The sequence below is a fragment of the Bradyrhizobium sp. CCBAU 11430 genome, from assembly GCF_028128855.1.
In the GTDB taxonomy this organism is placed as follows: domain Bacteria; phylum Pseudomonadota; class Alphaproteobacteria; order Rhizobiales; family Xanthobacteraceae; genus Bradyrhizobium; species Bradyrhizobium ottawaense.
This window is the reverse complement of sequence record NZ_LBJV01000006.1, coordinates 1-57,671: the sequence shown is the minus strand read 5'-3', so window position 1 is coordinate 57,671 and position 57,671 is coordinate 1. Positions and strand designations below refer to the sequence as shown.

The window sequence follows — 57,671 nt, the reverse complement described above, 5'->3', positions numbered from 1 at the left end:
CCGAAGAAGCGCTGTTTGGCACTCTCGAAGGCGGATCGGGCCGCGGATTTTGCCTGCCCGTTCAGCGTTCCGGTTTCGCCGGTGATGTTGGCGGCCCGCATCGCCGCGTCGAGGTTGTTATGGATGATGCTGAACGCATTGGCATAGGCGTCGTAGACGCGAACCTGTTCCGGCGTAAGCAGGTGTTCAACGAGCTCGTACTCGACGCCCTCATAGGACAAGGAGCGGGCGGCGTAGAGACCGAGCGCCTTGAGGTCGCGCGCCAGCACCTCCATCGCCGCGACGCCCCCCTCCTCGATTGCCTCGACGAACTCGGCGCGTGTGGCGAATGGGAAGTCGGCGCCGCCCCAAAGGCCGAGGCGTTGAGCATAAGCGAGGTTGTGGACCGTGGTTGCGCCCGTCGCCGACACATAAACCACGCGAGCATTGGGCAAGGCGTGCTGGAGCCTCAGGCCTGCGCGCCCTTGCTGAGAGGCCGCCTGGTCGCCGCGCTCGCCTTTGCCCCCGACCGCATTCTGCATGGCATGGCTCTCGTCGAAGACGATCACTCCGTCGAAGTCGGAGCCCAACCATTCAACGATCTGCCTGACACGCGAAAGCTTCTCGCCACGCTCGTCGGTGCGTAGCGTGGCGTAGGTGGTAAAAAGGATGCCTTCCGAAAGCCGGATCGCGGTACCCTGGCGAAACCGGGACAGAGGCGTAACGAGCAGTCGCTCCATGCCGAGCGCGGACCAGTCGCGCTGGGCATCTTCGATCAGCTTGTCGGATTTGCTGATCCAGACCGCACGGCGGCGGTGCTTGAGCCAATTGTCGAGCAGAATCCCTGCGACCTGCCGTCCCTTGCCCGCACCGGTGCCATCGCCCAAGAACCAGCCTCGGCGAAATCGAACGGCTTTCTCTGCGTCGTCGCGCGCGGCGGCCACAACATCAAACGTCGTATCGACGGTCCAAGAGCCCGCGAGAAATTCCGAGTGAGCCTCGCCCGCATAAATGATGCTCTCGATTTGGGCGTCCGACAGAACTCCGCCTGCCACCAAACTTGAAGGCAGATGCGGACGGTAGGACGGCTTCGGCGGCGCAACCGACGCCATCGCCGCGGATTGCACGAGCTTGGTCGGATGTGTGCACGATCCGGGAATACGGATCGACTGCAATCCGTACTCCTCATAGAGCGCATCGGTGAGGCGGGCGCCTTCCGGCGGCGACCATTCGATGGTCTCGTACGCAAGCTCCGCACCTTCCGGAGCGCTCCTCGAAGTGGACGAGGGGCTTGGTGGAACGGCGCCGGCCGGTCGGGGCACTGCAGGGCCCCTAACGATGTCGGCCACGACCGGCACGGCGACGGGCAGCCTCTGAGGCACGTGCTGGGTCACCCAATTGAGCAAGGTAGCGACATCGCCGGCCATGCTCTGCGATGCAGGAAAAGCCTTCGGATCGGCAGCGGGCCACTTGTCGATTACGAGCAGCCTCGTGTCGGTCTGAGTGCCGTGCTTGGCGTAGACAGCGCCGTCGATCGCGGCAGAAAACACGACCCGCCCGCGCTCCTGGAGGCGAACAAAGGCCTCTAGCCACGCCGGGTTATCCGGCGCAAGGCCTGCGCCAACGATGGCGACGAGGCGCCCACCATCGCAAAGGCGCGCAAGCGCCGAAGCGATGTGCCGGAAAGCGGTGTCCGCCATTCGTCGATCGACATTCGCCACCGCGGAGAACGGCGGGTTCATCAGAACGACGCTGGGTACTACACTCGCATCGAGGTGATCATCGATCTGCGCAGCGTCGAACCGCGTGACCTTAACATTGGCGAACAGATGATCGAGCAGCGCCGCGCGGCCTTCAGCCAACTCGTTCAACATCAGAGAGCCGCCGGCGAGCTCGGCCAGGATGGCGAGCAAGCCGGTCCCCGCGGATGGCTCCAGAACGCGGTCGGCAGGCGTAATGCCGGCTGCGGTGCATGCGGCCAGCCCAAGCGGGATCGGGGTCGAGAATTGCTGGAGCGCCTGACTGTCGTCGGAGCGCCGCGTATGGGTCGGCAGACAGCTCGCGATTCTCGCGAGCATTGGCAGCATGGCGGCCGTCGAGCCTGCCTTGGCCCGGATGGCCGGACCGAACTTGCGCAGGAAGAGAACGGTTGCCGCCTCGCAGACGTCATACGCGGTCTTCCAGTTCCAGGCGCCGGCCGCATCCGAGGCGCCGAAGGCCGCTTCCATGGCGCCACGCAGGACGGCGGCATCGATGCGACGGCCGCGTTCGAGCTCGGTCAGGAGCTGTCGGGCGGCCTTGATAGCGGCAGAGGTGAGAGTAGCAGCGGCACGCATCGAGAGCGGCGCGGCGGCAGCGCCGCCCGCAAGAGATTCGGTCATGACAGGATTTCTTTCGGAGAGCGGGAACAGGTCGAACCATCAGGCGCTCTCCTTTAACCCGACGGCTCAAACCCTTCCCGGCCCGGCTCTCCCTCTCGGCGCTCGCCCACAAAAATGGGAACCGGCGCGGCACGCCGGTCCCCAAGCAACTGCGGACGGCCGGAGCCATCCCGCTCTGTGTCACTCAGCCGCGTCGAGCTGTTGCGGGTCATCGTCGCCGGCGCTTTCCCGATTTTCCTCGCCGGCGAGGAACTCGGGCAGAGGGCCCGTTTCACCCTCCTGCTCCACCGACGACGCGCTGGGGTCGGCCAGACGCAGCGGTTCCGGCAACCAGCCCGAGCCATCGAGAAGCCGCTCAGCCTCCTTGGCCATGTCAGCCTTCTTCAGGTGGTCGATCAGTTGGGCGGACGACTCGCCCTTGGCCTCCCGCACGGCCTCCAGAATGCGCGGCTTGGTGACCCGGCCGAGATAGTTGTCGACGGTCGGTCGCCAGCCAGCCTGCACCAGGTCGAGTCCGACCGCGCGCGCCAGAACATCAGCCTGGTCGAGACGCGTGCGGACACCGTGAGCGGAGACACGGCCCTGATTGTAGCGGTTGGCCGGCTCATAGACGGCATTGACCGCAAATGATGCACAGTGGGCGAACAGCGACGCCTGTGCACCACCATCGAGAGCCGTCAGCGCATCCCAGAGATCGTTCTCGCTCTTCGGCAACCGTGCCTTCCAGGCCTCATGCCGCGTCTCGACGGCCTTGGCGGAGACGCTTTCTCTCAGCCCCGGAGCTTGAGCTGGAAAGTTCGGCGTGCGAAGGCCGATCTCGAGACAGCTTCCGGATGACGCAAACCGGTAAAAAGCCGTCAGCACGAAGTTGTGCAGCACCGCCTGGAACGCGATCGCAGGATTTTCTGCCAGTGCATCCCGCAATGCCAGCGTACGATGCGCCGTCAGCTCGGTGATCAGCCGATCCGGCAGAGGCCTGGCCGCATCCTCATCATCTTCTTCAGCATCGGGAGCACTACCCGCGACCGCGATCACCGTGCGCTGGACGGAAGCGCCCTCTTCTTGACCTTCGGTCGAGAACGCACCGGCGTCCTGCCCGACGTCGCAATCAGTTGCCGGCACCTCGTCCTCTGGCCGGACGTAACCCCGGTCCACGGAGAGGCGCCCCTCGGAATCCATGCTGACGAAGACACCAGCTCGGGCGATCTCGATCGGATCGTAGAGCATCGGCCGGTTTTCGAATGCCGCCAGTGCCGCCTCGATTTCGCCGAGACGCTGGTCGATTTCGTCGGGCAGCTCGTCTGCATCCTGATAATCGGTTTCCAGCTTGGCTTGCTCGGCGTTCAGGGCATCGATGGTGGCCTGCTCCTCAGGCGAGAGATCGACAGGTTTGCCCTCGATTTCTCGTAGCCCTTGAGTGTGACCGTAAGAGAACTCTACGGCGACCGCGATCCACTTCCAGCCTTCGGCCGCGATCGTCTCAGCTTCGGCTTTGAGCTTTTCGGTCACGAGGCGGTCGAGCAACACGACGTCCTGAAGCCAGCCGCCGTCGTCGTGCTCGAACAAATCCCGCAGAACGGCGCCACCCGCGTGCTGATAGGCATCGAGGCCCACAAATTGGGCGCGGCGATCGGACCCGCGCACGGTGTTCTCGGTGAGCAAGCGCCGGATCTGGTAAGGCTCGTCATAACCGGAACGGCTGACGTTCTCCCAGACTTGCTCCTGGCGAGCGTGATCGGCTGTGACCGAGAACGCCATGAGCTGCTCGAGCGTCATGCCGTCTTCGGCATAGACCTCATGCAGCTTTGGCGACACCGACGCCAGCCGCAGCCGCTGCTTCACGATCGCAGGGTTCACGAAGTGCCGGGCGGCGATGTCTTCCTCGCTCATGCCGAGGTCGTGGAGCGTCTGGAAGGCCCGAAACTGATCGAGTGGATGCAGGCCAACCCGCTCATCGTTCTCCGCCACCGAATCGTCCGCGGCGATACCCCCTTCACGCACAACGCACGGCACCGCCTGCGTCTTGGACATCCGCTTCTGTTTCACCAGGAGCTCGAGAGCCCGATAGCGCCTGCCGCCTGCCGGCACCTCGAACATGCCGGTCTCGTTGCCATCTGCATCAACGACGGCCCGGACGCTCAGACTTTGCAGAAGCGTACGCTGCGCGATGCTCTCGGCTAGCTGCTCGATCGAGACACCGGCCTTGACGCGGCGAACGTTCGACTGGCTGAGCACGAGCTTGTTAAACGGAATGTCCCGGGAAGGCGACAGCGTGATCTTCTGTACGGCTTTCGTCATTTCGGCTCTCCACGACGGGCGACCGTGAGACTCTCTCTCGGCTTCCAACCCGTCGCGAACAGCCTTCCCTCCTCTCGCTCTCGCGCGAGGCCGAGCATCACGCCGGCTCGCGATCGGCGACAGCCGAATCCAGCGACGCGGGCTCAACGGACCTGGGAATGAAGTCGAGCAAATAGTCCGCGGCCTTGCTCGCCTGCGAGGCGGCCCGGACGATGGCCCGATTGTCTTCGCGCAGGACTTCAAGCCAGGAGCCGATATAGTCGGCATGGCGCACGGTCGGGACGATCCCGAGCGACGCGCAGCTGAACGCGGAACTCAACTCGGCGACCAGTTCTTCGAAGGCATACTTCTTCGTACCGTAGGATCCGCTCTGGTCGCGGTTGAGGCGCGAGGGATGCCCAGTCGCATGACCGAGTTCATGCAAGGCCGTGCGGTGCCAGTTGATGGGTTCGAAATAGGCCTGCGGCGGCGGGACCTGCACGTAGTCTTCGGCGGTTGCATAGAATGCACGATCTCCACCAATCCGAAATGAAATTCCGCTGCCCTTGATCAGAGCGTCGACCGTGGGTTCAATTAGGCCGGCCGGCGGTGGCGGCGCCGCGTTTGCGATCTCGTCGGGCAGCTCCTCGCACTGATCGGTGTTGAAGACGGTGAATCGTTTGAGGAATGGAATTGCCTGCGCATCTTCTCCGGTCTCGGCTGCGCGTCGCTTTTCGTCATTCGGCACAAAACGATCCGCGTAGACAACTGTGGTGCCGAGCTCTCCCTTTCGAACGTGGCCGCCAAGCGAGAGCGCCTGGCGGAAGGTGAGCCAACTTTGACCGGAAAATCCGCGCTCAATCACGGCGCCCCAGAGTATGAGGATGTTAACGCCGCTGTATTGCCGGTTAGTCGACGCATTTTTCGGCATCGCCAGCGGCGCTTTCGCCGCGGACGTACCCCAGGGCTGAACCCAGGGGACGCGTCCGGCCTCAAGCTCGGCAATGATCTTGTCGGTAATTTCGTTATAGAGGGTTGCCCGGTCCTGGCCGGCGCGCGCGCGAGCAGTAGTGTTTGACATCGCGGGTCTCCGCGACGGGCGCCGCGAGCCTCTCTCGCAACTGCTAACCCGTCGCGGAAAAACCAGCCTGCACTCTTACTCTCAGCCCTTGCGCCATCTACCGAGGGGCCTCATTCGCGATCAGGCGTGCGCCCAAGGGCGCATCGCCGCAACGGAAAATGGCACCCGGAGAGCGTGAGCATAGCGGCCCGAAGGGGCACGCGGGTCCGAGTGCAGCGACGAGATCGGTTCAATAGCGGCACCCGGGAACGGGGCAGTGATAGCGATCGCCGCAGGCGAGCCCCTTTCCCGAGTGCCCGCGGCGAGGAGCACCAAAGCTCTAGCGCGAGGGATCGAAGCCGCAAGGCCGAGACGCTGCGCGGCTCGGTTCTCGAGAGCCCGGTGCGGCCCTGGCCGCACGCGCCAAAACCTGAGCGAACGTGATGCAGGCAATGATACGAGAACCGCCCGAAATTTTCACAGAGTCTCACAATTATGGAAGAGAGGCCTGTGGGCGGAGCGAAGCGGAGGCCACTAAGGGTCGCGAGACCCGGCAAAGAGGCACCCGCAGGAGGGTCAGCATAGCGCCGACGCGTAGCGGCGGGACCCGGGACCGAGTGCAGTCGCGAGACCGGTTAAAAAGGCACCCGAGCTCGGGGCAGTGATAGCGACGCCGGCATGCAATGACGGTGGGACCCGAGAGCGAGTGCCTCCGGCGAGCGACTCGATGCGGATTTACGTCTGCTTGGTATCAATTTTGCTTTTGTGATATCGTCTCACCCGTGCGCATGTCTATGCACGGCGTGGGCATGTTCACTGAGAGCCAATTCTTACAGAGGACGACATGGCCAAGAAAGCGAAGAAGGCAAAGAAGACCGCGAAGGCAGCTACCAAGAAGGTGGCAAAGAAGACTTCAAAGAAAAAGAAGTAGTCATATGGGCTGCTGATATATTGCCGCCTCCGGGGCGAAACCCGGATGAAGAGCGAGACCTCCCAAAGGATATGAAGCGTCCTTTGCAGCCGTTTGGTATCGCGGCACGCTAAGATAAGGCCGGACCTTTGTGCAGGTGGCTGCTGCATAAAGGTCCGGTTTTGCGTTTCTGCCCCGCGAGGGCGTGATCTGCTCGTGCGCGAGGGATCGAAGCCGCAAGGCCGAGACGCTGCGCGGCTCGGTTCACGAGAGCCCGGTGCAGCGGCAGCCGGACGCGCTAAACGGACAAGGAGACCTGAGCTCGGACGTCTGAAGGATCGGAAAACGGTTTCTCTAGTTCGTTCTTGCCCACCCTAGCACCTCGCCAAGCTGAATATTCCGCCTTCGAAAAACCACGAGATCCCACGATTCCGAATCCCCGTCGTGTGCTAGCGATAGGGAACGTCTGCGGGACTAAACGATTCGTCTCAGCGTGGGAGAACCTTTCAATGCTGATGACCAAGCAGAGACGGCCGGCGATCCGCACCCTGCGCGGTTGGGCGATCAACGTGCTGAACGAAGCCGGCGCCATCCGCGAGTGCGAGGAGCACGGTTGGATGCAAGACCGCGCCGATCCGCATGCACGAGAGCGCGCCTTCGATATCGCCCGTCAGGACCCGCCAGCAGACGTCTCCCCTCAAGCAGCGGAGGCCGCAATTCGCGACGTGCTGGACTCGATTGGTGATAGCTGCCCAGAATGCGCCCCTGACGAGGAGGACCGACGCTAAACATCGACGCCAGCCCGTCTCCTATTCAGCGGCCTAGCCGTTTCTCCACACGCTTGCGCGCGTTGCCGACCTTTTTGACAGCCTTCTTCACCGCCGACGCCGACTTTCGCGTCTTCTTCGCCTCGTACTGCACTTCGTAGTCCTGCCCGCCGGCCACCCGTGCCCGGTCCTGCTTTCGCCCGCGCGCCGTCTTCGACTTCTTAGCTGCCGCCATGGATACCTCCTGTTCGTGGCGTCGAGGCAACGCAACAAGGATTCGCTGGTTCCGGAACGATTCGAACTGTGCCAATTTGAATCGCCTGTAGCGTGGAGTTCTTCAGTGGCGTTTCAGCGTAACAAGCCGGCGGCCATCGGCGTCAAGGCGCCCTTTCCCGGCTTCATCGAACCGGCCCTGGCCACCTCGATCGAGAAGGTGCCATCCGGAGAGCGCTGGATTCACGAAATCAAGTTCGACGGCTACCGTGTTCAGGTCCATCTGGCCAACGAGACGGCGAAGATCTTCACCCGGCGCGGCCACGATTGGACGCATCGCTTCAAGAAGGTCGCTCATGATGCCTGGCGGATCAAGGCGAACTCGGCGGTGGTGGACGGCGAGATCGTGGTACCTGCCGCCGACGGCACGACCGACTTCTCGGTCCTGCAGAACGAGCTCAAGGGCAAGTCGAAGCGCATCGTGCTCGTCGCGTTCGATCTGCTCTATCTGAACGGCCGAGATATCCGCAAGCTTCCGCTCCTTCAGCGCAAAGCCGAACTCAAGAAGATTCTAAGCGGCACCGACATCCAGTTCAGCGAAAGCTTCGAGATAGACGGCCGCGAGATGTTCGCGCACGCCTGCAAGCTCGGCCTCGAAGGCGTCGTCTCGAAGGTCCGGGGCAGCGCCTATCGGGCGGGACGCACGAATGATTGGGTCAAAAAGACCTGCGTACAGCGTGAGACGTTGACCATTGCCGGCTTCGCACTCGATGGGACGAAGTGGGACGGCATCTACGTCGGCCGGCGCAAGGGCGACGATCTGGTCTATGCCGGCAAAGTCGACCACGGCTTCGACAAGGTCTCGGCCGCCGACCTGCAGAAACGGCTTAAACCCCTCATCCGAAAGACCCAGCCTTATACCAAGCGCATCGGCCACAAGGGCATCTGGGTCGAACCCAAACTTCTGGCCGAGATCGAGTATCGCGCGAAGTCGGCCGAGGGAAAGGTCCGCCACCCGTTCTTCCGGGGCTTGCGGGAGGACCTGTAATGGATGCATTCGATCGCTTCTGGCAGTGGGCGAACAAGCCCCCCGAAAGTCCGCTGACGATTCCGGCCGAGCTGCATCAAGCGGTCATGGAGCTCGCTCCCAAGGAGCGAGGGGACCGCACCACGGTGAACCGAGCCGCAGCGCGCGCACCAGACCCCGAGCGATGATCGCTTGACGGCAACCCTTTGCCTTCCCTCGGTGCCGCCGAGCAAGAACTGCCAAGAAACTAACTCCGCGCACGCTGCAGCGCAGCTTCCAATCGCTCCCTCTCCTTATTCCAGCGATCGTCTTCGGTTTGCGATCTCTTCGCGAGAGCCTCAACCTCGGCCTGGATGGCGGCAGCCCGCTTCGCGTGCTCCTGCTCCGCCTTGTCCAGCGCAGCCTGCGCCTTGTCGACCGCCTGCTGACGGCGCTCACGTTCTCTCTTCCTGGCGGCCTCCCCCCTCGCCCGTTCACTCTCCCGGCGCCTCTCCTCCCGTTCGTAGGCAAGCGCAGCCTTCCGCTCGGCCGTCTTGTCGACGGGACGTGAGGAAGGCTTCTTCGCAATTTGGCCCTTCGATTTGCGCGGGGCGTTCGTCGATCTTCTGTCCCCGCCGAGATCGGAGGGCAGTTCGGCTTGCTCGCTGAAGGATCGGTTGGATCCGACCGGGCGCCTGAGAACGACGCCCGGCTTCTTCATGGCCGCAGCGATGACGTCCGGATCGTCGCTTTCCTTCGCCGCGCCCTGGTGGAAGAGATTGCTGTTGGCGCCCCAGGCTTCGAGGGCCGCTTTCATGGAAGGAGCGGCGATCGCCAGATCGAAGAAGCCCAGCGAAGTCTGAAAGGTTTTCAGTTTTCTCGCCATCGGTCTGATCCGCCCTCCTTAATCGAGCGTCAACGTCGCATGCCACGAAGCCTGCGGAACACGACGCGGCCCCGAAGCGTTCCCTGATCCTTGAAGGACGTCCATGCATTTCGCAACGTGCTCTTAAGGATTGGCCTCGAATGAGCCGGACGTCGACCCTGCCGAAGCGCCTGCAGCCGATGCTCGCTACGCTCACCGACGCGCCGTTCGACGATCCCGGCTGGGTTTTCGAGGACAAGTATGACGGCTTCCGGATGATCGCGGAAATCCGGCGAGGCAAGGTTGCGCTCTACAGCCGAAATGGCAAGATCATCAGCCGCAGCTATATCGAGGTCGCCAAAGCGCTGGAGGGCGTGAAGGGCGATGCCGTGATCGACGGGGAGCTCGTCGCGATCGGAAAGGACGGCGTCTCGCATTTCCAGTTGCTTCAAAACGCGCTGCGCCATGAGGCGAAGCTCCTGTATTGCGCCTTCGACCTCATGTTCGCAGACGGTGAGGACCTGCGTGCACTGCCGCTCCTTGAGCGCAAGCAGCGGCTAAAGGCCATCCTGCCGCGCCACAAGCTGATCTCGTTCAGCAACCACCGCAAAGCCAAGGGAACGCAGTTCTTCGCAGAAGCCGAGCGGAGACATCTCGAAGGTATCATGGCCAAGCGCGCCGACAGCCCGTACGCGTCCGGACGCCGGACCGCCGACTGGCTGAAGGTGAAGACCGCGCAGCGGCAAGAGGTCGTGATCGCTGGCTTCACGGCGCCGAGGCGAACCCGGCCTTTCTTCGGCGCTCTCGTCCTCGCGGTACGCGAAGGGGATGCATGGCGGTACATAGGCCACGTTGGCACCGGCTTCAGCCACCAAGTTCTCGAAGAGCTTCACGGCAAGCTCATGAAGCTCAAAACCGCCAAGTCACCGTTCCCTGCCAAGGTGAAGGATGAGCAGGTCACGACCTGGGTGCGTCCTGCGTTGGTCGCAGAAGTGAAGTTCGCGGAGTGGACCAGCAAGGGCGAGCTGCGCCAGCCGGTCTATCTAGGGCTGCGGGCCGACAAAACCGCGAAGGACGTCGTACGCGAAAAGAAGTGGTCGCGAAAATAGCGCCGCCAAACGAAGCGTACGACCTGTTCAGCCGGCGTCGCGCTCGGATGTCGAAGGCCAGGGCGGCAGGGGCGGCAGCCCGAGAGCCTTGCGTACCGGTCCGAACGACCGCCGGTGAGCTGCGCAGGCGCCAAGTCTGGCGAGCGCATCATAATGAGCCGGCACCGGGTAGCCCTTGTGATCCGCGAAGCCGTAGCCGGGGTGTCGCGCGTCGAGCGTCCGCATGACGGCGTCGCGCTCGACTTTCGCGAGGATGGAGGCGGCCGCGATGCTGGCGGACTTGGCGTCGCCTTTGATGATGGCCTGCTGAGGAATATCGATTTCCTTCAACCGCTTCGCATCGATCAGCAAGTGCTGCGGCGTCAAGCCTAGCCGCCCGACCGCACGCTGCATAGCCTGAATGCCCGCCCAATAGATGTTGATCGCGTCGATCTCCTCGACCTCGACGAACGCCACAGACCAACACTCCGCCTTTTCCTTGATCTCCTTGGCGAGTTCTTCGCGAGCCGCGGCGTCGAGTTTTTTCGAGTCGTCAATCCCGACGATCCGCGTGCCGGGTTTCAGGATTACGGCACCGGCGGAGACCGGCCCGGCGAGAGGGCTCATTCCAGCCTCGTCCACACCTGCCACGGCATAATGGCCGCTTTCCCAGAGAGAGGTCTCGAAGCGGGGCATCTTGCGAAGGCGCTGCCCTTCGGACCTATTTTCGAAGCGGCGTTTATCGATCGAAGCCAGGATGGCTCGCGCCCCGGCGCGGGTGTCGGCCCGTAAGATCTGCTCGACGCTGGCCTCGAGCGGTCTTTTCTCGACGACATAGCGCTGACGCAATACATCGAGTGAGTACTGGGACATTACGGCCTTCGTGAAGATTGACTGTTGGGGAGCATGTCAGTGAACTTTATGGCGATTGTCTGAAGTAGCTATACAGCCTCACCGACCGCGCAACGCCCTCTCAAAAGGAACCCGGCCAGCTCTCCCGCGCGGGTTCGGCCTCCATTTCCTCGCTATATTGTCGCTCGCCGGCTCGGTAGAAGGACCCGTGCTCAGTCGCCGTCCCGAGTAGATCGGGGCCGGCATGGCCGCAAACAAGGTAACGGTATGCTTGGGGCTGCGGGGCAAATCGACAGTCCGGGACTATCAAACCGCTGCTCCCATTTGGCGGATTTTTCTTCCCTCAGTCGCTACCTCAAGACGCGTTTGCTCTTGCGCGTTCGCGCGCCTCGCGCCGACGTTCACGTCTTTCGCGCCGTCGCTTGGCACGATCGGCGGGCTGCCGCAACGGAGGAACAGGCGCCGGCGAGGTCGCACTCGTCTCCAGAACTAGAGGCGCCTCGGCCCTTTCCAAGGCCGTTGGCCGCGCTTCCATCAATTCGAGCAACGTCCGTCCTTTAGACGTGATCTTCCATCCTCCGCTTATCCGTTCGACCAATCCTTGTGAGAAGATGTCGAGGTCGGGCACTCTCGCCGCGAGGCGCCTGGTCCGGTCCGCCCAGTCGCGGCCACTCGTTGCCAGGATGGCCATATCCCTCTTGAGGTCCTCCATCACGGCAAAGCCGTCCGGATAAGCTACCAAAATCTTCAGGACGGTGACTTGAAAGTTCACGCTCGCCCCGCGATCAGCGCCACATCGTCGGCGCGTGCGAGAGGGCGTCGCGACCAATCTGTTTGAGACCTTCGGAAGAAATCTCGCCTCTCGTCGCAGCCTCTAGGATTTTCGAGGCAACGTGGGCACGTGCCCCGGTCTCGCGGTCCGAGACGCTTTCACAGACTTCATCGAGAACCGCGCGCAAAAGCGCGGTGGTTGCCGTATCGAACATAAGCTGCCCCCTAAGGGAAAATCTAATCCTAACGCGGTTTCGTCAGCTTCGGGATTCAAACATGTTAAACTTTGCTGACGGTGCACTGCACCCATAGCTGCGTCTCGCCCCCAATGGATCGCCTCGCTGGCCGAAGCCCCCAAAACCGAGCTGATCAGGCTGAAAGACTATGCTGCCCAAACACTCCCCGAAGGCAAATCACGCAACTTGATAAACTTCCGCAGTGGCGTGGGCTGCAGCGCGCAAAGTGTCCCCTCTCATTGCAAATCGCGAGGTCGACGGCTCTATGCGCCGTTGGTTCGGCTTCCCGGCTGTCTCCTTTCTGCCGGTCAGCGCGATAGTCTCACGCGACCTCGTCGAGATGGGATTTACGATCCGCCAGAGCCTGCGCGATGACGAAGGAGCGACCGTCTGGCGTGCCCGGATGCTTCACGACACCTAAGCCGACTTCCTCTGGGGCTTGGCAGCCGGCTTCTTCACCGCGGCCTCTTTCGCCGGCTTCTTGCCCGCGATCGGCATCAGCATTTCCTTCTGCCCAGCGGCCGCCTTGCGCGGCTTCTTGCTCGATTTCTTGGGTGCCTCTGTCGCGGCCTCCTCTCGTCCGAGGCTCTTGCGCAGCGCGTCCATCAGGTCCACGACGTTCTCACCTCGAGGACGCGCTTTCGCGGTAATGGGTTTGCCAGCGCGCTTCTGATTGATGAGATCGATGAGGGCGGTTTCGTACTGGTCTTCGAACTTGTCCGGCTCGAAATGGCCCGCCTTTTGATTAACGATGTGTTTGGCGAGATCGAGCATTTCCTTGGTGACTTTGACGTCCTGGATTTCGTCGAAATACTCATCCGCGGACCGGACTTCGTAGGGGTAGCGCAGCAGCGTGCCCATCAGTCCCTTGTCGAGAGGCTCCAACGCGATGATGTGCTCGCGATTGGTCAGCACCACACGGCCGATCGCGACCTTGTTCATCTCGCGGATGGTTTCCCGAATGACGGCGAAGGCATCGTGCCCGACCTTACCGTCGGGACGCAGGTAGTAGGGGCGAATGAGATATCGCGGATCGATCTCGCTGCGGTCGACGAACTCGTCGATCTCGATGGTGCGCGTCGATTCCAGCGCGACGTTCTCAAGCTCCTCCTTGGTCACCTCGATGAAGGTATCAGTATCAACCTTGTAGCCCTTGACGATGTCCTCGTTGTCGACCTCTTCGCCGGTGTCGGCGTCGACCTTGGCGTACTTGATCCGATGGCCAGTCTTTCGGTTCAGCTGGTTGAACGAGACCTTTTCGGATTCAGAGGTGGCCGGATAGAGCGCGACCGGACAGGTGACGAGGGAAAGACGCAGAAAGCCTTTCCAATTAGCGCGGGGGGCCATGCCGGGGAACTCCGATACTGATGTCGGATTCAAGACGAACCAACCGGCTTGGTTCCGACATCGCGACCCGTCCCATGGGAGGATTTTTCTCAACAGCTGCCCTAGTCGGACTCGACATTTGTTCTTGTTATGTTCTAATTCAGGCATGACCGACCGACCCGCGAGCTGGCGCATGCCGACCCCGAAGCAGATGGAAAAGCTGGCCGCCGAAGCCGCCCGTAGGCCCAGCCGTTCCACTGCGGCTCCAGAGGCGCCGTTTCCAGCCGAATACTGGGAATCGGTCCTCAAAGACCCTCGCGCCGGCACGACCGAGGCCCAAATGCGGCAGCGGCGTCTTTCCGAAATTCAGCACCACGTGCTCCGCGTCTCCTGTCGCCGCTGCGAGCGGACCGTGGAAATCCAGACCGCCGATGCCGTCCGCTTGTATGGCGCCAACGCGCTCTGGAAGGACATGGCGCAGCGGTTGCTCGACAACACCTGCCAGCAGCGCACCGGCAGGCATGAAGAAGACGGGTGCTGGCCAGCGTTCGAGACGTCGTAGCCGCTCTGCATTTGCCGATCCGATCTTTTTGCGCGGATGTCCGGATGGCCCCAAAGTATCACCCTACGCCCCTGTCGGGCGGCGATCGCAAGGCTCTGGCAAAAGAGCTCGGCAAGGCACGCGCGATGGCTAACATCCTGGCTACCCAATCGGCGGAGATGCGGGCCAAAGGCGAGGCAATGATCCAGCAAGCCGATAGGCTGCTTTGCGAAAGCTGGAACGAGCGGATGTGGAGTGACGGCGAACCGATCGATCCGTCGCCGACCATCGATCAGGCTGTGAACGGAGGCTTCCCCTGGCTGGAGATCAGGTGCGCGCGCTGCAAGACGCCGAGCGACGTGGACCTCGCGGCGATGAAGCACCCGCCGACCACCTTCGTGCACGATCTCGCCAGCCGGCTGCGCTGCCGCAAATGCGCCAAGGCGGGCCGGCGTCCATCCGCGACTCTGCTACAGTTGACATGGCAGCCGCGCCACCCTCGAACCGAATCCTGACGATGTGCAATCTCTATTCGATCACGACCAACCAAGCCGCGATCAGCGCGCTGTTCCGCGTCGTGAACCGATACGTCGGCAACCTGGCGCCGATGCCCGGCGTATTTCCCGACTACAAGGCACCGATCGTGCGCAACGGCGCCGAGGGCCGCGAACTCGCTACGGCACGATGGGGGATGCCATCGTCATCAAAGGCGCTGATGGACGCCACGAAGAAACGAGCCGAGAAGCTGCAGGCCAAAGGCAAGGCAGTGGATTTCAAGGAATTGCTCAGATTGGAGCCGGACGGCGGGACGACCAACATCCGAAATGTAAAGAGCAAGCACTGGACGAGATGGCTGGGAACCGAAAACCGCTGCGTGATGCCGTTCAACTCCTTCAGCGAGTTCAACAAGGCCGAGGGCGGCGATATCTGGTTCGCGCTCGATGAGACCCGTCCCCTCGCATGCTTCGCCGGCATATGGACCAACTGGACGTCCGTGCGGAAAGTCAAGGAAGGTGAGACGACCAACGACCTCTACGCATTCCTCACGACGGAGCCGAACGCCGAGGTCGGTGCCATCCATCCCAAGGCAATGCCGGTTATCCTGACAACTCCGGAAGAAGTCGAGACCTGGATGACGGCTCCTCCAGGTGAGGCCCTGAAGCTGCAGCGGCCGCTTGCCGACGAAACACTCCGGATCGTCGCCCGGGGCGTCAAGGAAGACTTGCCTGGGTCGCCGGCGTCATCGGCAAAACCGACGACCGGGCAAGGCCGAACCACGGGGACGTTGGATTCGAGGTGCCCCTTGAACGAGCGATCGTCGTTTGCGGCGGCGATCTAAGCTAAGGGCGATCCTTTCCAAGCGTTTCGAGGGCTACTTGCCGTTGCTGAACCACGTATCGGTCACTACAATGTACGGTTGAAGAAACGATGGGGGGCTATGATGGATCGAAGGACCACGCTCGCGGCCAGAATGGCCGTTGTAGTAATTCTTACGCTTTTGGGACTAAGGCAAGCTGCTGCTGACGACTGGGCGATTACGGGCTATGTTCTCACGCCCAACGGCATCACTACCGACAGTACGCTTGTAGTTTCGGGGCAAAAGATCAGCGCGATTAGTAACGGGACGGTGGCGCCGTCGCTGTCAACATCAATCAAGGTGCCAGGTATCATACTTCCCGGCTTCATAGACCTGCACAATCACCTCACCTGGAACATTTTGCCCCGTTGGGTCCCTGGAAGAAAATTTGCCGATCGATACGAATGGCAGGATACCGCTGAATACGATCGCTTCTTGGTGACACCTCACAACCTGGCGCTTGCAGCAGCCGCATGTGAGTCGGAGATCTACGCCGAAATTAAAGCGCTTGCGGGCGGGGCAACTTCGGTTGTGGGTAGCTTGCTGCCGATCGGTCACCCCGAAAATGCGAAATGCGCGAAAGGTCTAGCGCGGAACCTTGACACCGCATCAGGCCTTCCCTTCACGCCCCCCGCTGCCAATGATGTGTGCAACAAAGGGAGCGGGTCTGATGCACCGATCGATGTAGTCGACCATGAAGTCTTCCCGCTGGAATTGCCACACACCCGTCTCGACTATCTTCTCTGCGAACTCGGAACCGGAAGCTTACGTAGCCTCATCGTTCATCTTTCCGAAGGCAATCCTCAGGACTCAGGTGCGCATAGAGAGTTCACGATGTTCAGCAAGAGCGCCTCGCTTCCGGCCGGATTGGTTTTCGTACATGGCACCGCGTTGCGGCCAGAGGACTTCGCAAAATTTTCAACCAACGTCGGTCTAGTTTGGTCTCCCCGAAGCAACGACGAACTTTACGGATCGACAACCAACATAGACTCCGCCCAATTCGCCAACGTCACAGTCGCGATCGCTCCGGATTGGGGCCCTTCCGGCAGCGCAGGAATGGTGCAGGAGTTAGGCTACGCAGCACGCCACCACTTCGTCGCGTCGGATAAGCTGATCAAGATGGCAACGTCGTCGGCAGCTAAGATATCGCGTTTGGACACCTACATCGGCAGTCTTGAACCTGGAAAGATGGCGGATTTTATCGTCGTCGACGCAAAGATCGACACCGCGGCGAAGAGTCCTTTGGATCCTGTCGTCAAGGCGACCCCAGCCGACATCAAGTTGGTCGTCGTAAACGGTCAACCCGTCTACGGAGATCCAATGCTGATGGCGCAATTGTTACCAACTGGATCCAAGCTCGACGCTCTCACAGTTTGCGGCTCCCCGAAGGCGGTTTACCTCGGACAAAGTGGCGCGGTCGATCTTGGGAAGAACTTAGCTGAGATTCAAGCTACGCTGAACGCCGCGCTGGCGAAGGGCGGCTCCGCGCTTCCGGACATCGAATGTTATTGAGAGCTTCTAGGTGTAGACATGTCTCTATCGAGAGATTCAATCAAGTGGGCGATCGCCAATGTCACCGCGCATTCCGACGGAGATCTATTTCCACGGGTAACCGAAATCGAAGCCATTTCAGACCTAGCGGACGATTTCGTTAATCTGATTGAAGGTAAGCCTCTGACGGAATTTACACCTGGCGCGCATCGTCGCTTCATCGTTCCAAAAGACGAGGTGTCATACAGGCAGGCCACACAACTAGACCCACAAGACAACATCATCTTAAGTTCTGTGCTTCACCAGTATGGCGAAGGCATCGAGAACCGGCGCGGACCTCCGTCCAAGATATTCAGCTATCGCTTCCATCCGACAGAGCAACACGGCCTGTACGACCGCCACTCATCCTGGAACGAATTCTGGAATACTGCTGCGGAACGCGGCCTCGAGTCTGGCAGCATACTCTACTGCGATATTTCAGACTTCTATAATCAGATCTATCATCACACATTAGAAAATCAGCTAATCGCGTCTGGTTTTCCTAACCAAGTAACGAAGTGGATCATCACCTTGATGGAATCCACTACAGCTGGCGTGTCTCGAGGCGTGCCCATTGGACCTCATGCGGCTCATTTGCTCGCGGAAGCATCACTAATTCCGGTAGACAACAGCATGAGCAGCGTCGGCATGAACTTCATTAGATACGCGGACGACATCATCATATTTGACGACAACCTTAGTGATAGCAAGCGATCGCTTGGACGCCTCGCAACCATTTTAGACAAGCAGCAACGCCTGACTTTACAGAAGCACAAAACCAGATTTTTTCATTCTAGCGACTTTTCCAGATATTGCGCAGGAATGATCGAAGATCGGCCGATCAATAGCGAGGAAGCACAGATCCTGCATATCGTTCGACGGTACTCAGGCGGAGATCCGTATCGCACAGTCTCTTACGATGAGATACGACCGGAGGATTGGACCGCATTCTCGGAGGGAATGCTGAAAAGCGTGATTGAAGATTATATCGCAACGGCCGAGACTGACTTCATTCGTCTTCGTTGGTTCTATCGACGCTTGGCGCAAATTGGCCACCCCGGCGCAATTAGGGTGTCTCTCGACAACATTGAGCGCTTGACGCCCTGTTTCGCCAGCATTTGTTCTTACCTAGCATCCGTGCAAAACATTTCTCAAAATGACTGGCTAGGTATCGGCGCGAAGTTCATCGAACTTTTGGAAACGGAGTCGATCGCCGAAAGTGAATACTTTCGATTGTCGATTTTGAGTCTTTTCTCACGAAATTCCTCAATTAACCATTTCTCGGAGTTGGCAAAGCGGTACGCCGGAAGCGACCCTTTTGCGAAGCGCGAAATATTGCTTGCCGCGAAAACGAGCAATGCGACCGATTGGCTCCGGGAGTTCAAGGAAGATTTTGAGGGGATGGATGCCTGGCAAAAGCGCGCGTACCTTTATTGCACGCAGCTGTTCCCTGCTGACGAACGCAAATATTTCATCAATAGATGGACGTTTTCTCGCCCGTTCGATGCAATCGTCGCCAAATGGGCCAAACGAGGCGGCTAGATATCTACACTTCTTACTTGCGTGCCTGCCAACGGCTTCTCCACACTGCACAGATAGTTGCTGCCACAGCAGCGATGCCGATTGACAATCCAGCAGTCGTCGAAGCGAGTTTGGTCAATGAACCGCTACAGGATCTTGTTTGATGATTGTGCGCTCCACCCTCGTCGTACATGGGCCGTTGGCTATCCGCACGCAACGTTTGGCGGCCGCACGTAGCGGAAATATTGGACGTGAAATTCTCACCCTTCCGCTTGTCGCTGCCCGTCTTGCTGGCGGGTTTATAGCTCCCGTCACTACAGACTTTCTCTATCCTGCTATTCAAGCGGCGTTGGCCGCTGGCGGTTTCCAGGATCTCGGCAACGTTTCGAGCCTGCCGGGCATGCCTCGAGCTGTGCTTCAGTCGCTCGATGCAGTATGGCGTGCGGATATCGACCTTTCATCCCTCCCCCAGCATGTCGGTCGCTTCGCAGATCTACATCTGCTCGAGACACGCGTAAGGAAGCTTCTTCCTGCCTCCAGGAGACTGCCTCGCGATCTGCGTGACGCTGCGATGTCGCGGGCAGCGCGGTCGAAGACCTTGCTTGGGCCTGTCACACTCGACGGGGTCGTGGAGATCGACGCTGTGTGGCGTCCCTTGCTAAATGAAATCGCCGGCTTCACCGAACTTTCCTGGGATACGCCCGTCCGAACCGAGAATGCATGGTTTAAGGGCACGCTTCGCCCACGGGCAGAGGTTACTCCGACCAACTTTTCGGCTGAGGCGAGCGCCGATCCAAAGTCCGAGGTCGTGGAGGCACTACGATGGGTGCGTCAGCTCCTGTCTTCGGGCCAAGCAAAGGCTGAGGAGGTCGCGATAGCGGCGACGTCGACACCGGACTGGGACGACCACTTTCTTGCCTACGCAAACAACGCTGGACTTCCGCTCCATTTCTCGCACGGCGTTCCAGCACTCAGCACGCCTGAAGGACAGGCCTGTGCTGCCTTAGCGGACATCTTGACGAACGGCCTGAGCCAAGAACGCGTTTGGCGACTTTTCCGCCGCCTGCCGGCGCGCCCCTTCATGAGCACCCTTCCAGAAGATTGGTTCTCGTCGATACCTCGGAGTGCCGGCCTGAAGACCCTGGACCAATGGCGGGAGGCACTTATCGTCGGCCGATCGCATCGTACGGCTGGCATTTTTGCTGAGACGATCCTCCTCCCGGTTCTCGACCTCCTCGCACGTGGGCCCAACATGGGCCGAGAGGCAGGCCGGCTGCTACTCAGCGGCGCCAGCTTGGCCATGTGGGAGGAAGCATCACGGAGCGCGCCGCTCCACGCAATCGCGCTCTCGCTGCAGGCATTGCGGGTACGTGATGGACGAGATCCGGCGAACAGTATTGTTTGGTGTCCTGCGTCGCACTTGGCTGCGAGCCCGCGACCCTTTGTCCGTTTGCTCGGCCTGACTAATCGATCGTGGCCTCGCTTAGAGAGTGATGACCCTCTGATCCCCGACCATCTTCTCGACCGGCGGACATTGCATGGACTCACGACGGCAGACCGCGACCGTTTGCATTTTGATGTGATCCGCGGTGCAGCGCGCGAGGTCTTGGTTCTGTCACGGCCAGAGCGCAACGCGAAGGGCAGCATCCTTTCCCCGAGTTCGCTTTGGCCTGAGGACGAGGTCATCCATAAGCGGGACCGAATTCCTGCGCACGCATTCAGTGAAGCTGACCGTCTGTTGGCCCGGCCTCGTGAAGCAGGGCAGCTCGAGCATGTTCGCCAAAGCCAGCTTTGCTGGCGGAATTGGCTGCGGGAATCAACACTAACGCGCCACGACGGCCTGATCGCGGCCGACCATCCTGCGGTTCTGGCCGCACTCGGCCGCACTCAATTCAACGACATCGCTGCAGCGCCTTCTGCGCGATCCGCTCGGCTTCGTCTGGCGCTACGCGTTGGGTTGGCACTCCATACGGATGGAGCCAGAACCCCTTGAGCTGGATCCAATGGCTTTTGGTGAACTCGTGCACGAACTCATCAGCGGCGCGATCACGAGGCTTGAACCGAGTCCAGGGTTCGCTCGCGCAAACCCGGATGAGATCGACGCAGCTATCGCCGCGGCCTCATCCAGGATTATGGCTTCTTGGCCGCTACAGCGCTCCGTACCGCCGCCTATACTTTGGCAGCATACCGTGAAGGAAGCAGCCCGGCGCACGGCCAAGGGGCTTGCGTCTGATGATCCGACTAGGACCGACACCCGAACCTGGAGCGAGGTGCCGTTCGGCCAGGAAGCATCAACACGTAGCGAACTCCCCTGGAATGAGACAATCAAGGTTCCGATTGCGCAAGCGGGACTCGTCTATGGCGGTCGGATCGATCGTCTCGATATACGCGCTTCGGGCGACGGCGCGCAGATCACTGATTACAAGAGCACCAAGCCGCCTCCGAAAAGTCAGCGTATCGTGCTCGGACAGGGACGTGAGCTTCAGCGCGTGCTCTACGCCATGGCGGTCCGCACACTTCTTCCGGAGGTCAGAACGATTGTAGCGAGGTTGATCTACCTCGCTGATGAACCCGCCAAATTCGAATTGAGAGGTGACGAACTGGACAATGCGATTGTCGAGGCCACCACTTTCTTGGTGGCAGGGGTGGAGATCCTGCGCAGTGGACGCATCGCGCCGCGGTGGGAGCAGGACGCGCACTACGATGATATGCGCCTCGCTCTTCCTGCAGATCGTGAGAGCTACCTCCGGCGTAAAGGGGGCGACTTTCGCGCCGCCAACCAGAGACTTGGCAAGCTGTGGAATTCGTCCAAATGACGCTGGTCGATCAGGATGGTCGTATTCGCGCGATGACTGACTTCACGTCGGTTCTTCTGGTCGAGGCCGCCGCCGGGACGGGAAAAACCTCGCTCATGGCCGGGCGCGTCGCGATAATGTTGGCAGCTGGTTTCCCACCCGGGGATATTGCCGCCATCACCTTTACTGACCTCGCGGCCGGCCAGCTCGCGCGCCGTATCCGGGAGACGGTGGAAGCGCTCCTTGCAGGCAACATACCCGATTTCATTAAGCCCGTACTCCCTTCGGGCCTCACAGCCGCGCAGCAAGCGGCACTCTCTGCGGCGGCACCGAGGCTTGACGAATTAACCGCCACGACAATCCACGGCTTTTGCCAGGCCGTCATTCATAGCCACGCAGTACAGGCCGGCCTCGATCCGGGCGCGCGCATAGTCGATGAAACGATCGCGGAAGCGCTGTTTCGCGGCGAGCTTTCTGCGTGGTTTTCCCGCAGACTCGCCGAGGGCGGCGCGATTGAGGACGACCCGATTGTCGTGCTCGCGGAGGAGATTCCACTGAAGGTCGTCGATCTCATTCGTGAACTTGCTATGCTCCGGCGCGAACATCCGGAAGCGGCTCCAATTCCCCCGCCACAAGATGCCCGACCCGACATCGTGTTTTCCCAGGCAGTCGATGATTTTTATAGGTGGCAAACAAATATCGACAACGACAACGGCGTCCGGGGAATTGCCCATGAGCTGCGTCGGCTCTCGGCGCGATATGAGCACGCTTTCGATAGCGCACCCGATTTCGCGACCTTATGGCGATTTTGCGATGCTGGTCCATGTCGACTGTTCGCTAAGGGACTTCAGCTCAAGACTTATAGTGAAGCAGCGGAGATCTTTGGCGCGCATCCCGGTGAGTCGGGCAGCGAGGCTGCTATCCAGCGCTATCAGATAGTCGTTGACGCTTGGAACGAGCTGATCGGACACATCGCAGGTTCGCTCGTCTGCATTTTGTCGGCGTCGCTCGATCTGCTGCTCGAAAGCTACGAGGTACGAAAGCGGGCGGCGGCGGTGCTCGACTTCGACGACCTCCTCCTGCATGTGCGGTCCCTGGTTCGCAACCACGAAGAAGTCCGCCAAGCGATCGGACGACGTTACAAGCACATTCTGGTCGACGAATTTCAGGACACCGACCGTGTTCAGAGCGAAATCCTCTTCTCCATCGCCGCGACTGACGATCGTGTGGATCGCTGGGAAGACAGTCGGTTGCGGCCCGGTTCTCTGTTCCTGGTCGGGGATCCAAAGCAGGCTATCTACCGGTTCCGAGGCGCGGATATCGAGATTTATGAACTCTGCCGCCGACTTGTTGGCGCACAGCAGAGTGGGGCCGTCATCGAAGTAACGGCGAATTTTAGATCTCAGAAGGCGATCATTCGACACGTCAATTCGTGTTTTGAAACGGTCTTCGGCAAGACCGGGCAGCCCAGATATGTCGCGCTTGCGTCGACGATCCCTGACGGTTCGTATCCCATTCCGTGCGTGACCCGCTTCACGATCCAAGTGGCGACCGAAGGACGTATCTACGCGGAGATGTTCCGTGAGGCCGAAGCCGAAAAGGTCGCGGACATCTGTGCTCGCTTAATTGGCAAGATGATGATCCGGCGCGCGGACGGCTCCCTTTCGTCCCTTCAGCCCGGGGACATTGCACTTTTATCGCCAGGGCACACCGAGCTCTGGCGCTACGAACGCGCGCTGGAGCAGCGCAACCTTGCCGTATCGTCGCAAGCGGGTCAGTCGCTCATGCGACGACAGGAGACTCAGGATATCCTCGCGCTCCTTCGTGTGCTGGCCGATTCCTCCGACACTCTAGCTTTCGGTGCGCTCACGCGCGGACCGTTGGTCGGTCTGACCGACCAAGAACTTTTGGACATCACCGCCGGACTGCCGGAGATAAACGGGCGCCCGAACTTCTTAAGCGTACGGACCGATCCTTCGGCGGTCCAACATCCCGTCGCGAAAGCAATTCTCGTCAGTTTGCAAGATCTACGGCGGCGCGCAGCGATCTCGACGCCAAGCCTTATCCTGGCTGAGGCGATTGAACGTCTGAACGCACGCGTGATTATGGCGGCCCGCCACCGCAACCGCAACGCACGGGCGCTCGCCAATCTGGACGCACTCATTGAGCGCGCGCGTGGCTATGGAGTTGCAGGGTTACGCGCGTTCGTTCGAGACTTGCAGGCGGATTGGGAACGCAAAGTACGGGCGCCAGAGGGGCGTATCGATGCTGCTGAGCACGCGATTGAGGTTGTCACCATACACAAAGCGAAGGGCCTAGAATGGCCAGTCGTCATACCGATCAATTCAACGACTGAACTTTATCGCCCGGATCAGTTTGTACATCGGCAGTCCGATAACACTCTGCACTGGATGATCGGAGGAGTCGCGCCACCGGATTTGGCCGCGGCGCGCGCGGAGGAAAGTCAGGAAGACGCCAACCAACGCGAGAGAATCTGGTACGTCGCGTGCACGCGAGCGCGGGATCTCCTTATCCTTCCGCATATCCCTCAGGCTGCGAAAAGCTCATGGTTCAGCTCGATTGATCTTCAGCAAGGAGAGATCCCAGAGCTGGACGTTTCGGGCTTCCCCGCATCGGACGTCCGCCAAGCGGCAGCGCACGAGAACAACCAATCCGCCGACACTTTCACGGCAGAGCAGATAAAGGTGAACGAGGGAGCACCGCCCGTTGTCTGGCGCCGTCCGAGCGATCACGATCAAGACCGCCTGGCTGATCCCGTCGACACCGTCGTCGTGGCCGATTCGCTTGCCGAACAAATGGAAGTGGTTGGCGGCGGAGCACTACGTGGAATTGTCCTTCACAAATTGATGGAGGAGTTCCTGACAGGCGAGCTAGAGGTTCAGGAGAGACTGGTGGCTTTCCGGGCCGAAGAGTTGCTCGTGCAGTTGCTAACGGACGCGGACGAGAAGGAGACCCGTCCCGATCCGGCAGAGATGGCGAGATGCGCGTTGCGGGCTCTAGCCCTGCCGGAAATCGCGGAGTTGCGGCCCTTCCTTGTGCCTGAAGTCGCGATTTGGGCTTCACGTGAAGGTGTCCTCGTCGCAGGCCGAGCGGACGCGCTCGCGACCAGAGAGGACAGCGTGGAGATAGCGGTTGATTGGAAGTCGGATGTCAACCCAAGTTCGGCAATCCGCCATCGCTACGCCGCGCAGCTCCAGGATTATCTGGAGGCGACTGGAGCCAAGCGCGGATTACTCGTATTCCTGAGTCTAGGCGAGATATCATGGGTCGAAAATCCTACCTCTTTGTCGGCTCCCAGCCCCGAGCAGGTCGAAGCAGTTCACGAAGGGAGGCCGTCATGATCACTATCAGGCGCGACTGGCGGCAACATATAAAGGGAGTGGAATGTGTGCGAAGGCAAGCCACCGTCTGCCCCGCGCTTGCGATCTTTGCGCCAATGCGGTCGGGTCCCGAATTATCCCCGCCTCGACCTCCAGCCGATCAACTCGGCCGCTCTTTTGCCGATCGGCGCAGCTGAGATGCCTGGTATACGGCGGTCATGAGCAAGCGGCACGTCGGCAAAATCTGTGTCTACTGCGGCATCTCGCCTGCCGAGACGATGGATCATGTCTTCGCGCGGGAATTTCTGCCAGTCAATCGTCGGGCGAACTTGCCCAAGGTCCCGGCCTGCAGAGCATGCAATAACGTCAAGAGCGGCCACGAGCACTATTTGACGTCCGTGCTGCCGTTCGCCAGCAACCATCAGGACGCGCTCACGGTGCTGTCTCAGATGGTCGAGCCGCGCCTGAACAGAAATGCGAAGCTCAAGAACCAGCTTACCGCCGGACACCGGCAGGAGCTGACGCTTCAGAACGGCATCTTCGTGCCGGCGATGACCCTGCCCTTCGACGGTAACCGGGTCGGCGAGCTGTTCAAATTCATCACCCAAGGGCTGCTCTATCACCATTTCGGGGTGACGCTCGACCGGCAGAAGCATGGCGTCTGGGCGGGGCTCTTGAACCGGCAAGGCGAGGAGATTCACCGCAAGCTGCTCGCCGGCAATGCCCGCGCCCGCATCAAAGGCGATATTGGCGCTGGCGCTCTCGTGTATGAGGGCGCGCAAGGTGCTGATTTTCCGGAAATGTCGATCTGGGAATATCAGCTATTCGGCGGTCTTCGCACCAGCGGCGATCCTCACGAGCCGGAAGCGGCGATGCGGGTGGTCGGCGGACTGACCGCTTCACACAGGGTTCTGCAGATGCTCGATGACGGCAGAGACTCCGATTCTGTGGCGACGGCTTAGCCCGACGGCGGCCGGGCCAAAAAGAACAACGATCTATTCCCAAAGGGTCGGGTTGAGCTGGCGCGTGACCGTGTAGGTTCTGAAGGCTAGTCGAGCCTTATAGACGTCCACCCGGGGCTCAAGATCGCCCAGGGCAGCCTTTAACTCTTCCTGGGTCACAGCGGACAGTGGCCCGACAATGACCTCTTTAAGCGTCATGCGTGAGGAAAAGTCAGCGAAGTATAACCCGTTGGAAGGGTCCTTGTCGTTCAACCGGGTGAAGAGACGCAGCTCATTCTCATACCGCCAATGCTCGTACTTGGTTGAAAGCAGCTTCAGCATCTCCTTCTGTGCGCTCGGCCCGCCACCTTCCAGCACCTCGACGCTCGGAGTTAGGCGATCGGCCGAGTAGCGAACCTTCGTCAGAAGATTTGAAGGGATGTCGAAGCCGAAACACAAGCCGGTGTGCTTTGCCGCGTAGTGGCTCCATTGGACAGGGTTTCGCCAGCTCCGGCTGAAACAGAGCATACCGAACGCCTTGTCAAACTGTTCTCGCCAGATACGGAAGCGCTGGCGAACAAGCTTGTCAGTTGAGGAAGGTAGAAGTTCGAAGGGGTCGTTGACGTCGGCAATGGTCGCAATCTTGAGCCGCCGCCTTCGGATATCATCCAGCCCGAATTCCCGATTTGCAAAGTGATAAACGCGAACCTTGGCTCGGTTACCGCCTATGGCCATCAGTTCACCCACCACTCGTTGCGGAGTATCACGGTTTCGGCGGATCGTAAGAGGTTGGTCGCGTAAAAAGCGGCTGGCCATCCTGACCGTTGGCGGTCTGCGGCAACAGACATTTCGCGAGCCGGCCAGGCGTGATCTCAAAAAGCGGCTTCAGATCGCGTGCATGGCCGCGGCGGCCAGGAGGAGCAATGACGTTGAGGCTCTTCTTCGGAAGTGGTCGGCGACTGTGGCGATGGCCGGACCAAGATCCGAGTCCGCACTGATGATCAGCGCCCGGTCGTAGGCATCGGTAAAGGCGTCTGCCACCAGGGTCACCGCGATCGCGACGTCGGTTTCCTTTTCCTCGTGGCCGATCCAGGTCGCCCCGCAGCTGCTGCAGCGGCGGTGCTTTTCCTTGAAGTGACCGATGATCGGGTCGACACCCGCATGCTTGAGCGCGGCGACATAAGCTCGGTGCCTCCCCACGGCCCCCTGCTTCCAGGTCGCATAGGCGGTGAAATATTTCACCCCGACCAGCGTCTCGCCCTCACCGCAGATGCTCTTGGCAAGGGCGTAAAGGTCGAGCCATTTGAGGTGGGGTTTTCCGAGTTCGTCGATGGCGTGGTAGAGGTTGAACCCGTCATCACTTTGCGCATTACACGAAACGGTAGCACAAAATGAAAAAGGCCGGAACCTTTAGGAACCGACCTGTCCACCTGGATATACCGAAGTGGGAGAGAATGGTCTCTATATAGGGCGAAAAGCCCGATTTGTCAACTTGAAAGTGAACTGACGGTTCCGACCGCTCTATTCCAACCAGCTGATATATAGGGCTTATTCGGCCCTCTTGAACCGCCCGTCGGAGTCGGCTGTGCACCGCTAGCTGGAGCCGATTCGTTTTAAAGTGGCGTTGGTCAGGAGGCCAGTCAGATGCTGAACAAGAGTCTGATGCTGCTGAGCGCGATGGCGTTCTGTTTGACGATCCTCAGCATTCTGCTTTCCGACGCTCAACAACGCGCCCTCGCGCTGTGGAATATCCGCGCCTGGTCTGCGGTGGACCATTGCCGGCAAGCCCTGGTCTCCAGGGGCGCCGGCAAGCTCATGCGCGAAGACACGCCGCTCATTACTGCTCTGGTGACCGTTGTAATGCTCTTCACAGCGCCGCTCTGGGTGGCGGTCTTTGTGTGGTTTCTAATCCCGAGCGGCGCGGCCTTCTTGGGCGGACTGCTTTTCGCGTGGGACAGGACCTTGGATTGGAGAGGCGCTGAAATCATCGCGCTCCACGGCGCTATTGCCGGCGTGTCGCTGACCGGCGTGATTATAGCAATGAAGCAATTTTTCCTGTCAACTGCGGTGCTGGTCGTCGCAGCGTTGCTGCTTCCGCTGTCTGCCTTCGAGTTCGTTGCTAGGCGCGTTGCTGAACACGATAAAGGGCCGCTGGTTGCCCTGGGCGCTCTCGTCACTGCCGCACTGGCATTCTTCAAAGCCTTTTTGTGACCACGTCACTGCATTCAATCCTCTTGCGAATCGCTTCCCGCTTCCGCACTTAATGGACAGCTCTCGCTACTGCGTACTACCCGCAGCACAGGGCTTCCCCAGGGAGGGGAGAGGTCTTTCCGTAGGCCTTCGCCAATGCGAGTTCGAGCGGTTCGCAAACGGAGCCCGAACGACGGGCTAATTGGAGTTTCATACGATTTCTGACGGGGCGGACTAATCGCCCATCGCAGTGGTAGGATGACTGCGTAACCAGAGATCGCCCTAGGCGTGTAAAACCGCCGGGCGATCTCGTGCGCCCGGCAAGGAGATATCCTATGCCCTCGGCGCAAAGCCTCCAGATTCATCTCTTTGGCTTTTCGGCCTCTGCCAACGGTGAGACGGCCGTCTATTCGCTTGCCGTGGTCGTGCTGGCCTTCATTCTCTATCTCACTTTGCTTCGCCGCTGACGTCAGCGCTTTTGGGTTACTTCTTTGTCAGAAGTCGCAGTCGGGTATTGAGCTGCCCCACCGGCAGCCGTACTAAGGGGTCGTTGAGCCACGCCTCCAGGCATTGAGCAAGCTTCACGCTGGCCAGGAGACTGCGGCTGTGGAACCCTGAGCCACGCCCGTGCCGGCGTCCGGAACAGGTTTTTCAGGTTGGCCTCTGAGATAATCCCGACGTCCTTAAGGCGATACAGCAGCGCCCACATCGAGACGCCGTAGAGATGCTTCAACCGGACAAGCTTCTCATAGGCAAAGGCGGTGCGGCCGGTGCCGACTTCTTTCCCGTATGTGAAACGGAAATCCGCCGCGGTACCAACCCGCCCACTTGATTCCACTGAATGTCGTCGAAGGACCTGCGCTCAGGACGAGTGCCTACCCAAGGTGCCATCCTGGTACGCTCGAATGAGATCAGCATGAGGATCGGGGTGCTCGACCAACACCCCTTCGAATATGTGGGCTCGAAGGCACTTCGCGGTAATCACCTCAAGATCATCGAGCGGGTCGTCACCGTACTGCTCGTAGTATTCGTGATATTTGTCGGAGTCGTAGACGTCGGGCGCGCCCCCATGGATCACCGATGCGCGGAGCCTAAGGAGAAGCCTCAATCTCTTATACTCGAATCCGGCTCCGCCATCCGGTTTGACCGCGTCAATTATAGCCTGAGTGGCGCGGCCCGAATCGCCGAAAATGGCATCAAGGGTCATGAAGAGCCAAGGGAAGCGCTCGTGCGGATCGAGCGGCCATGCCCGATAATAATATTCAAGAGCCCTAATTTGTCTGCGTGTGGGATCATCTGTCTGGCCTAGTTTGAGTGCCAGCATAGCGAGCCAGTCGTGATCAGCTTGTCGGATAACTATATCCTCGGCCATCGCGGGGGTATGCGCCTCGCCAAACGTGAGATTAATGCGCCCCATGGCATCGAAGGAACAAAGTCCACCGAACATACTTCGCATCGAAAATTGATGCCGACATCGAGGATGAGGCGTGAGCGCTAAGGCGCCCAAGACCGCTGCTTTGATCTTGTTAGACGCCTGAATGATGGGCGACCGTATGCCGAGCCAAGATGACGCCTTTTCGGTCCTTGCGTCCCAATTGGCTACGGGAGGAAATACCTCGGGCGAGAACGCCGGTACCTTTATGTCCGTGTCAATTTCGCTGACTGAGCCCGGCTGAAGGAGAAAGAACGGCGACGAACGAAAATCAGTCTCGACGACAACGGGCACCAGCGGATAAAGCGCAAGGCAACTCTTGGGATTGAATAGTTCTGATGCGGCGAGCAAGTCGGCCAGCCTGATCTTTACGTCCTGCCCAATGCGCTCATTGTAAGACTCCTCGAATCGCCTGAGGAATGTTTCACTAGCGAAGAGCCCGTAGTGCGCAATTGCGAAGGATCTGAGTTGGCTTTGAATATCATTCATGGCCGTCGATCTGAGATACGGCGGCCCGACCTTTCTTACGTAGAGCGCCGCGCGAACCAGCAACCGGCGTCTAAAGAACACAAATGTGCTGATGCGCTTCTGCCAAAGCGGCGTTCCCGGCGGGCCGACCAAGAACCGGTTTTCTAGCCCGTCGTCTCCTCGCGTACGGTACATGGCGGACAAGAGCAGCTCGATGGCTTGCAAATATAGAGTGTCAGACATAGTTCCAGAATAGCCGAGCCTATTGGAGTGCAACAGACCAGTGCGCGGCGGCGTCGGATAATAGTCCGCTGGACCGCCTGCAGCCACGCCCGTACACAAGCCGCGCCTTTTGTGGTAAGCCTTTGTCGAGCATGACACAGCAAATGCTACCGACCGTCCGCGTTTTTGCGCCTGAACTCTGGGGCGAGGTCGACCGCTTTGCCAACTTTTACGGAGAGACCTACAAGTTTTCCGACCGTAACCGACGTGCCGTGAGCGGCGTCGGTACACATCTCGAAAAGGCGATCACACTGCGGGCCCTAGCCGTCAAATTGAGACCCGGCCTTGATATCGACCGAGACCAACTCAACAAGAATGGATTTACGCCAGCTGTAAACTCTCGCGAACTGTCAACTGTTATCGAAGCGGCTGTCCTTGAGCTCTATTCCTCGGTCGACTGCACCGTAAAGGTACTGCATGCCATTTACAGCAGGGGCTCTCGGTCATTTCCGGGCTCCACAAGGAAGCTGTTTCAGAACATAGACAAAGTGACCGGCGGTTTTCCTGAAGAGTTAAAGGACGCAATCCGTTCGGCTCATTGGTACAATGGCCTCCTCTATTGGCGCGATGAGTTGACCCACCTCGCGACCGGCGGATGTTCGCTGGATCATAACACGGGCTCCGTCAGCTACATGCATATGGGCATGCGACAGAACGGAAGCGCATTCATTATCAATGACGTCTTTGCCTGGATCGATGAAGCGATCGAGAAAATCAACGCCTTTACGCGCGCTATCTTCCACTTGCTCAATTCGACTTTGAAATCTGCCCTCGTGCAGCAGGTCTGCGGCTTCGTCGAGGGACGCATTTTGATGAGATACCTCGATCCAACGGAACCCCTCGACTTCAATAGCGGTCGATGCTTCGCTTACCAATGGTTCGAGAAGCCTGAGAACCCGACCTGCCCGTTCGTCGAGCACTGCGGCGCTTACAAGCGAAAGATGCCGCCAGGCCCGCCGGTCACAGCGGACTAGTCGCCTGCTTCGAACAAGCCTTCAAGGCTTATCTCGGCACGATCATCACGCGAACGTTCATTTTCTCGTTGTCGCCGCTTAAGTCGTTCTCAACACCGCGGGGATTTGCGATACGTCCTGACGGGTCGTAGACGACACAATAGAGACCGCGGCACATCGGATGCTGCTTGTACTTCGCGATATCGACGATCAGTTGCTCGCCGAGCTGCTTCGTCGTCAGAGAGGGCCGGGTCATCTTGATTTCGACCACCGTCTCGACCTCCGGCAGCAAGAAGTCCATGCGTGAAGCACCCCCGGCATAGCTTGGAGACCACTCCTCTTTTCGAATGTCGTCAAAATAGATGACCAGCAACGCGTGTAACAGGTCCTGCACGTCGTACTCATTTTCAACTTCAAGCGTCGGTCGTTCCTCTCGCCTCTCCCGGAGCTGACGGATGACCCCATGGAGTCGTTCGGCTAGCCGCAAGATAACATCGGGATCTTTCTTGCCGGCGGCCCGCGCAGCGGCGGCAGTTGCCTTCAGCGCGAGCGGGTTGCGTTCCACTCGGGAAATTGCTGCCCCAACGACATCTCTGACGCACTCGACGCCATGATAGGACGGGCTTCCGACGAAATTTGAGATGCTCTCCTGGTAGTATGCGAGCAACGGCCGTGAGTGCCGGGCACCTTCAACGAACAAGTCATCGAAAATATCCCTCAGTTCGAGAACAATTCCCCTAAAGCGAGCATCGTCACGGTCCCCGATATCAATCCCGTCGCGGGTCTTTTGGAATCGCGACAAAATCGCATCGAGGTCCCCTCTGTGACGCTCCAGCGTTTCGACTACTTCATTCGGCTGCATTGTGCCTCCCTAGACACTGCACGGATTCAAGCTTCGGATCGCCGCCCATTATGCGGACGCCTTAAGCTCATCGATCACACGGTAGACGGCAGCAAACGCGGTTAGCGCTGTGGTCTTGTTACACGCTTCGCCGGATCGTAGTGCTCTGCCGGGATGAACCAAGTTGCGCGCATCCTTAGCGAGGCCGACTTGGTTCTTGGTGCCCTCACCGATTATTCCGTTGTCCGCGGCATAGCGGATCAGTTCGCCGAGATGAAGTTCATCGAGCCGTTTGACAGGGCTCTTCGCGACAGGGCGGTTCTTCAGCCCCCATAGAAGCAACGCCTCTAACGCCGCGCCGGCGAGAACCGTTGCCCCCATCCATTCCTGAGCGTTGAAATCGATCCAGGATGCCCTAATGCGGTCTTCGATACCTAAGCGGATATCAGCATCTTGGATGAAGGGTAACAGAGGCTCGGCCGGCGGCAGCTCGTCTTGGCACAGTCGCATAAGGCGCCGGATGCGCTCGACCGGATCTTTGCTGCCGACATCGCGCACCGGGCGGCCGTCACCGCCGTTCCATCGGCTCAACGCCGTCGAAAGCACCGCCCGGCAGCGTGAAAGCTCCAAATAGTCGGTAGACGACAGATCAATCAGCTCGCGCGGCACCTGGTCGAGCATGTCGAGCAGGGCATAAACCTCCCCACGATGGTCGGGTGTGATGGCCTGGCTATAGAGCTCGCTGCGGCCGACGCCGAACATATTATCAACGGCGCTAACGATATGGCTCGGAAGAACCTTCGGCATGCGAATCACTCGTTCAGACTTGCTGTGGATTAGGCCCATAGACAGCAATATTCGGCCCAATGTGCAACCACAGGTACTTATGCTATTGCTTTGTCAGGGATTCTTTGAGGATTAGCCCCAAAATCTTGGACGGCACGTGCGGGACGATTTCACAAGGCAGACGATTGCGGAAATTGCCAAAGGCGTGGGTTATCGATGCTCGAACCCTGAATGCCGCAGACCAACCGTCAGTGCCAATGCTGCTCAGGACGGGACCCTGGTGCTGGGTGTCGCGGCTCATATTTGCGCGGCTTCACCGGGCGGTCCTCGCTACGATGCAGCGCAGACGCAAGAGGAGCGGCGCAGCAAGGAAAATGGCATCTGGCTTTGCCAGAATTGTGGACGGATGGTTGATGCCGATCCGAAGAGTTTCCCAGTCGAGACTCTCGTTAAATGGAAGCGAGACGCACAGACGCAGGCATTCCGTGAACTGGTGTCTCCAAGTACGGTCTTTGCGGAGCCTGCCCGGATTGAGGCCGCCATCGTGGCCGACACGGATCAAGCTGATGCTGAATTTATTGCGATCTTTGACAGGGTCCGCGCTGCAGCGAACATGGATATATCCTCGCGCACGCGCGGGACAATGTGGGAGCGCGATTCCGTCGAACTGTCGCTTGGAATAGTGGGCGACATGGAGACGCCTTCCTTCAACATCAGCAGATTGCCACTGGCTGTTGAAGCTGCTCCCGAAGTCACGATAGTGGCGTCGCCAGGGACAGGTAAGACGACGACGATTTTCCAGCTGGCGAAGCACGCGCTTACGGCGAATTCTCTTGTGCCGCTGTATTTTAGATTGGGCGACTGGGCTGCCGGCCAAATCGGGCTTCTCGCAAGCTTGCATCATCGCGCCGCTTTCCGAAACATCAGCGCTGAAGACATAAACGCATTGGCCGCGCGCGGCCGACTACTACTCCTACTCGACGGCTGGAATGAACTCGACTTAGACGCTCACAAACGCCTGCGGGTCGAAGTGGGGCAGATCCGTCGTAACTGGCCCGACGTTCGCATCATCGTAACGACGCGACAGCAAGCGCTTGACGTGCCGATAATGGGCCCTCGCGTCGAGATCGACCTACTCTCCGAGGATCAACAACTCGCCATTGCTGCAGCACTGTATGGTCCAGTCGGCGAGAAGATCGTCGACAATGCATGGCGCACCCCAGGCGTTCGCTCACTGATCGCGATTCCCCTTTATCTGACATCCTTGCTCGCGGTCGGATCGAAAGGCGCACCCCCAGACACCAAGGAAGCCGTGCTTCGTTTGTTCGTGGAGCAACACGAGAGGGCGCCCGAACACGCCGACGCGCTGCAGTTTGCGCTCCTTGGTTGCCACACGGAGATTCTGACAGATTTGGCATGTCGTTTAAACGCACTGGGTCCAACGACTCTGCCTGAGGCCGATGCGCGTCGTTTCGTGGCAGATGCGAGCGCAGGACTGCGAGAGAGGGGCCAAATTGCGGCTCCATTTGAGCCGAGTGCAGTCCTGGAGGCCTTGACGAGCCACCACCTGTTGATGCGCTCTGGAGACGGTGTTGCGTTCCAACATCAGCAATTTCAGGAATGGTATGCGAGCCGCCGGGTTGTCGAGTTGATGAAGGCGGCGGCAAACGGTGATGCAGGCGCCCGCGTAGAATTGCGTGCATCCGTCCTCGACCGCCCTTCGTGGGAAGAGTCAGTCTTGTTCGCAACCGAACGGCTATCGCGAGAGAGTAACGGCGCGGAAGTCGTCGCTCATGCCGTACGTCTCGCCTTGCCTATCGATCCGATGCTAGCGGCCGAGATGATCTTCCGCGCCGCACCCGCAGTTTGGGATCTCGTGCGAGACGATATCATCGCGTTCGCTGCGCGTTGGCACCAGGCAGGCAAAGCAGACCGTGCCGTTCGCTTTATGATCATGACTGGCCGACCTGAATTTGCCGCACAGGTTTGGCCCCTCGCGTCAAGCAGCGACAGACAGATACAGATTCCGACGCTGCGCGGGGCACCGTACTTTCGTCCGCGGGTCCTCGGCGACGATCTTCAGGCAAAGCTTGCGGGATTAGCCGAGGAAACGCGAGAACAACTGCTCTCGATGATCGCGGGAGAGAGCGGGTTGGATGGAATGGATCTGGCGGTGGAGCTCGCTAAGGCTGATTCAAGCTCCAAAGTGCAAGCCGAGGTCGTTCAGAACCTTCAATTTCGACGGGCCGATCATCACGTCGCTGATCTGCTATCATCCGCGCATGATGAGACGTGGGAGTTGATCGCGAGAGCCGGGTATGCGAGGGAGATCAGGGACGACGCCGTTGCGAAAAGACTGCAAGAGATTCAGTCAAGGCTCGTTGGTACGACGACCGATCCGTCTCAGCGGCTGGGCCTTCTGTTTCAACAATCGGCCGACGTGCCAGGACGCGACACGGCGATTGCCGCGGCGATTGCGGATCAACAGTTTGTGACCAACAATCCGCAGAGCAGCTGGCTATATCTTGCACAACGAGCCGCACCTGCCGCTCTACTCGAAGGACTGCGTCAACGATTGGCGGCGGGCTATGATATGCCACTTCACGCCGACGATGTCCTGTTAAAGCTGGATGTTATCGATACTGGGCCTATCGTCGATGCCGTCCTCAATACCGATCACGACGACCGCAAAATCAACGCCGCAGCCGCATTGGTGGGCCAAACAACAATCGAAGCGCTTATCGATAAGTTCCTATCAGCTGCAAAAGCGTTGCACGAGGACCGGTCCAACCGGGCGCTTTCGGATGAATATATTTGTATTGAATCCAGGCTCCATTGCACACGCCCGGCGATCTTCGCTGCCGCCGTTCTGCGCAAGGGCGAGTCAGATGACCCCAATGTTGTTGATGCATTGGCGTCGCTTGTCGCCCATCATGGCGTTCACGACAGAGGTGGCGACAAGCCGCTAGTGATTGATCCAACCAGCCGTGGCGCTTGGATCGAACTTCTGCGACGCTGGGCAGGTACAGTGCTTGCAATACCTGCGGGAGGTCGGCGCGAGCTTAGTCACGTAGCGAGTGCCATCGGCCGTCTGGGCTTTGATGAGCTTGTTCCCGAACTAAAGCGCCTTTTGGACGAAGACTTATTGCGGCTAAGAAACGCGCGAGCGGGTCGCGCTGACGCTTTGAGGCGCGGTGACATCGTAGCATCGTCAGACGCGAGTATGATCTACGACATTCAGTACAGGTCCTCATTCATCCGCATCGGCGGGGACGCAGTAGCTAGGGTCGCAGCGCAATACCTCGAGGACAGGGACTTTGGCATTTCGGCGGCGTTGATCCTCAAGTCAATATCCGATCGGCAGTTGAACGTGCCCGCACCGAGTTTTAACCGTCGATGGCCCTGGTTCGATGGAGTCGATGCCGCCCGAAAGGCCCGGGCTGCTTCGCCTCGTCCAGCGCCCGCAAATGCCCTCGCGGCGCCGATCTTCGCGGCCATAGACCGGTTGGCGAGACCGGAGAGGGAAAAGGAAGATCAGCTACTTGCGATCAACCTGATGCGCGTTGGCTTAGGCATGCCCCATGGCGACCGTGACGATCTCGTCGCCCGCGTTGTCGCTCTGCCGCAACCTTTGGCAACGAAGCCCATGCTTCTCGCTGCCATGGTCCTTGATGGACAGATCATAGATGCGGACCTCCTCACGCGGGCTATCAACGATTGGCTTTCGGCCGCCAATCAAGATCCCAACGCTTGGCATAAGCGGCAGGAGACCTGGGAAATTGAACCATGGCTGGAGCTCCTACCGTTCTCAACCCAGCCTGAGGCCGTTTTTGAGGGCTTGGTCAAGGTAAAAGCTTTCTACGGTCGCGACTGGGCAAAGCGGTGGGAACGCGTCTTGACCGCTGTTGCCGCGATACCTGGCCCACTGGGAGATGAATTGCTGTTGCGTCTCGCCCGGGAACACAGAGACATCGCGGATGACCACACATGGATGCGGGCCTTCTTGGAGCGGGGCGCTGTTGCGTCCGTGCTGCTCTATCTGGATCTCTATAATGATGGCATGTTCGGTCGCGGCCCCAACGGCGTCGACGCGTGGCATATCGGACGCCAGCTCGCGGCCTATGCTCAAAGATCCCCAGAACTGAACTCCGAGTTGCAGAAGCGATACGAAACCATTGGCGATGGCCCAGGCCGTAAAGTGCTCGAACAATTCTTCGGCGAGGCGGCGGGAGAGAACGACATCGTTGCCATGGTGAAGAAGTACGCTGCGACCAAACAGTCTTACGACGGTCAGATGCACCGAGCCCTGGAAGCCGTAGCGACGGAAAAAGTGCCCATTGGAGAAGACTCCAACGCTTATAATGTCTACCCCGCTCCGGTAGGCGAATTGCGTAAGGCGCTTTTTGGCATGTTGGATGGCACGCCTGCTGAGGCCGCCATAGCGAGAAGATGCCTGAAAGAGATCGATGAGCTTAGGGATGAACACGGCATTGCCGCCGACGACGGTCGGCACCCAGATGTCATGTCCGAGCGTCCATGGCCTCCCGAAGCGAAGACTTCGTAACTAGCAATCGTTGCGGCGAAAACGCTCACGTCGCGCTAATCTGACCTAGAAGCTCATCCAGCGTTGCAAATTGAATTCCAAACTCCGTCGTGAGCCAGGCTCGGTTTGTCGGATCAAGAATGGATCGGCCTGCGGCGTGGGCTTGATCATTGGTGCAGAGAATATCGTTTCGATAGGCTATGTGGGCAGCGACGAGCTCTCCGTCCGCCCATTCGGCACAAGCCTTACGAGACCTCTTTTCGTTCTGGAGCACTCCGCCGGCCCCCTGCCACCCACCAGCGGCATCGAACGCAGCCCTACCCACGCCCTGAGCTTCAATGCGTGCCAAGGCATCAATCTGGCGTTGCTCGCGCTCGCTGTCTCCGTGCGCCATATGCGCAAAGAGCGCCGGGTCGCCAATCTCCGCCGGGCTAGGCAATCCGAGCCATGATGCGGTTCGCATAAGCCTGATACCTGCGTCGAGCGCACTTTTTAGCTTTGCCGATTGGATCTCGTGCAGGCCTGGATGTCGGGCGTCATCGGGACCCATTGTCATCTGGATACTAGGCTTGCCGTCCCTCTCAACTATGGAGAACTGCACCTGCATTGCGGGCTCGGCGAAATAGGACGTGCGTTCGCTCTTTCGGATTGCTTCGATCCGAAAGCCCGCTTCACTTATGAATCCCGCGATCTGGTTTTTCGCTAGCGCCGTACGAATTGAGGTCCAATCGCGGTCTGCTGGATCGAATATTTTTTCCCAAGCATTGCTGTCGAACGATACCCGCATAAGCAAACCTTATCCGTGAACGCTTCTTCTCACAGTCGGCTCAAAGGTAATTGGGTGGCGGCAGGTCGCCCGCGAAATTCTGCGGGTTGAATATGAACTTCGTCTCATACTGCTTAAGGCCACGCCATGATCGAACGAGTCTAAGCAGTCGGCTTATGATGGTTCTTTCAGCATCATAGCACACAGTGATGCCAAGGCTCGTCGTCTTAAGTTTGCCCATCGTCTTGGCCGTGGGATGCTTTTCGTCCTGCAACCATTCGTGCAAATCGCCTTTCTCAATTCTCATGAGATAGTGGGTCTGTCCCGGCGCCATTTGCTCGATTGTTGATTTTAGCAATGCTGGCTCCCCTCCCTTAAACAACTCGCGACGGAATTCGCCGCTGGTTTGGAAGGTTATATTCTCGGCTCTGGCACCTCCCATGTTAACGAGAAAAAGGCTCACGAAGACATGCTGGAAGTGATGGTCTTGCCCGTGAGGCCTGTAGTCATTGTGAAGATGGTAGAGGATTTCCAAGACGGGCCGCCGCCGTGCGATGACAACTTGGACTCCAATTCGAAGCGCGCCAGTAACCGCTGATGAAACAATGTCCAAACGCTATCTCCTCATCGTTATCGCTTTATTGCCGTGAAATGCCCATCACCCGGATGATCGCGCGATCGCTGTCATCGAACCCTCGCCGTGTGTCGCGAACTTGCAGCTGCCAGCTGGAAGCACACGCGGCTCTAATCTGCGAGCATCCGCTCATCATCGACGAGCACCAAAGTAAGCGTTTCATCCTCGCCGGTACGGACCGTTTGCTCTCGCACCACAAACCGGGAAGCGTCGGACCGGTCAAACCAGGCGTCGGCGTCAATCTTGCGGGGGGCTGGATCATCCGGACGACGGCCAAACTGGACGCCGAAGGCAAAGCTATCCGGGTCGAGGTCTTCACGTGGAAACCAGTGACGCGGCACGCAGGGCGCTCTCGCGAACCACTTACGACCACGGGGGCCGTGACAGATGACGAAAGCTGGCACGTAATCGAGGTCAATGAGGCGGATCGATGTTGCGGTCAGGCTTGTCTTGAAGGTTCCGCCCAACTTGTCGACCATATCAAAAGTCAGTTTGCCAAGGCCGCGTGCTCGAGGTTGAAAGAGGTATCTGGGCATCAAGAGGTCTGCCGCGTAGCTATCCGCCACCTTCTCAGGCGATAGCGCATCACGCGGCTTGTAGTCATCGACGCGACAGACAAGCGTCTTGCCGCGATGAAAGCGCCAATGGCCTAGCTCATGCGCGATGGAAAATCGCTTGCGGCGCGGGGAGCTATCGTTCTTGACCGTGATAACGGCGGCGCCATTGCATCCGAGAATATGGGCTTCACAGCCGCACAACGCGCGATAGCGAACCCGGGCCCCCACGTAATGGGCAATGGCTTCGAGATCAATTTCGCCCGGGTCGGTGACGCCAAGCTCCTGGAGAAGCATTTCCGCCGGCGTCACGGTGCTGTCCTCATTCAATCAGGCCGAGGTCGCGCATGGCTTCGAGCATGTCGAGTACGTCAGCGTCCGTGAGTTCGCTTTCTTTCCGGGCCGCCAGGGTAAAAGTCTTATCATCAGCATGAGCCGCCATGACTTGGCGCAGACGCGCACGGGCTTCGGCGATGGGAATGGCAGGTGCCGGGCTCGGAGCCTTACTAGCCGCAACACCGGCACGTGCGGCATGAAGACGATCTTTATTTGCGAGCAGAATGGTTTTCTCGAAAGCCTCGCGCATGTGCTTCGCGTTCGCTTCGGCTGAGCCAAAGTCTTCCGTGAACTGAGCCAGAACTTCCTGGTCGGACGCCTTCAGCAGGTCGTCGACCATGGCCAGCTTCAACCGGCGGAGCCTCGCTTTGGTGTCATCAGGATCGGACATCTTCCCTCCGTCCCGCAACAAATTTCAGGAAGCGGCGCCGCACCAGCGTGCGTTTGCTGTCGTAGGCTGTGCCCTGCAGACCCGTCAGCTCCTTGAGGTCGTCAGTACCAAAGCCGGCCACAATGCCCTCCGCCAGCTCACGGCCCTTTTCATCGTCGTCGAAAAGGGCAAGTAGCTCCTTGTACTCCCCTTCGAATACCGCATTGTCCTCGGCCGACCAATCGGGGGATGCGGGGTCCTCGGCGTCGGCTTCGGCGGCACCTTGCAGGATCGCCACGTGCGGCATCTGATTGCGAGGCTTCTTTCGCTCGCTGTCGGCGATGCTGCTCATCGTGTCAATTAAGTGCTTCATGACGTCCACGTCTACCGGGCAATTGCGCGTTCCCCGGAGGGTCCGCAGCTGCGCCTCCTGGATTAAGTCCTCAAAGTCCCAATCGGTACCCGAGGCAAAGATCCTGCCGACCTTGTGAAGACGTGCCCATTCGGCCGTGGAGAAGCCCTTGATGGTGGCCTCAATCTCGGCGCGCGGTCGGAATGTCTTCTCGGTCTCAGCAGGCAAGCGTTCGCCCCCTCAAACCCTTATGCGGCGGCCGGACGCTGTCGCGGACACGCCCGAAATTTATTTTCGTCAAATGTCGGCGGAGCCCTATCCGCCCAGCATAGGTCATTAGAGCACAATTAGGTGCCGCAACCCAAAAGGGAAATTGAATGGCCGACGTTCTTGTTACTTGCATCACCAAACCGCACCCGAACAGCCCCCATGAGCACATCACGGAGCTCGGAAATCCGCGGGAGAATTGGAAGTGGTCTCGGGAGCGGGTCATCGCCAGCATCGAAGCGAAGACCAACACCTTCTACACGCGCGATCCGCGCACCGGCAAACGCGCCGATATCGGCGTCGTACGGCCCCAAGGGCGACCCGCCTACGTGCGCACCTACGCCGACGGCGTCTGGAACGACAACCTGCTGGCGATGGATCAGTGCCCCCTCTGAAGGACTAGGGATTAGGAAAGCTTATGAGCAAGAAACAGCTCTTTGTGGAGCGGCGTCCGCAAGGCGACTACGCCGTACGACGCGGAGGTTCGGAGCGTGCCAGCGATGTGCTGGAGACGCAGCGCGAAGCCATTGACCGCGCCCGCGAACTCGAGCCTGGTCATGAGCCGCTAGTCGAGCGGGCGCGGCATACGAACGCCGGTCGACCCGACCGCTGGCGCAAGCCCTAGCAGCACCGAGCGCGCACGTCTCCATGCTGCGTCCATGCTGCGTGGAGCCGCCGTGAGTGCTTGGTAATCGTTGAAATTAAACGGAAATTCTTGCGAACCACGTCACGCCGGAATCTCTGAGACTAAATCGCAAATTTTGCGATGAAATCAGAGGTCTTAAGATGTTTTGGTGGTTGGGGCGGCAGGATTCGAACCTACGCCTGGTGGAATCAAAATCCGCTGCGTTGAGGACTTTCGACGCCTTATCTCGGATTGTTGGTTGCGGGAGGCCGGACTTGAGCCAGCGACCTCAAGTTAGGCATCTGAACCTCGAGCCTCAACCGCACCAGTTTCGCACCAGAAACAGCGCTTACGAAACGCCACCAACGAGATCAAATTCGAACGAAAATGCAGCAAAATCAACAAAGCCGTCAGATAGTCCGCCGCTCATAACGATCTAAGTGCAGGCTCGAGTCCTACTGCTCGCGCGTTACAAATTCATTCTAAGAAGTCCCTGTCTTCCTGTGTACGGTGATGACATGCGAGTGAGCCGTCTCCTGCGGTGGATCACCGAGGTCCTACTTAGTCGCCCGCGCTGCGTGATGCGATCACAAATGAATCCGGGTCGCGGTCGACCTTCACCGGCGAGGCGCCAGCAAACCAGAATCGTCGAGCCTAACAAAATGGTGTTCGCGATCGCTGTCGCAGGTGCGGTCTTCTTCTGGACCTAGTCCGAACTCAGGTTGCACCGCCGAAGATGCGGACTTCATTTGCATTTGCGCACCGTAAACATCGCGCATTCAACACGTGGAGCGCAGCCAAGTAGGTGCGAGCACTTCGTGTGCTTAGAGGCGGATTGCATCGTTGCGGCTATCACCGTCGCTCGAAATTGCGAACGGAGCTGTCGGATCGTGCGCGCGAACCTGTGCGTGGTCGGATCCGTGAATTGGTGTGGCGGAGTTCGCCAATGTTCGTCGGCCGCTTATTCAACGGATATTCGACGACTTTTCGATGAAAGTTCTAAGGCGTTGAAATTACTGGCGCTCCCTAGGGGAATCGAACCCCTGTTTCAGCCTTGAGAGGGAAAATCGATTCTGCTTGAGATATCGTGAGGAAAGTCTGCGATGGAGCCCTGGCCGAATTTCAGCAGCTGATCGTCACCGCAGCGCACCCTGATGCGGCAGGGACCGCGCCGTTTGGCGTAGCGTGACGAGGAAGTGACGCGCAGACCGCGACAGGGGCGTGCTCTTGTTGACCAGAACCTGGGCGGTGACCGGCGTCTTTGGCCGGAATTTCAGACAGACGACGCCATGCTCGCGTGCTTCGATTATCCAGAACGGGTCAATCACCGCGATACCGGCGCCCGCTCGCGCCAGCGAACAGGCGACTGACGACTGGTTGACCTCGAGAGCGATGCGACGGGGTACGCCGGCCTCCCGAAAGGCCTGCTCGACCAACGTGCCGAGCGGCTGGCTGCGGCTGAATGAGATCAGCGGAAAGCGCTCCATATCGCATGGCTCGACCACCTCGCGGCGGGCGAGTTCGTGGCCTGGATGGACAATGGCAACGAGGTCGGCGATGCAAAGATCGAGCGCGAGCGCGTCGTGATGGATGAGCGGCGACAGGACGAGACCCAGGTCGACCTCCTCGCGCAGGACGCTCGCGATGACGCTCGGGCTATCGGTGCTGCGCACCACGATATGAATGCGCGGCCGCGCCTGCTGAAACGCGGCGATCGCCACGGGCAGGATATTGTCCGCGAGCGTTGCGGTCGCGGCGATCTGAATGGTGCCGACATGGGCGTCGCCCATGTCTTCGATTAGCCGCCCGATGCGGTCGACGCCGTCGAACACCCGTTCGAGGTCGGGGAGCAAGAGCTTGGTCTCGGCCGTCGGCTGCAACCGCCCTTGCTTTCTCAGGAACAGGGGAAAGCCGGCGATCCGGGCGCAGTCCCTCAGCATCATGCTCACCGCGGGCTGCGAGATTCCGAGCGCGTCCGCAGCCGCCATTACCGAGCCGCTGCGGCTGACGGCGTGGACGACTTGAAGCTGGCGCAGACTGAGTGACATCAGTTTGCCTTATACAGAATTAAGTCAGGCGCAATTGAACTTATTTCGGGGGATGCCTAGCGTGCCGGTCAAGAACCCTGAGGAAACGCTGACCAGCCATGAAGATTACCGCGGTTGAGACCTGCGTTGTGGCGCTGCCCTTCGACATGGGCGGCCCGAAGCCCGCTTTTGCCGGCAAGCCCTGGACGACGCTCGACGTGCTTATTGTCAAGGTAGAGACCGAGGACGGTCGCTCCGGCTGGGGGGAGGCTTTCGGCCATGCCGCCATTCCCGTCACCAAAACGGCGATCGACACCATCGTAGCGCCGCTGGTACTCGGGCGGGATGCCGGGGACATCAACGGCTTGTCACGCCAAATCTCACATGCGCTGCATCTGCTCGGCCGCAACGGCTCCTTTCTGTATGGCTGGTCCGGCATCGAGATCGCACTTTGGGACCTCGCGGGAAAGCGCGCGAGCCAACCGCTCTATCGTTTGCTCTGCGGGCGCGATCCAGGGCCGATGGACGGCTATGCTAGCCTCTTGAACTATGGGGACGACGCCTTGGTGTCCAAGAACACGGCGGATGCATGCGCCGCCGGCTATCGCTTCATCAAGCTGCATGAGGTGACCAGGCCGGCAGTGCTCGCCGCGCAGCGCGTCGCGAGCGATGCCGCGATCATGCTTGACGTTAATTGTGCCTGGTCGCCGCAGGTGGCGCGTGAAATGGCCGCCTCGCTGGCCGGTGATGGGCTCTACTGGCTGGAAGAGCCGGTGTGGCCACCGGAGGACGTGCATGGGCTCGCCAGCATCCGTGCCCATGGCATCCCCATTTCGGCCGGTGAGAATGTCGCCGGGGTGTTCGGTTTCAAGTCGCTGATCGAGGCTGGAGCCATCGACATCGCGCAGCCTAGCGTCACCAAGGTGGGCGGTATCGGCGAGATGCTCAGGGTTTTCGACTTGTGCGAGACCCATGGCGTGGCGGTTGCTCCGCATAGTCCCTATTTCGGTCCGGGCTTCGTCGCCACTCTGCATATCGCTGCCGCGCGCATGGAAAAGCCGTTCATCGAAGTGCTCTGGCTCGAGATGGAGGCCAATCCGTTCGACCCGTGGGTGCGCGCCAAGGACGGCAAACTCAACCTGCCTCATGGTCCCGGGCTCGGCTGTGAACCGGATCTGGACGTGCTCCGGCGTTACCGCGTTGGCGAAACCATACGCAATGAATGGCGGGCACACTCATGAAGGTTCTCAAAGTCGAGACAGAAGTCGTTCTCGTAACCCTGCCGTCGCCGATCGGCAGCGCCCTGGGCCAGATCCGCGATTTCGGCTGCGTGCTGGTCACGGTCAGGACGGATGAAGGCCTGACCGGCGAGAATCTGATCTTCACGCTGAACAACCGGCGCACCGCCGTGCTGCGCCAGATGGTCGATGAACTCGCCGATCTCATTATCGGGCGCGACGCCGGACATATCGCGAATTTTTGGGCGCGCGCCTGGAAGGACATCAATTTCCTCGGCCACAAGGGGGTCCCCGTCGTCGGCATCTCGGCCCTGGACGGCGCGCTCTGGGATCTTGCAGGAAAGGCCGCGGGCCTGCCGCTCTACCGCATACTGGGCGGCGCCCAGGACCGCGTGCCGGTCTATCACAGCGGCGGACTCTGGCTGTCGCTCGCCACCGACGAGTTGGTCGAGGAAGCAGGCCGCTTCGCGGCCGAAGGTTTTGGCGCAATGAAAATGCGGCTCGGCCATGCTGACCCGAAAGAAGATATCGCCCGCGTTCGAGCCGTACGTCAGGCGATCGGCCCGAAGATTAAGCTGATGGCCGATGCGAACCAGGGCCTTAACGAAGCACAAGCGATCCGGCTCGGCCGAATGCTGGAGGAATTCGATCTCACCTGGTTCGAGGAACCGCTACCGGCCTGGGATCTGGAAGGCCTCGCCCGTGTCTCAGCCGCGCTCGACACGCCGATCGCATCGGGCGAGACGGAATATACCCGCTACGGTTTCCGCCGCATGCTGGAGTTGCGCTCGGCTGACATCCTGATGCCCGACATGCAAAGGGTTGGGGGTTTGAGCGAATTCATACGGGTCGGCCATATGGCGGAGAGCCACGACGTGGCGGTGTCGAGCCACTTGTTCCCTGAGACAAGCATCCAGGCACTCGGCGCGCTGTCCAATGCCGTGTTCCTTGAATACATGCCCTGGTTCTCGCCGCTCTACAATGAACGGCTGAGCTTTGCCGATGGCTGCGCCATCGTGCCCGAGCGGCCCGGCTGGGGCTTCACCTTCAACCGCGACTACATCGGACATTTGAGAACCTCAAGCCTGCAAGGCGCGTGAGCGACAGGTTCCGGCGATACGAAGCCTTTGCAGGAATAATACGACAGGGACAAGCCGAAGCTCGCAACCGACGAGCGGTGAATACAATAACAGGGAGAACGAAATGATTATCAGTCGTCGTCGATTCACCAAGGCCGCAATGGGCGCTTCTGTGGTCGGTCTCGCCCGTCCGGCCATTGCCCAGAACGAGCCGATCAAGATCGGCTGGCTGGCCGCACTCACTGGCCCGAGTTCGGCGCCCGGCGTCGGCTTCAACCGCGGCGTCATCTTTGCAACCGAATCCATCAACGGCGCCGGCGGCGTCAAGGGGCGCAAGGTGGAACTGATAACCCGCGACACCCAGGGCGACCCGACGAAGGCGGTGAATGCCACCCAGGAGATGATCAGCCAGGCTCGCGTCCACGCGATCTGGGGCCCGACGAATTCCGGCGAGTCGCTGGCGGTGACTCCGATCATGGCGCGCGCCAAGATGCCCAATATCCACCCCTGCGTGGTCGACAGCCTGATCGACGTCCAGAAATTCCCCAACGCGTTTCGCATCGCGCCGTCCAATACCCAGTGGGACGACGCGGTACGCAACTATTGCCTGGCTATCCTCAAGCTGAAGAAAGTGGCGGTGATCGGCGACACGACCGGCTATGGTGTCTCGGCGGTCAAGGCGTCGGTCGCCGGATTCAAGAACGACGGCGCCGAGGTGGTCTATCAGGCCAATATTGACGCCACCCAGCCGGACCTGACACCCGACCTGTTGCGTGCCCGCAATGCCGGGGCGGAGGCGATCGTGATCTGGAGCGTCTCCACTGGCATGGAAGCGCGTATGATGAACACACGCGCAGCCATGGGCTGGGACGTTCCCTTTGTCGGACACCCGTCGCTCTCTTCCGGGGAAATTGGAAGCCTTATCGACAAGCCGGCCAATTGGGACAAGGTTTATGCCGTCGGCTATCGCAGCTGCAGCTACGGCGCCGACGGCAAGCTGCAAGGGCGCAACCAGGAACTGGTCGAGCGGCTCGCGGGAAAGGTGAACCTTTCGGACACGCTGCTCTGGTGGGTCGCTTGCGGCATCGACGCCATCGAATTGGTGGCCAAGGCGGTGGAGGCGAGCGGATCCTCTTCGAGCGAGGCGATCACCGGCTACTGGAACAGTCTTTCGAAATATAACGGCTATTTTGGCGACTACAGCTATAGCCCAACTCAGCACAACGGCTATCCGACCGCAGATGTGGTGATGTCGGCAGCAAGTTCGGCCAAGAACGGCGCCTTCGCGCTGGCGCCCGGCTATTCTGGCGGACGGTGATGACTTGGGTTTCGTGCATCCGACACCGCGCCGGATGCGATCCCCACGATCTCTTCAAGACTTCGACCGCTCCAAGTCAATGGCGCCCAACCGGCCGGCGCCGCGGACCGCGGGACCCGCTTTCTCGGTATTAGTGAGGTGATGATGCTCGCTTCAATCCTGGCGTCCGGCCTGGCGGTCGGCGCCATCTATGCTCTCATCGGGATCACCTACAACACGATGTTCGCCACCTCCCGTGTAATGAGCTTCACCGCTGGCCAACTCGGCATGCTCGGCGGCGTCTTCGGCTCGCTCTTTATGCTGCGCCTCGGCTGGCCGCCGGTGATCGGCTTGCTGGCATCGCTTGGCGCTTGCGCGCTGATCGGCGTAGTTACCGAGATCGTCGCGGTGCGTCCCGTCTTGAAGAGCCTCGAACAGCATCTCTATGTGCTCTCCACACTGGCGCTGGCGTTGATGATCCAGCAGGTCACGGCTATCGAATGGAGCACCGAACCGCAGCCTTTCCCGAAGCTCTTTGGCTTCGGCTCGGGCGCATTCGACGAGAAGTTCTGGCTCCCGCTCGTTGCTTGCGGACTAACCATCGCCGGCCTCGAACTTCTTTACCGAAAGACCTTGGTCGGCCGCGCCTTCCTGGCCGTCGCCGAGGACAATTTCGCTGCCCGCGCGCTCGGCCTGCCCGAGCGCAATCTGAGAATCGCCAGCTATGCGCTCGCCGGTGCCATCGGCGGGCTTGCGGGCTTCGCCGGCGGACAATTGTTGCTCGCCTTCTTTGCCAACGGTCCGCTCCTCAACTTCTACGGCTTCGTGCCGGTTGCACTTGGTGGCCTGGGCAACAATCGCGGCGCGGTCATCGGCGGGCTCGCCCTCGGCGTCTTCCAGCAGGCCGCCAATTTCCTGGTCGGCGGCATCTTCTCCTCGGTTGCCGTCTTCGTGCTGTTCATCGTCGTCCTGCTCGCGGCACCGCAGGGCTTGTTCGGCGCACCTGCGGCGCGGAGAGTCTAATGCCAGATACAAGTCAACCAACGATCCATTCGGAGGCGCCTGCCGATATCGGCTGGCGCGTCGTCTTGCCGACGGTCCTGCCTTTGATTGCCCTGTTCACCTTCGCGGTGCTGCTGCCGCTTACGGATAACGAGTATTGGGCACTGATCACCACCCGTGCGGCGATCTATTGGGTTCTGGTTTCGGGCCTCAACCTGGTCGTTGGCTACGCCGGCCAGCTGGCCATCGGCTATGTCGCCCTCCTGACGCTCGGCGCATATACGACGAGCGTGCTCGCCGCCGGCAATTTGTTGCCGCCCCTGCCGACCTTCGTGGCGCTGGCAGTTGCCGCAGTTGCAGGCGCAGTGTTCGGCGTCGTCGTCGGCCTGCCGGCGCTAAGGCTACGCACGTTTTATTTCGCCATGGCGACACTCGGCTTTGCAACCATCGCGACCCAGGTGGCGCTGGCCTGGGAGGGCGTCACCGGCGGCGGGATCGGCATCAGCGGGCCGGAAATGCCAGCGCCGTTCAACACCGCATGGGGCTTTCTCTATCTTTGCCTGGCCCTTGCTGCGCTGGTTACCTGGGCGACCTCAAATGTCGCCAAGAGCCGATTCGGCCGGGCGCTGATCGCCGTGCGCGACGCCGATGTGGCGGCCGAGGCAAACGGCATTTCCAAGCCGAAGCTGTTCGTCACCATCTTTCTATTCAGTGGCGCAGTGGCGGCGGTCGCAGGCGGCCTGTTCGCAAGCCTCCAGACTTATATCACCCCGGACGCTTTCACTTTCGAACTGTCGTTGTTATTCTTTATCGCGGTGCTGATCGGCGGCCGGGGTTCCATTCTCGGTCCGCTCATCGGCACGATCATTCTCACCATCCTGCCGGAGATCGCCGCTCCGCTCGCCGCATGGTCCACCTTTCTCTATGCCGCGTTACTCCTGATCATCGTCCTCGCCATGCCCGGTGGCATTGCCGCGCTCCTCGACTTCAAGAACCGCAAGCCGCTTCAAAGCGATCGGGCGATCAAGCCGCGGCCGACCCTGCTCGGCGAGATCCTGAAACGCAGTGGAGCCGACAGGCCCATGACACTGAAGGGCATCGTGCTCACCTTCGGCGGCGTGCGCGCTATTGACGGTCTCGACCTCAACATCCAGCCTGGTAAGGTGCACGGTCTGATTGGCCCGAACGGCAGCGGCAAGACCACAACGCTGAACGTTATTTCCGGCTACTACGCGCCGCAGGAAGGCGAAGTCAGGCTCAACTCGCCTCTGGCGAGAGGCGCACCCGAGACTCGGGCCGGGCACGGCATCGCCCGCACGTTCCAGACGCCGCGGATTGTCGGCGAGGCGTCGGTCATCGACAATGTGATGATCGGCGGCTGGATTGAGGGACAATCGGCCTTCGTGGAAACGCTCATGTCGCTGCCACGTCATCGTCAGGGTGAGCGGAGCCTGGAAGTGGCCGCGCGACTTGCGCTCCGTGCAGTAGGGCTGGAGGAACTGGCCGATGTAAGGGCCGACCGGCTGCAACACAGCGAACTGCGCTTCGTGGAGATCGCGCGCGCGCTGATGCTGAAACCCGCCTTCCTGCTGCTTGACGAACCGGCAGCAGGCCTTGCGACGGATGAGATCGAGCGGCTCGGCCAGTTGATCAAGGAGATCAGCCGCCAGGGCACCGGCGTTCTCCTAGTGGAACATCACGCCGACCTGATCTTCGACATCTGCGACGAGGTTACCGTGCTCAATCTCGGTCGCGTGCTGGCGAACGGTACGCCTGCCGAAATCCGCGTGCACAAGGAGGTGATCAGTGCCTATCTCGGTGCCTGAACCACTGATCGACATTCGAGGTCTGGAAGCCGGCTACGGCAAGATTCGCGTGCTGCACGGGATCGATCTTGCGATCGGCCCTGGCGAGGTCGTCGCCCTTCTCGGCCCTAACGGCGGCGGCAAGACCACGCTTCTCCGCGCCGTCTCCGGACTGCTGCCGTGGACCGGCGCCGTGCGTTTCGCAGGCCAGGACTTGCGGGGCTGGGGCCCGCAGGAGACGGCGCGGGCTGGCCTTGCCCATGTGATTGAGGGTCACCGCGTCTTCACCCAGCAATCGGTCACCGACAACCTGCTGCTCGCGGCATATGACCTGCCGCGTGGCGAGCGCATGGCCCGCGTCGAGGAGGCGCTTAACTTCTTTCCGGAGGTTGCCGAAAAGCGCCATCAGCGCAGCGGCGCGCTGAGCGGCGGGCAGCAGCAGATGCTGACGGTGGCCCAGGGGCTGGTGCGGCGGCCGCGCCTGCTGATGCTCGACGAGCCATCAGCAGGCCTCTCTCCTGTGCTTGTCGACCGCGTGCTTGCGGTGGTGGCGAAGCTGCGCGCGAACGGCACCGCCGTGCTGCTGGTCGAACAGCTGATCGAGAAGGCGCTTGCCGCTGCGGATCGAGTTTGCGCGCTGGCCCAAGGACGTGTAGTTCTACAAGCGGCAACCACCGAGGCCGATCTACCGCGCCGCCTGGAACGGGCCTATTTCGGCCGGGACCACGCCACCGCGCTGCATGCATGAGGGAAGCTTCAGATCCGGTCGGCTGCGCGTCCGTAAAGCCAAACTGAAGTTAGGCGTCAACGCTGCGCTCTCAAAGCCTCGTCGGCGCTTTTTCGCTTTCAGGTTTCGAGCTGCCCCGGTCCAATCCATCATGGGACAGACTGCGTCGCCAACGGCGTAAAGTGCCTACCGAAGCTCACTGACCGCACCAGTTTCGCACCAGAAACGACGTGAACAAACCACGACGAACGCGATCAAATTCAAAAGAAAGTGCAGCAAAATCAACGAAGCTTATTGATGGTCTGCCGCTCATAACGGCCTGGTTGCACGTTCGAGTCCGCTGACCGGCCAGTGAAATCAGCCCCCTCGTGATGCGCGGGTTCGTTCGTCGCGCCAGTTACGCAAATCCCCGAAAGCGGCGGACGAACATCGAACATGTTAGCACCGGGGCATCCCATTCGTACTCCAAAGAAGCCGAATTCCCTCCGCGCGAGGGGGAATGCTTTTCGCCTGTAATCTTATCTGCTCATTGTGCTTCACCAAGACTTCGGTCAAAAGGCCAAGAGCGGCGAGGCATTGTGCATTTGCGCCCCGAGAGCATGCAGCCACCCTATTCCTCGACCGAGGTCGCGGCGGCGATCGGCGTCTCTCTGGATACATTCTATCGCACGCGCCGCCTCAGGCACGAGCGCGATGGCTTGCCTTCGCCGATCAGCGAGCGAGGACCCCTGAAATGGGAACGCACCGGCTTCGATGCTTGGCTTACCCGACATCATCCTATGCGCCCAAAGACGATTGCCAATGACGCATTCGCGCCGCCGCCAGCGGCAAGCGACGAGGATCACCGCGAGCGGCTGCGGAGAGCTTACGGCCAGCACGACTCTTGACAGACTAGATCGCGCTAGATTCCAATGGGTGCCATCTCTTACTGGCACTGAGGCTCTTTATGGCCGATCCCAAGTTTCCCCATGTGAAGTGGCGTGATGGCCGCCCTCGGTCGTCGCACGGCGCTTATGCCAGAGCTCTCGGCTTTGTCGATGCCGACTTGCGCCATCCGCCGTACGATGAAAAAGGCCGTCCGGTCGGTGCGTGGTTCAATCTCCAAGAAGCATCAGACTTTTCAGACAAGCGAAAGTCGGAAATCGAGGCGGCTCGCCGTGCTGGCAAGCTGCCGAAGAAAATTACGATCCGGAAGCGTTCTACGATCGAAGATCTTCTGGACGATTGGAGCAAATCGGTTGAGTTCAAGGCGTTGTCGTCCGCCTCGCAATCTTCCTATCAGAAATGTATCTCCGCTATCTTGTACCGACCGCAATCACGCGAATCCGCGGCGAAGATGCGTGCCGAAATCCGTGCCGCCAAGCTGCTCGGCGTAGCCGAGCCCGTTCGAGCACTCGAGGCGATCGCGACTGCCACTCCGACATCAATCGGGAAGCCGGAGTTCCGAGCCTTTTATAACTATGCGAAATCGGCTCGCGGCCATCATATGGCGCTCTCGATGATAGCGACGCTCTCGGCGGCATTCACTTGGGGACAGGAAAGCACACTGTGGCGTCTCGGGCCCAATCCGCGAGAAGGCATGGAGTTCGATCATCCAGAGGGACGCATCGTGCAGGTTACGATGCCCGAATTTTCCGCGTGGGTCGCCGCAGCCGATGCGATCGAACGGCCTTCGATCGGCGATAGCTTTCACCTGGCATTGTTCACCGGGCAGCGCCAGACCGATCGTCTAATTATGCGCAATGAGAGCGACGTCGAGGGCCGCCACGCGTTCCGGCAGAGCAAAACTGGCGAGCTTGTCGACATAAAAGAGGCGCCGCAACTCAGCGCACGGCTGAATGCCTCGCGTGCACGAGTAAAGGAGCTAAAGCTTCGGCTTCAACTGGATAGGGTGCCACCCGAGCTGGTGGTCAATGAGGACAATGGCGAGCCTTATGACGAGAGTACCTACCGCCACTGGGTGTCGACCGCCCGAGCTGTCGCTATATTCGGCTTTCTGAAGCGCGACAACGCGCGCCAGGCAATCGTACGCGCAGAACGATTGAACGCCGAACTGATTAAGGATGTCGACAAGCTCTTCGCGCCGTTCCCTCTCGAGGAAAATAAAGCGCAGCGCGCTCGAGCGGTCGATCAGCGCAAGCGCGCATTAGCGGAATGGCTGGATGCGCAGACCGCTCGCGACAGCAATGGCGACGAGACAGCATGGCACGTGAAGCCTTGCCCCACCCTAATGTTCGTCAACGGCGCTGGGGAACTCGACCAAAAGCATGACCAAGACCTACGCGATACTTGCGTCATGCTTCTCGATCGCGCTGGCTGCGACTTGCTGACGATTTGCGACATCACCGGGCATTCATATCGAAGCGCGCAGACTATCGTGAAGCACTACCGCGCCCGCAATGCGGCTCGGGCTGATTCCGGTATCGACAGGCTTGAATTGCAGGTCCGAAAGGAAGGCATGAAGAGCTGAACGCAGGCCCGTGGGCCTCATTTGGCCGCGCGTGTCAGCGGCGGATGTTCGCGCCTAATTATCCGACTCGTCGCACGGCGTGCGACGTACGACCATCAAAAGCGTCGCACGAGACCCGGTTTGTTCTGCCGAGGAATTTAAAAAAGCCCTTGCGGGCCAATATCTTAAGGGTGGTGGGCGCACCAGGGCTCGAACCTGGGACCCGCTGATTAAGAGTCAGCTGCTCTACCAACTGAGCTATGCGCCCGAAAGGCGGCTAGTGCCTTGCGAGGTCGGTCGTTTAGCAAAGCGATCCGGGTCTGGCAAGCGATGCAATGAAGGTTTTTCCACAGTCCCCAGAAAGCGAAAAGCCGCTGGATTCCAGCGGCTTCTCAGGGTCAATCGTCGCAAAATCCAGTCCCGTTCAGAGCCGGCCCTCGCGATCCCGGTCGGGACCGCCGTCGCGGTCGAAACGGTCGCGATGGAAGTGCTCCATGCCGCGCTCCATCATGCGGTCCATGCCGCGTTCCATGAAGTGGCGGTGCGGGCCGTCTTCGCCGCCGCCGACCGGGCCGCGGTGGCGGGTCAGCACGGCGAGGCGCCGCTTCTGGCCCTCGTCCAGGGTCTTGTAGAGCGGGTCGGCGGCATCGGCGATCTTCTTCAGGGCCGCCGAGGTCGCGCCCATGTCCTCGGCGCGCTGGCGCAGGCGGGCGACCGGATCCTCCGGCCTGTCGGCGTCCTTGCCGGCATCGCCGGGGCCGGCATTCATCCGCGCATTGGCGCGGTCGATGCGCAGCTTGGCGAATTCGCGCACCGCAGCCTCGACCGGCGGCCACAGCTTCTCCTGGTCGGCGTTGAGCTTCAGCCCGGCATGGACGGCGGCGATCCGCGCGTCGACAAAAGCGGCGCGGTCTTCCGGGTTCATGCGGATGTGGCGGATGTGCTCCATCCACGGACGATGATATTGGGCATAGACCGCGCCCGAGCCGGCGATGCTGAGCACGGCGATGGCGGCGATGGTGAACTTCCTCATCCGGACCTCCTCTGGAAGGATGTCCCTGAAGATGGGCCCGACGCGGCTGACCCGCAACTTACAACTTGGACAGGAAGCGCGCCCTTACCAGGACTGTAACGCCCGATTTTACCTCCAGCCGCAATCGGACATCATTCGCAACAAAAAGGCTTCCGTGCAGACCGCACGGAAGCCTTCGTTCATCGTTCGAAACGATCAGTTCGTCGCGCTCAATTCGTGGTGCTCTTGGCTTCCTTGAGGAATTCGTCGATCAGCGGCTGGCCGATGCGGCCTGCGGCGTCCTTGTAGACCGGCTCCATCGCCTTGCGCATCGCCTCGTCCTGCTCGCCGGTGAGCTTGATGATCTCGCTCTTGCCGCTCTTCTTGATCTCGGCGAGCGCGTCGTCGTTTTCCTTCTGCGACTGCGCGTTGCTGAAGTCGGTCGCTTCCTTCATCGCCTTGGTGAGCTGCTCGCGGATGTCGGCCGGCAGATCGTCCCAGAACTTCTTGTTCACGATCACGACGTAGCCGATGTAGCCGTGATTGGTCTCGGTGATGTACTTCTGCACCTCGTGCATCTTCTGGGTATAGATGTTCGACCAGGTGTTCTCCTGGCCGTCGACCACGCCGGTCTGGAGCGCCTGGTAGACTTCCGAGAACGCCATCACCTGCGGCAGCGAGCTGAGCGCCTTGAACTGGGCCTGCAGCACGCGCGAGGACTGGATGCGGAACTTGACGCCCTGATAGTCGACGGGCGCGATCAGCTTCTTGTTGGCGCTCATCTGCTTGAAGCCGTTGTCCCAATAGGCAAGGCCGGTGATGCCCTTGGCATCCAGCAGCTTGAGAAGCCGCGTGCCGAGCGGGCCTTCCGTCACCTTCCGCAGCGTCTTCAGGTCGGGCAGGATGTAGGGCAGATCGAACACCTCGAACTCGCGAATGCCGAGCGGTCCGAACTTGGAGTTCGACGGCGCCAGCATCTGCACGCTGCCGAGCTGAAGCGCCTCGAGCTCTTCCTTGTCCTTGTACAGCGTCGAGTTCGGGTAGACCTCGACCTTGACCTTTCCGCCGGTGTACTTCTCGGCGAGCTCCTTGAACTTCTCCGCCCCCTTGCCCTTCGGCGTGTCGGTGGCGACGACGTGGCTGAACTTGATGATGATCGGCGATTGCGCCGATGCCGGCCCGGCAAGTCCGAGTGCCAGTGCCGCGATGGACGCGGCGATCGCGAAGGTGCGCATAATCTCTCCCTGTTATTATCTAAGCCGCCCGCGCGCGGGCGGCCAATCCTTTTGCCGACAGCATCAATAGCGGCTGGGAGACGCAGCCGCTATTGGCCGTTAGCAGGGCAGGTATTCATCATAAATACCGTCATTCCGGGATGGTCCGAAGGACCAGACCCGGAATCTCGAGATTCCGGGTTCGATGCTCTCGCATCGCCCCGGAATGACGAACTATGTTCGTCAGCTCGCCGCCGCGGTCGTCACGGTGTCGCGCTGGCGCTTCATGACGATCTTGTTGAGCGCGCCGAGATAGGCTTTGGCGGAAGCCACCAGCGTATCCGGATCCGCCGCGCGCGCCGTCATCGCACGCCCCTCCTGCGACAGCCGCACCGAGACTTCCGCCTGCGCGTCGGTGCCTTCGGTCACCGCGTGGACCTGATACAGCTCCAGCTTGGCCTCGTGCGGGACCAGGCGCTTGATGCAGTTGAACACCGCATCGACCGGACCGTTGCCCTCGGCTTCCTCGATCTTGATCTGGCCGTCGACGTCCAGCTTCATGGTCGCGCGCTGCGGACCGTGGGTGCCGGCGATCACGGTCAGCGAGGTCAGCTTGATGCGGTCGTGGGACGCTGCCATCTCCTCGTCGACCAGCGCCTCGATGTCCTCGTCGTAGATGTCCTTCTTGCGGTCGGCCAGCGCCTTCATCCGCGTGAACGCATCTTCCAGCTGGTTCGGGCCGAGCTTGTAGCCCATCTCCTCCAGCTTGTGCACGAAGGCATGGCGGCCGGAGTGCTTGCCCAGCACCAGCGAGGACTGCTTCAGGCCGACCATTTCGGGCCGCATGATCTCGTAAGTCGAGGCGTCCTTCAGCACGCCGTCCTGGTGGATGCCGCTCTCATGCGCGAACGCGTTCCGGCCGACGATCGCCTTGTTGTACTGGACGGGAAACGAGGTAGCCGCCGACACCACCTTGGAGGCCCGGGTGAGCTGGGTGGTGTCGATCTTGTTCCAGTACGGGAATTTGTCGTTGCGGACATTGATCGCCATCACGATCTCTTCGAGCGCCGCGTTGCCGGCGCGCTCGCCGATACCGTTGATGGTGCACTCGACCTGGCGCGCGCCGCCGACGACGCCGGCCAGCGAGTTCGCGACCGCCATGCCGAGGTCGTTATGGCAGTGCACGGAGAACACGGCCTTGTCCGAGTTCGGCACGCGCTCGATCAGCGTCTTCATGAAGTGGGTGTATTCCTCCGGCACCGTGTAGCCGACGGTGTCGGGGATGTTCACCGTGGTGGCGCCGGCCTTGATGACGGCTTCGACGATCCGGCACAGGTAGTCCATCTCGCTGCGGGTGCCGTCCTCGGCCGACCATTCGACGTCGTCGATCTGGTTGCGGGCGCGGGCGACCATGGCGACCGAGGTCTCCAGCACTTCTTCCGGCGTCTTGTTCAACTTCACCCGCATGTGCAACGGCGAGGTCGCGATCACAGTGTGGACGCGGCCGCGCTTGGCGAACTTCACCGCTTCGGCGCAGCGGTCGATGTCGGCCGGATGGGCGCGGGACAGGCCGGCGATGACGGCATTCTTCGAGCGGCGGGCGATCTCGCTCACAGCTTCGAAGTCACCCTGCGAGGTGATCGGGAAGCCGGCTTCGATGACGTCGACCCCCATATCGTCCAGCAACTCGGCGACCTCGAGCTTCTCCTCGAAGGTCATGGTGGCGCCGGGGCACTGCTCGCCGTCGCGCAAGGTGGTGTCGAAAATGATGACGCGGTCCTTGTCGGACTTGTTCGCGGGGACCATTGCAAATTTCCTTTTGAGCTTTTGCGCCGTCAGTCTGCTGGGCGCTTGAGGTGTCCGGTGATCTCGACCAACCCCTGAGTGCCCAGGCGCGTCGCGCCCAGCCGGCCCTCAGGGGCAAGTAAGAAGAAGGCCGCCAATAAGGAGGGTGGGCAGCAGCGCGGCCGGGATCGTGGCGGCGGCCAGAGCCACCTCCCCCGAAATCCCATCAATTTGGCCGCGAATCAGCATTGCCAGACCCTTTTGAGCCCCAAATCCTCGGTCAAAACCGTTGACGGTTGGTTGCCGGGAGGCTCAGTGACCCGTTTCTAGACGAGAAATAGCAGCAACTGCAACGCCAAAAGATGGTCAGGGAACCTGACCTGGTTGCAGGGTCTCGTGTCCCGGACGCGCTGCAACGCGAAGCGTTGCTGCGCAGAGCCGGGACCCAGGGGCGGCACGGCACGATGCGGATGGATGGGCCCCGGCTCTGCAGCGCACCACTTCGTGCTGCGCTGCGTCCGGGGCACGAGAGCGGAATCTGGCGCACGCTTTCTCGACACCGTCATTGCGATGCTCCAATGCACATCCCAGCGTGCAGTGCCGTAGGGTGGGCAAAGGCGCACAGCGCCGTGCCCACCAATTCAATCGCGGTGCGAGGATGGTGGGCACGCTGCGCTTTGCCCACCCTACGATATCGAGTTTGTGGCACGCAGCTCAGCTCGCAAACACACCTTCGCGTCCTCGCGGCGGATTTCGCCCGAGCTTTGCTTGGTCTCTCCACCCTCCAATCCAAGAGGGCGCAGGGAAGGCCGGGTGCTCGCTCGCACCCGCGGTCCGCTGCGCGAAATGCACACGCAGAAAGAACCGCACAGCAGCATAC

General features: G+C 60.3%; 49 protein-coding genes and 1 tRNA gene (1 of these 50 running past the window's edge). 26 read left to right on the top strand and 24 right to left on the bottom strand.

Annotated elements, in window-relative coordinates; genetic code table 11:
* The 3 genes from XI04_RS04090 to XI04_RS04080 all read right to left on the bottom strand — a co-directional run.
* Window positions 1-2,360, bottom strand: the 5' portion of a protein-coding gene (locus XI04_RS04090; RefSeq protein WP_271596699.1) for a strawberry notch-like NTP hydrolase domain-containing protein. 1,957 nt of this gene lie to the left of the window's left edge; the window shows 2,360 of its 4,317 coding nt (coding positions 1-2,360); its start codon is at window positions 2,358-2,360; the stop codon falls past the left edge of the window.
* Between the two features lie 180 nt (window positions 2,361-2,540).
* Window positions 2,541-4,658, bottom strand: coding sequence for a ParB/RepB/Spo0J family partition protein (locus XI04_RS04085; protein ID WP_271596700.1), 2,118 nt, complete (start codon window positions 4,656-4,658; stop codon window positions 2,541-2,543).
* Window positions 4,659-4,755: 97 nt separating this feature from the next.
* Window positions 4,756-5,718 carry an ArdC family protein gene (locus XI04_RS04080; protein ID WP_271596701.1) on the bottom strand — a complete coding sequence of 321 codons (963 nt, stop codon included), beginning with the start codon at window positions 5,716-5,718 and terminating at the stop codon, window positions 4,756-4,758.
* Between the two features lie 1,398 nt (window positions 5,719-7,116).
* Between XI04_RS04080 and XI04_RS04075 the strand changes: the two genes are divergently transcribed.
* A complete protein-coding gene (locus XI04_RS04075; RefSeq protein ID WP_271596702.1) occupies window positions 7,117-7,395 on the top strand; it encodes a hypothetical protein in 279 nt (92 codons plus the stop codon).
* A gap of 25 nt (window positions 7,396-7,420) precedes the next feature.
* Here the strand turns inward: XI04_RS04075 and XI04_RS04070 are convergent, their stop codons facing one another.
* Window positions 7,421-7,609 carry a DUF3606 domain-containing protein gene (locus XI04_RS04070; protein WP_271596703.1) on the bottom strand — a complete coding sequence of 63 codons (189 nt, stop codon included), beginning with the start codon at window positions 7,607-7,609 and terminating at the stop codon, window positions 7,421-7,423.
* Window positions 7,610-7,714: 105 nt separating this feature from the next.
* On the opposite strand from XI04_RS04070, the gene ligD (XI04_RS04065) reads away from it, so the two are divergent.
* A complete protein-coding gene (gene ligD, locus XI04_RS04065; protein ID WP_271596782.1) occupies window positions 7,715-8,635 on the top strand; it encodes a non-homologous end-joining DNA ligase in 921 nt (306 codons plus the stop codon).
* Window positions 8,635-8,802 carry a hypothetical protein gene (locus XI04_RS04060; RefSeq protein ID WP_271596704.1) on the top strand — a complete coding sequence of 56 codons (168 nt, stop codon included), beginning with the start codon at window positions 8,635-8,637 and terminating at the stop codon, window positions 8,800-8,802. The genes ligD (XI04_RS04065) and XI04_RS04060 overlap by 1 nt, the downstream gene beginning before the upstream one ends.
* 59 nt (window positions 8,803-8,861) lie before the next feature.
* On the opposite strand, the gene XI04_RS04055 is transcribed toward XI04_RS04060, so the two are convergent.
* Window positions 8,862-9,479 carry a cell envelope biogenesis protein TolA gene (locus XI04_RS04055; RefSeq protein ID WP_271596705.1) on the bottom strand — a complete coding sequence of 206 codons (618 nt, stop codon included), beginning with the start codon at window positions 9,477-9,479 and terminating at the stop codon, window positions 8,862-8,864.
* A 140-nt stretch (window positions 9,480-9,619) separates the two neighbouring features.
* Here XI04_RS04055 and ligD (XI04_RS04050) point away from each other — a divergent pair, with 140 nt between their 5' ends.
* On the top strand, window positions 9,620-10,567 hold the full coding sequence (gene ligD, locus XI04_RS04050; protein ID WP_271596706.1) for a non-homologous end-joining DNA ligase: 948 nt from the start codon (window positions 9,620-9,622) through the stop codon (window positions 10,565-10,567).
* 27 nt (window positions 10,568-10,594) lie between these two features.
* Here the strand turns inward: ligD (XI04_RS04050) and XI04_RS04045 are convergent, their stop codons facing one another.
* The 4 genes from XI04_RS04045 to ku all read right to left on the bottom strand — a co-directional run bounded on the left by XI04_RS04045 (window position 10,595) and on the right by ku (window position 13,752).
* On the bottom strand, window positions 10,595-11,419 hold the full coding sequence (locus tag XI04_RS04045) for a ribonuclease HII (protein ID WP_271596707.1): 825 nt from the start codon (window positions 11,417-11,419) through the stop codon (window positions 10,595-10,597).
* A 334-nt stretch (window positions 11,420-11,753) separates the two neighbouring features.
* Window positions 11,754-12,170 (bottom strand): hypothetical protein, encoded by a 417-nt coding sequence (locus tag XI04_RS04040; RefSeq protein WP_271596708.1) that lies wholly within the window; start codon window positions 12,168-12,170, stop codon window positions 11,754-11,756.
* A 13-nt stretch (window positions 12,171-12,183) separates the two neighbouring features.
* The gene (locus XI04_RS04035) at window positions 12,184-12,384 is read right to left on the bottom strand and encodes a hypothetical protein (protein WP_271596709.1); all 201 of its coding nucleotides are present in this window, start codon (window positions 12,382-12,384) and stop codon (window positions 12,184-12,186) included.
* A 438-nt stretch (window positions 12,385-12,822) separates the two neighbouring features.
* Window positions 12,823-13,752 (bottom strand): non-homologous end joining protein Ku, encoded by a 930-nt coding sequence (ku, locus tag XI04_RS04030; RefSeq protein ID WP_271596783.1) that lies wholly within the window; start codon window positions 13,750-13,752, stop codon window positions 12,823-12,825.
* A gap of 145 nt (window positions 13,753-13,897) precedes the next feature.
* Here ku and XI04_RS04025 point away from each other — a divergent pair, with 145 nt between their 5' ends.
* The 9 genes from XI04_RS04025 (at window position 13,898) to XI04_RS03985 (ending at window position 25,778) form a co-directional block, all read left to right on the top strand.
* On the top strand, window positions 13,898-14,293 hold the full coding sequence (locus XI04_RS04025) for a hypothetical protein (RefSeq protein WP_271596710.1): 396 nt from the start codon (window positions 13,898-13,900) through the stop codon (window positions 14,291-14,293).
* A gap of 44 nt (window positions 14,294-14,337) precedes the next feature.
* Window positions 14,338-14,787 (top strand): hypothetical protein, encoded by a 450-nt coding sequence (locus XI04_RS04020; RefSeq protein WP_253587629.1) that lies wholly within the window; start codon window positions 14,338-14,340, stop codon window positions 14,785-14,787.
* A 2-nt stretch (window positions 14,788-14,789) separates the two neighbouring features.
* Window positions 14,790-15,611: an SOS response-associated peptidase gene (locus XI04_RS04015; RefSeq protein WP_271596784.1), complete on the top strand. Its 822-nt coding sequence runs from the start codon at window positions 14,790-14,792 to the stop codon at window positions 15,609-15,611.
* 132 nt (window positions 15,612-15,743) lie between these two features.
* Window positions 15,744-17,141, top strand: a complete 1,398-nt coding sequence (locus tag XI04_RS04010) for an amidohydrolase family protein (protein WP_271596711.1) — start codon at window positions 15,744-15,746, stop codon at window positions 17,139-17,141.
* 18 nt (window positions 17,142-17,159) lie between these two features.
* Window positions 17,160-18,701 carry an RNA-directed DNA polymerase gene (locus tag XI04_RS04005; RefSeq protein ID WP_271596712.1) on the top strand — a complete coding sequence of 514 codons (1,542 nt, stop codon included), beginning with the start codon at window positions 17,160-17,162 and terminating at the stop codon, window positions 18,699-18,701.
* 142 nt (window positions 18,702-18,843) lie between these two features.
* On the top strand, window positions 18,844-20,673 hold the full coding sequence (locus XI04_RS04000) for a hypothetical protein (protein WP_271596713.1): 1,830 nt from the start codon (window positions 18,844-18,846) through the stop codon (window positions 20,671-20,673).
* Complete coding sequence (locus XI04_RS03995) at window positions 20,633-21,496, top strand: PD-(D/E)XK nuclease family protein (RefSeq protein ID WP_271596714.1); 864 nt, start codon at window positions 20,633-20,635, stop codon at window positions 21,494-21,496. Before XI04_RS04000 ends, XI04_RS03995 begins: the two co-directional genes overlap by 41 nt.
* Window positions 21,493-24,837 (top strand): UvrD-helicase domain-containing protein, encoded by a 3,345-nt coding sequence (locus XI04_RS03990; RefSeq protein WP_271596715.1) that lies wholly within the window; start codon window positions 21,493-21,495, stop codon window positions 24,835-24,837. The genes XI04_RS03995 and XI04_RS03990 overlap by 4 nt, the downstream gene beginning before the upstream one ends.
* Before the next feature lie 197 nt (window positions 24,838-25,034).
* Entirely contained in the window at window positions 25,035-25,778 is a 744-nt protein-coding gene (locus XI04_RS03985; protein WP_271596716.1) for an HNH endonuclease, read from the top strand.
* Window positions 25,779-25,811: 33 nt separating this feature from the next.
* Here XI04_RS03985 and XI04_RS03980 read toward each other — a convergent pair whose 3' ends face one another.
* Window positions 25,812-26,573, bottom strand: a complete 762-nt coding sequence (locus XI04_RS03980; protein ID WP_271623506.1) for a DUF2971 domain-containing protein — start codon at window positions 26,571-26,573, stop codon at window positions 25,812-25,814.
* Window positions 26,574-26,642: 69 nt separating this feature from the next.
* Window positions 26,643-27,089, bottom strand: a complete 447-nt coding sequence (locus tag XI04_RS03975; RefSeq protein WP_271596785.1) for an NYN domain-containing protein — start codon at window positions 27,087-27,089, stop codon at window positions 26,643-26,645.
* Window positions 27,090-27,401: 312 nt separating this feature from the next.
* Between XI04_RS03975 and XI04_RS03970 the strand changes: the two genes are divergently transcribed.
* A complete protein-coding gene (locus XI04_RS03970) occupies window positions 27,402-27,968 on the top strand; it encodes a hypothetical protein (protein ID WP_271596718.1) in 567 nt (188 codons plus the stop codon).
* 314 nt (window positions 27,969-28,282) lie between these two features.
* Entirely contained in the window at window positions 28,283-28,414 is a 132-nt protein-coding gene (locus XI04_RS03965) for a hypothetical protein (protein ID WP_271596719.1), read from the top strand.
* Between the two features lie 395 nt (window positions 28,415-28,809).
* Here XI04_RS03965 and XI04_RS03960 read toward each other — a convergent pair whose 3' ends face one another.
* Entirely contained in the window at window positions 28,810-30,051 is a 1,242-nt protein-coding gene (locus XI04_RS03960; RefSeq protein ID WP_271596720.1) for a hypothetical protein, read from the bottom strand.
* Window positions 30,052-30,233: 182 nt separating this feature from the next.
* Between XI04_RS03960 and XI04_RS03955 the strand changes: the two genes are divergently transcribed.
* Window positions 30,234-31,103: a hypothetical protein gene (locus XI04_RS03955; protein WP_271596721.1), complete on the top strand. Its 870-nt coding sequence runs from the start codon at window positions 30,234-30,236 to the stop codon at window positions 31,101-31,103.
* Between the two features lie 28 nt (window positions 31,104-31,131).
* Here XI04_RS03955 and XI04_RS03950 read toward each other — a convergent pair whose 3' ends face one another.
* Together XI04_RS03950 and XI04_RS03945 are read right to left on the bottom strand one after the other, a co-directional pair.
* Window positions 31,132-31,944, bottom strand: a complete 813-nt coding sequence (locus XI04_RS03950; RefSeq protein ID WP_271596722.1) for a hypothetical protein — start codon at window positions 31,942-31,944, stop codon at window positions 31,132-31,134.
* Window positions 31,945-31,992: 48 nt separating this feature from the next.
* Window positions 31,993-32,730 carry a hypothetical protein gene (locus XI04_RS03945; protein ID WP_271596723.1) on the bottom strand — a complete coding sequence of 246 codons (738 nt, stop codon included), beginning with the start codon at window positions 32,728-32,730 and terminating at the stop codon, window positions 31,993-31,995.
* 136 nt (window positions 32,731-32,866) lie between these two features.
* On the opposite strand from XI04_RS03945, the gene XI04_RS03940 reads away from it, so the two are divergent.
* Window positions 32,867-37,273 carry an NACHT domain-containing protein gene (locus XI04_RS03940; protein ID WP_271623505.1) on the top strand — a complete coding sequence of 1,469 codons (4,407 nt, stop codon included), beginning with the start codon at window positions 32,867-32,869 and terminating at the stop codon, window positions 37,271-37,273.
* A gap of 25 nt (window positions 37,274-37,298) precedes the next feature.
* On the opposite strand, the gene XI04_RS03935 is transcribed toward XI04_RS03940, so the two are convergent.
* From XI04_RS03935 to XI04_RS03915, 5 genes are all read right to left on the bottom strand, one after another.
* Window positions 37,299-38,039 (bottom strand): hypothetical protein, encoded by a 741-nt coding sequence (locus XI04_RS03935; RefSeq protein ID WP_271596725.1) that lies wholly within the window; start codon window positions 38,037-38,039, stop codon window positions 37,299-37,301.
* Window positions 38,040-38,079: 40 nt separating this feature from the next.
* Complete coding sequence (locus tag XI04_RS03930) at window positions 38,080-38,631, bottom strand: hypothetical protein (RefSeq protein ID WP_271596726.1); 552 nt, start codon at window positions 38,629-38,631, stop codon at window positions 38,080-38,082.
* Window positions 38,632-38,762: 131 nt separating this feature from the next.
* Window positions 38,763-39,536, bottom strand: a complete 774-nt coding sequence (locus XI04_RS03925) for an ImmA/IrrE family metallo-endopeptidase (protein ID WP_271623504.1) — start codon at window positions 39,534-39,536, stop codon at window positions 38,763-38,765.
* Entirely contained in the window at window positions 39,529-39,933 is a 405-nt protein-coding gene (locus XI04_RS03920) for a hypothetical protein (protein WP_271596728.1), read from the bottom strand. Before XI04_RS03920 ends, XI04_RS03925 begins: the two co-directional genes overlap by 8 nt.
* Complete coding sequence (locus XI04_RS03915; RefSeq protein WP_271596729.1) at window positions 39,920-40,492, bottom strand: hypothetical protein; 573 nt, start codon at window positions 40,490-40,492, stop codon at window positions 39,920-39,922. Before XI04_RS03915 ends, XI04_RS03920 begins: the two co-directional genes overlap by 14 nt.
* Window positions 40,493-40,641: 149 nt before the next feature.
* Here XI04_RS03915 and XI04_RS03910 point away from each other — a divergent pair, with 149 nt between their 5' ends.
* Window positions 40,642-40,926, top strand: coding sequence for a DUF3892 domain-containing protein (locus tag XI04_RS03910; protein WP_271596730.1), 285 nt, complete (start codon window positions 40,642-40,644; stop codon window positions 40,924-40,926).
* A 23-nt stretch (window positions 40,927-40,949) separates the two neighbouring features.
* On the top strand, window positions 40,950-41,156 hold the full coding sequence (locus XI04_RS03905; protein WP_271596731.1) for a DUF2188 domain-containing protein: 207 nt from the start codon (window positions 40,950-40,952) through the stop codon (window positions 41,154-41,156).
* A gap of 1,136 nt (window positions 41,157-42,292) precedes the next feature.
* On the opposite strand, the gene XI04_RS03900 is transcribed toward XI04_RS03905, so the two are convergent.
* Window positions 42,293-43,204: a LysR substrate-binding domain-containing protein gene (locus XI04_RS03900; RefSeq protein WP_271596732.1), complete on the bottom strand. Its 912-nt coding sequence runs from the start codon at window positions 43,202-43,204 to the stop codon at window positions 42,293-42,295.
* A 98-nt stretch (window positions 43,205-43,302) separates the two neighbouring features.
* On the opposite strand from XI04_RS03900, the gene XI04_RS03895 reads away from it, so the two are divergent.
* The 7 genes from XI04_RS03895 (at window position 43,303) to XI04_RS03865 (ending at window position 52,801) form a co-directional block, all read left to right on the top strand.
* Window positions 43,303-44,424 carry a mandelate racemase/muconate lactonizing enzyme family protein gene (locus tag XI04_RS03895; protein WP_271596733.1) on the top strand — a complete coding sequence of 374 codons (1,122 nt, stop codon included), beginning with the start codon at window positions 43,303-43,305 and terminating at the stop codon, window positions 44,422-44,424.
* A complete protein-coding gene (locus tag XI04_RS03890) occupies window positions 44,406-45,521 on the top strand; it encodes a mandelate racemase/muconate lactonizing enzyme family protein (protein ID WP_271596734.1) in 1,116 nt (371 codons plus the stop codon). The genes XI04_RS03895 and XI04_RS03890 overlap by 19 nt, the downstream gene beginning before the upstream one ends.
* A 151-nt stretch (window positions 45,522-45,672) precedes the next feature.
* A complete protein-coding gene (locus tag XI04_RS03885) occupies window positions 45,673-46,818 on the top strand; it encodes an ABC transporter substrate-binding protein (protein ID WP_271623503.1) in 1,146 nt (381 codons plus the stop codon).
* A 144-nt stretch (window positions 46,819-46,962) separates the two neighbouring features.
* Window positions 46,963-47,820 carry a branched-chain amino acid ABC transporter permease gene (locus XI04_RS03880; protein ID WP_271623502.1) on the top strand — a complete coding sequence of 286 codons (858 nt, stop codon included), beginning with the start codon at window positions 46,963-46,965 and terminating at the stop codon, window positions 47,818-47,820.
* Complete coding sequence (locus XI04_RS03875) at window positions 47,820-49,625, top strand: branched-chain amino acid ABC transporter ATP-binding protein/permease (protein ID WP_271596737.1); 1,806 nt, start codon at window positions 47,820-47,822, stop codon at window positions 49,623-49,625. The genes XI04_RS03880 and XI04_RS03875 overlap by 1 nt, the downstream gene beginning before the upstream one ends.
* Window positions 49,606-50,352, top strand: coding sequence for an ABC transporter ATP-binding protein (locus XI04_RS03870; RefSeq protein ID WP_271596738.1), 747 nt, complete (start codon window positions 49,606-49,608; stop codon window positions 50,350-50,352). The genes XI04_RS03875 and XI04_RS03870 overlap by 20 nt, the downstream gene beginning before the upstream one ends.
* Before the next feature lie 925 nt (window positions 50,353-51,277).
* Entirely contained in the window at window positions 51,278-52,801 is a 1,524-nt protein-coding gene (locus XI04_RS03865; RefSeq protein ID WP_271596739.1) for a hypothetical protein, read from the top strand.
* Between the two features lie 171 nt (window positions 52,802-52,972).
* On the opposite strand, the gene XI04_RS03860 is transcribed toward XI04_RS03865, so the two are convergent.
* The 4 genes from XI04_RS03860 to XI04_RS03845 all read right to left on the bottom strand — a co-directional run bounded on the left by XI04_RS03860 (window position 52,973) and on the right by XI04_RS03845 (window position 56,812).
* A tRNA-Lys gene (locus XI04_RS03860) sits at window positions 52,973-53,048 on the bottom strand.
* Window positions 53,049-53,204: 156 nt separating this feature from the next.
* Window positions 53,205-53,813: a Spy/CpxP family protein refolding chaperone gene (locus tag XI04_RS03855; protein WP_271623501.1), complete on the bottom strand. Its 609-nt coding sequence runs from the start codon at window positions 53,811-53,813 to the stop codon at window positions 53,205-53,207.
* Between the two features lie 209 nt (window positions 53,814-54,022).
* Window positions 54,023-55,027, bottom strand: a complete 1,005-nt coding sequence (locus XI04_RS03850) for a TRAP transporter substrate-binding protein (protein ID WP_028144433.1) — start codon at window positions 55,025-55,027, stop codon at window positions 54,023-54,025.
* A 222-nt stretch (window positions 55,028-55,249) separates the two neighbouring features.
* Entirely contained in the window at window positions 55,250-56,812 is a 1,563-nt protein-coding gene (locus tag XI04_RS03845; protein ID WP_028144432.1) for a 2-isopropylmalate synthase, read from the bottom strand.
* Window positions 56,813-57,671 lie beyond the last annotated feature (859 nt).

Bases quoted from the DNA above. Each gene is read 5' to 3' on its own strand.
- XI04_RS03855 (WP_271623501.1), bottom strand. From the start codon at position 53,813: ATGAGGAAGTTCACCATCGCCGCCATCGCCGTGCTCAGCATCGCCGGC.
- XI04_RS04010 (WP_271596711.1), top strand. From the start codon at position 15,744: ATGGCCGTTGTAGTAATTCTTACGCTTTTGGGACTAAGGCAAGCTGCT.
- XI04_RS03935 (WP_271596725.1), bottom strand. From the start codon at position 38,039: ATGCGGGTATCGTTCGACAGCAATGCTTGGGAAAAAATATTCGATCCA.
- XI04_RS04085 (WP_271596700.1), bottom strand. From the start codon at position 4,658: ATGACGAAAGCCGTACAGAAGATCACGCTGTCGCCTTCCCGGGACATT.
- XI04_RS03895 (WP_271596733.1), top strand. From the start codon at position 43,303: ATGAAGATTACCGCGGTTGAGACCTGCGTTGTGGCGCTGCCCTTCGAC.
- XI04_RS04080 (WP_271596701.1), bottom strand. From the start codon at position 5,718: ATGTCAAACACTACTGCTCGCGCGCGCGCCGGCCAGGACCGGGCAACC.
- XI04_RS03890 (WP_271596734.1), top strand. From the start codon at position 44,406: ATGGCGGGCACACTCATGAAGGTTCTCAAAGTCGAGACAGAAGTCGTT.
- XI04_RS03970 (WP_271596718.1), top strand. From the start codon at position 27,402: ATGCTGAACAAGAGTCTGATGCTGCTGAGCGCGATGGCGTTCTGTTTG.
- XI04_RS03880 (WP_271623502.1), top strand. From the start codon at position 46,963: ATGCTCGCTTCAATCCTGGCGTCCGGCCTGGCGGTCGGCGCCATCTAT.
- XI04_RS03945 (WP_271596723.1), bottom strand. From the start codon at position 32,730: ATGCCGAAGGTTCTTCCGAGCCATATCGTTAGCGCCGTTGATAATATG.
- XI04_RS03980 (WP_271623506.1), bottom strand. From the start codon at position 26,573: ATGGCCAGCCGCTTTTTACGCGACCAACCTCTTACGATCCGCCGAAAC.
- XI04_RS03955 (WP_271596721.1), top strand. From the start codon at position 30,234: ATGCTACCGACCGTCCGCGTTTTTGCGCCTGAACTCTGGGGCGAGGTC.
- XI04_RS04045 (WP_271596707.1), bottom strand. From the start codon at position 11,419: ATGTCCCAGTACTCACTCGATGTATTGCGTCAGCGCTATGTCGTCGAG.
- XI04_RS04035 (WP_271596709.1), bottom strand. From the start codon at position 12,384: ATGTTCGATACGGCAACCACCGCGCTTTTGCGCGCGGTTCTCGATGAA.
- XI04_RS04005 (WP_271596712.1), top strand. From the start codon at position 17,160: ATGTCTCTATCGAGAGATTCAATCAAGTGGGCGATCGCCAATGTCACC.
- XI04_RS04070 (WP_271596703.1), bottom strand. From the start codon at position 7,609: ATGGCGGCAGCTAAGAAGTCGAAGACGGCGCGCGGGCGAAAGCAGGAC.
- XI04_RS03850 (WP_028144433.1), bottom strand. From the start codon at position 55,027: ATGCGCACCTTCGCGATCGCCGCGTCCATCGCGGCACTGGCACTCGGA.
- XI04_RS03950 (WP_271596722.1), bottom strand. From the start codon at position 31,944: ATGCAGCCGAATGAAGTAGTCGAAACGCTGGAGCGTCACAGAGGGGAC.
- XI04_RS03990 (WP_271596715.1), top strand. From the start codon at position 21,493: ATGACGCTGGTCGATCAGGATGGTCGTATTCGCGCGATGACTGACTTC.
- XI04_RS04055 (WP_271596705.1), bottom strand. From the start codon at position 9,479: ATGGCGAGAAAACTGAAAACCTTTCAGACTTCGCTGGGCTTCTTCGAT.
- XI04_RS03900 (WP_271596732.1), bottom strand. From the start codon at position 43,204: ATGTCACTCAGTCTGCGCCAGCTTCAAGTCGTCCACGCCGTCAGCCGC.
- XI04_RS04000 (WP_271596713.1), top strand. From the start codon at position 18,844: ATGATTGTGCGCTCCACCCTCGTCGTACATGGGCCGTTGGCTATCCGC.
- XI04_RS04020 (WP_253587629.1), top strand. From the start codon at position 14,338: ATGGCCCCAAAGTATCACCCTACGCCCCTGTCGGGCGGCGATCGCAAG.
- XI04_RS03920 (WP_271596728.1), bottom strand. From the start codon at position 39,933: ATGTCCGATCCTGATGACACCAAAGCGAGGCTCCGCCGGTTGAAGCTG.
- XI04_RS03845 (WP_028144432.1), bottom strand. From the start codon at position 56,812: ATGGTCCCCGCGAACAAGTCCGACAAGGACCGCGTCATCATTTTCGAC.
- ligD (WP_271596706.1), top strand. From the start codon at position 9,620: ATGAGCCGGACGTCGACCCTGCCGAAGCGCCTGCAGCCGATGCTCGCT.
- XI04_RS03865 (WP_271596739.1), top strand. From the start codon at position 51,278: ATGGCCGATCCCAAGTTTCCCCATGTGAAGTGGCGTGATGGCCGCCCT.
- XI04_RS03875 (WP_271596737.1), top strand. From the start codon at position 47,820: ATGCCAGATACAAGTCAACCAACGATCCATTCGGAGGCGCCTGCCGAT.
- XI04_RS03905 (WP_271596731.1), top strand. From the start codon at position 40,950: ATGAGCAAGAAACAGCTCTTTGTGGAGCGGCGTCCGCAAGGCGACTAC.
- XI04_RS03985 (WP_271596716.1), top strand. From the start codon at position 25,035: ATGAGCAAGCGGCACGTCGGCAAAATCTGTGTCTACTGCGGCATCTCG.
- XI04_RS03965 (WP_271596719.1), top strand. From the start codon at position 28,283: ATGCCCTCGGCGCAAAGCCTCCAGATTCATCTCTTTGGCTTTTCGGCC.
- XI04_RS04025 (WP_271596710.1), top strand. From the start codon at position 13,898: ATGACCGACCGACCCGCGAGCTGGCGCATGCCGACCCCGAAGCAGATG.
- XI04_RS04075 (WP_271596702.1), top strand. From the start codon at position 7,117: ATGCTGATGACCAAGCAGAGACGGCCGGCGATCCGCACCCTGCGCGGT.
- ku (WP_271596783.1), bottom strand. From the start codon at position 13,752: ATGGCCCCCCGCGCTAATTGGAAAGGCTTTCTGCGTCTTTCCCTCGTC.
- XI04_RS04015 (WP_271596784.1), top strand. From the start codon at position 14,790: ATGTGCAATCTCTATTCGATCACGACCAACCAAGCCGCGATCAGCGCG.
- XI04_RS03910 (WP_271596730.1), top strand. From the start codon at position 40,642: ATGGCCGACGTTCTTGTTACTTGCATCACCAAACCGCACCCGAACAGC.
- XI04_RS04060 (WP_271596704.1), top strand. From the start codon at position 8,635: ATGGATGCATTCGATCGCTTCTGGCAGTGGGCGAACAAGCCCCCCGAA.